Below are 57,381 nucleotides of genomic sequence, written 5' to 3'. Positions count from 1 at the left end.
TGCTCGGTGAAGGCCAGTGCGTGCGCGCGCAGGGCGCCGCGCGTGGCCTGCGCGCCTGCGCTGAACGCCCGCTCCCCGAAAAAGCGCGCGAGCGCGCCGGAGACGCGGCCCTCGGGCACGAGCAGGACCACCGGCTTCGCGCCGTCGCGCCATTGCTCAAGCAGCAGGTCGACGGCGGGGTTCTCGTACGCGAAAAGCGAGATCACGGTGGCTTCCGGCCCGGGCGGCGGCCCGCCCGTGGCGCGCTGCCACCATGCGGCGCGCTCGTCGGGCGAGCGCTCGAAATCCCCGCGCGCGGCGTCGAGCGTGCCCTCCTTGAGCACGCCCCCCGTGCCCGGGCCAAGGCCGGGGAAGAAGAAGTGCTTGGCGAGCGCGTAGCGCGGGTGTGGCGAGGGCCGCAGATGAAAGTCGGCCACCCAGTCTTCGGCGCTCAGATATTCGAGATTGAGCCAGACGGGCTTGCGCGCGCGACCGGCCATCGCCGCGACGTACACGGCCGGCAGTTCGCACGCGAACGCCTCGATCACGACATCGGCGATCTGCAGCGTTTCGCCCGCATGTTCCGGCGCGTGCCAGTGCTCGACGAGCACGCCTTCGACCGCTTGCGTGGCGCGGCTCGCGTCGAGCGCGGGGCAGAGCTTCTGGAACGCGTGCAGGTCGTCGACGAACAGGCGCACCTGCCAGCCGTGCTCGTGCGCAAGCTGGCGCGCGAGCCGCCAGCACACGCCGATGTCGCCGAAATTGTCGATGACGGCGCAAAAGAGGTCGCAGGCAATGGCGCTATCGCCGGCGGTGGTGGGTGTGGGGGCTTCTGTCATGGGTAGCGTGCGAGGCGGAAAGTCACGGCCGCCATGCCGCAAGCGGGCGCAGAACGCCCGGCCGGCAAGTTCGGCGCAGGTTCCGTGCGGCAGGGAATGATCTAAACTTGCGATTCTAGGACACAGCCATGAATGCGTCGCGATGGCGGCGCTGGGCCAGGTCTCACCTCTCTCGACGCACCGCCCGTCCCCGAAACTGGATGACCGACACCGACGTTTTCGACCCGAAAAAGGCGCTCGCGCAGTTGCCGCATCTGCCGGGCGTGTATCGCTACTACGACGCGCAAGGCGCGGTCCTCTACGTCGGCAAGGCGCGCGACCTGAAAAAGCGCGTGTCGAGCTACTTCACCAAAACGCAGCTTTCGCCGCGCATCGCGATGATGATCACGCGTATCGCGCGCATCGAAACCACGGTCACGCGTTCCGAGGCCGAGGCGCTGCTGCTCGAGAACAACCTCATCAAGGCGCTCACGCCGCGCTACAACATCCTTTTTCGCGACGACAAGTCGTATCCGTTTCTCAAGATCACCGGGCACAAGTTCCCGCGCATGGCGTACTACCGCGGCGCGGTGGATCGCAACAACCAGTACTTCGGGCCGTTTCCGAGCGCCTCGGCGGTACGCGAGAGCATCCAGATCCTGCAGCGCGTATTCCAGTTGCGCACCTGCGAGGACTCGGTGTTCAACAACCGGACGCGGCCTTGCCTGCTGCATCAGATCGGGCGCTGCACCGCGCCTTGCGTGGGTGCGGTCAGCGAAGAGGACTACGCGCGCGACGTGAACAACGCATCGCGCTTTTTGCTGGGCCGTCAGAACGAGGTGATGAAGGAACTCGAGACGAAGATGCACGCGTTCGCCTCGGAGCTTAAGTTCGAGCAGGCGGCGTCCGTGCGCAACCAGATGAGTTCGCTTTCGACGGTGCTGCATCAGCAGGCCATCGAAACGGGCAGCGAAAGCGACGTCGATATTCTCGCCGTGGTGGCGCTGGGCGGGCGCGTATGCGTGAATCTCGCGATGGTGCGCGGCGGCCGGCATCTGGGCGACAAGGCTTACTTCCCCGCGCACGTGGAACGCGCGCTGACCGACGAGGAGGGCGGCGTCGCCGAGGAAATCGACAGCGAGACCGTGGTCGCGGCGAGCGCACTGAAGTCGCTGCCAACGCTCGCGCGCAAGACGGTGGAGGATTACGTCGAGGAAGCGCAGGCGGACGACGCACACGACGATGCGGCGCTCGAAGCGGATCCCCTCGCCATCGCGGCCGATCTCGCCGCCGATGACGACGCGGCAAGCGATGCCGAATCCGCCACGCCCGAGCCGCAGGGGGATGCGCGCAGGACGCGCGAGATCGGCATCGAACCGGAAGTGCTCGACGCCTTCATCGCGCAGCACTACTTCGGCAACCGCGTGCCGCCAGTGCTGGTCGTGAGCCATCCGCCCGCGAACCGCGAACTGGTGGACGTGCTGAGCGAGCAGGCAGGGCACAAGGTCACGGTGCTGCGTCAGCCGCAAGGTCAGAAGCGCGCTTGGCTCGCCATGGCTGAACAGAACGCACGGCTCGCGCTCGCGCGTCTGCTCTCCGAGCAGGGCTCGCAGCAGGCCCGCACGCGCACGCTCGCGCAACTGCTCGGACTCGAACTGGACGATCTCGCGCATCTGCGCATCGAGTGCTTCGACATCAGCCACACGATGGGCGAGGCGACCCAGGCCTCATGCGTCGTGTATCACCATCACAAGATGCAGTCGGCCGAATACCGGCGCTACAACATCACCGGCATCACGCCCGGCGACGACTACGCCGCCATGCGTCAGGTGCTCACGCGACGCTACGAGAAGATGGTCGCGCAAGCGGCGCGCGCCGAAGCCGGCCAGGCCGGATCGCCAATGCCGCCGTCCGCGCCGGCGCCCGATCCCGCCGGCCCGGAAGCAGCGTCGCAAGTCGTGGAGGCCGTCGAGTCGGTCGAAGCCTCGCCGCCCGGCGGCACGCTGCCCAACATCGTGCTGATCGACGGCGGCAAGGGGCAGGTCGAGATCGCGCGCCAGGTGTTCACCGAACTGGGTCTCGATCCGGCGATGCTGGTGGGCGTGGCGAAGGGCGAGGGCCGCAAGGTCGGCCTTGAAACGCTCGTGTTCGCCGATGGCCGCGCGCCGCTCGAACTCGGCAAGGAGAGCGCCGCACTCATGCTCGTCGCGCAGATCCGCGACGAGGCGCACCGCTTCGCCATCACGGGCATGCGCGCGAAGCGCGGCAAAACGCGCCAGACCTCGCGTCTCGAAGAGCTGGAGGGCGTGGGGGCGAAGCGTCGCCAGCGCCTGCTCGCGCGCTTTGGGGGCCTGCGCGGCGTGATGGCGGCGAGCGTGGAGGATCTGGCGAGCGTGGAGGGCATCTCGCGCGCGCTCGCCGAGCAGATCTACCAGCAGCTTCACTGATGCGGCGGCGTCGCTGGCCGGGTCCGGGTTGGGCCTTTCCTTACGGTTGCTTGTGGCACGTGCGGCGACGCGGCACAATTGCATCTCCCATAATTGCATCTCCCCGACAGATAGCGCCAGCCGATGCCGTTCAATATCCCGATTCTCCTGACCTGGCTGCGGATCCTGGCGATTCCGCTCGTGGTTGGCGTGTTCTATCTGCCGCAGACGATGCTTTCCCCGATGCAGCAGAACGTACTGGCGATGCTGCTCTTCGTGCTGGCGGCGCTCACCGACTGGTTCGACGGTTTTCTCGCGCGCAAGTGGAATCAGACCTCCTCGTTCGGCGCCTTTCTCGACCCCGTCGCGGACAAGCTGATGGTGACCGCGGCACTGCTCGTGCTCGTGCATCTGCAGCGGCTCGACGCCGTGATCGCGCTCGTGATCGTCGGACGCGAGATCGCCATCTCGGCGCTGCGCGAGTGGATGGCGCAGATCGGCGCGTCGAAGAGCGTGGCCGTCAATTCGCTCGGCAAGTTCAAGACCGCGTGCCAGATGGTCGCGATTCCCATGCTGCTGTTCTACGCGCCGCTCACGCTCGGCGGCGTGACGCTGTTCGACTCGCGCGTGTGGGGCGCGTGGCTCATCTACGTGGCGGCGTTCCTTACGATCTGGTCGATGCTCTACTACATGAAGCTCGCATGGCCCCAGATCCGCGAACGCGGGAGCTTGTGAATCCCATATGTCTTTTTCCAAAAAGATCACACGAAGGGGTTGACACGATTCTGCGGGTTATACATAATCTCACTTCTCCGCTGCACTACAAAGTAGCAATCAGGCAGATGCAGTAGAGATCGCAGAAGATAGGCCGAAGTTAGTTGTGAATTCGGCGAAGTCTGAAGCAAATACGCGGGAGTAGCTCAGTTGGTAGAGCGCAACCTTGCCAAGGTTGAGGTCGCGAGTTCGAGACTCGTCTCCCGCTCCAGAATTTGAGGTGCGGCGTTTTTGCAGTAACAGAAAACGAAGTGCCGAAGCAGTAAAAGTCGCAGTAAAGCAGGACATTGCGGGAGTAGCTCAGTTGGTAGAGCGCAACCTTGCCAAGGTTGAGGTCGCGAGTTCGAGACTCGTCTCCCGCTCCAAATGCCAAGGGGAAGCAGCGCTTCCCTTTTTGTTTGGCAGGTTTTGGTCAGCGTATCAAGCCATCAAACAAATCTGTCCGGTCGTTGCTGGCGCAAGCAGTTTGCCTCATCCTGGTCAGTCCGCTTCTGGCGCGATAGCAAAGCGGTTATGCAGCGGCCTGCAAAGCCGTGTAGGCCGGTTCGACTCCGGCTCGCGCCTCCAGATGCAAAACAAAAGCCACCTTCGGGTGGCTTTTGTTTTTCGCGCGCGCTTTGCTGCATTTTTCGCGATGCGCCAACGCACGTGGCGCACAATAGCCGGAACCCTTCCTCTCCGGTCTTCCGACATGTCCATCGAACTCCCCGAAGACGCGCGCACCGAAGCGATCGCCTCCATCCAGCGCTATTTCGACGCGAACATGGAAGAGCCGATCGGCAACGTCGCGGCGGGCGCGCTGCTGGGCTTCTTTCTCGAAGAGATCGCGCCGGCGGTCTACAACAAGGCCATTGCCGACGCGCAGGAGAGCATGCAGGCGCGCATCGTCGATCTCGACATCGATCTGCACGCGGAGCCGTTCCAGTACTGGCGCAAATACGAGCAACCGCGCCGGCGCAAGTGAGCGCTCGCGCAGTGGCGGGTTTGTGGCGCGCGCGGCGCGCGGCATAATCGTGGTCATTGACGATGCTTTGATGGAAATCACCGACCATGACCGTGCAGTCCACCGCCTTGCCGCTGCCCCAATTCGACTGGCAATGGGAAGCCTTTGATGCGCTCGACGCGCGCGAAGTCTACGCCATGCTCAAGCTGCGCTCCGACGCGTTCGTCGTCGAGCAGAACTGCGTGTACGGCGACATCGACGGTCTCGACTTCGGCGCGTGGCATCTGTTCGCATGGAGCGAGCAGGGTGGCGCGCGAGAGCTTGCGGGCTACTTGCGCGTGCTGCTGCCCGACGCGCAGGACGCCGACGTTCGCATCGGCCGCGTGGTGACGTCGCGAAACCACCGCGGCATCAAGCTCGGCAACGCGCTGCTCGAACGCGCCATCGCGCAGATCGAATGTCAATGGCCGGATGTCGCGATGCGTCTGCATGCCCAGGCGCACCTGCAGAAGTTCTACGGTGCGTTCGGCTTCTCACCCGTCGGCGAGATTCACGACGAGGACGGCATTGCGCACGTCTGGATGCGCTCGGCCTGAGTTGACGTTCGTCGCACCTTGCGCCGGCACTCGAGTGCGTTACGTACGCAAGGTGCGCTTTTCCGCGTGACGCTCGCCGTCGGCCGGACGCATGCCGGGGCGCCGGTCCCGCTGCAAGCGTCCGCGTCCGGATAGCCGCATCCAGTGGCGCAGCGCGACCAGCGCGCCGACCACGCTCATCATCGACCCCGGAATCCACAGCAGCAGCCCGCCGATCTGCTGGTCGCGCATGGGCGAGAGCCAGGTGAACGCGCGGCCGCAGATCGAATAGACCGGGTAAAGCTCGCGCGGCGTGAAGAAGATGAACGCGCCGAGCACGATCTGCGGCGGAATCGCCGCGATCACGACGAGCACGCGCTTGCCCGGCGAAAGGCGCGCGGGCGGCGCGGGGCGCGAGTCGAGCACGAGCCACCAGAACAACAGCCCGTCGATCACCATGCTCCAGTTCATGAGGCGGTAAAGACGCCAGTCGAGCATCGCGATGAAGTGGATCGGCGAAAAGAGCCAGAAGTAGATGAGCCCGACGAAGAGCCCGACCGCGACGACGGGATGCATAACGATGTCGAGCGCCACGCGCACGGGCCGCGCGGCGAGCGCGGGGCGCACGAAGCGTTGCCGCCACCTGAACGGAATGCCCGCGCGCAGCGCCGCGCCCGGGTAGGCGAGCGCGATGAAGAACGGCCCCAGGTGGTGCAGCACCAGGTGCTGCGCGCGATGCATGAAGAACTCGTGCTCGAAGTAGTACTCGAGACGCGTATGCAGCACGACGTAGAGCGCACCAAGCCCGAACCAGAATGAGATCTGGCGCGCAAGCGACACCCGCGCGTGCCGCTTGCCGCGCACGAACAACACCGCCGCGAGCAGGGTGCAGATCATCACGGTCGGCGAGGGCTCCCAGGGCTGGAGCCAGTAGAGCAGGGTTATCGCGAGCATGGCGGCGGCTTCATCGCGGATTCAACATGCTTGCGCGCGCAACCAATGGCAAATGCGGTGTATGCGCGCGCGGTGGTATTGCTGCGGACTCACTGCCCCGCGGGCGGCTTGACCGCGAACGGCGTGTCGAGTGTTTCCCCGTCCGAGAACTGCAGCTTCACGTTCACCGTGTCGCCCGGCGCGACCTTGTGCTTCGCCTTCTCCAGCATCAGGTGATAGCCGCCCGGCGCGATGGCCAGCGTGCCGTGCGCGGGCACCGTCGCCTTGTGCACCATGATCATCTTCTGCGTCGAGCCGTTCGAGACCGTCTGATGCAGCATGACCATGCCGTAAGCGTCGCTCGATACACCCACGAGATCGACGGGCAGGTCGCCATCGTTCTTGAGCGTCACATAGCCCGCGGCCGGGAGGTCGTTGGGTAGCCAGCGCACCCATGCGTCCTGCGCGCTCAGCGTGCCGGCGGCGTGTGCGGCGGGCGCGAAGGCGGCGAGTGCACCGAAGGTGCTCAGCGCGCAGCCGAGCGAGACGGTGAGAGACTTCAGATTCTTCGTCATAACGTTTCCTGTTGCGATTGGTGTTGCGTCAAAACCCGTGATTGGACCGGCGAGGCGGTATGCGTTCACGCCGTGTCGTTTATGACGCGGCGCAGGTCATGCGCGATCGCGTCCGCAGAGTCGTGGTCGGTGGCGAGCAGGCGCGCATGACCTTGCGCGTCGAACACATAGACGGCCGAACTGTGCGTGACTTCGTAGCTGCCGTCGGGGTCGCGCTTTTCCATCTGGTAGGCCACGCGGTAGCGCCGCGCGAGCGACTCGATCTGGGCGCCGGTACCGGTCAAGCCGCGCGCATGCTGGGCGTCGAACGCGCCGACATAGGTGTGCAGTGCCTGCGGCGTATCCCGCGCCGGATCGACGCTGATGAAGAGTATCCGCACTTTGCCGGCATCGGGGCCGAGCTTGGCTATAACCTGCATCAGGCGCGCCATGGTTTCCGGACAGACGTCCGGGCAATGCGTGTAGCCGAAGTAGACGAGCGTCGTGTCCCCGCGAAAGCTGGCGCCCGTCACGCGCTGGCCGTTGTCGGCCGTGAGCGCGAAGTCGAGGTCGGGCAGATGGCCGCTCACGTTTGTGAGCTGCCACGGCTCGCCCGGGTGCGAGCACGCCGCGAGCAGCACAGTGCCCGCCATCACCGCCGCGTGCCGCAGTTTGCGCATGCCGCCGCGAAGAAGGCCGCTCACGCGGGCGCGGAACGTGCGCAGCGTGGGCTCGAAGGTGGGGAGCAAAGGCAATCTCGTCGACTCGATTGGATTACGTTGGCCGCGCTCGCTCAGACCACCGGGCTCGGCTTGTCGCTGCGACTGTAGCAAAATTAGGTCCGCGCGGTCGCGAGCGCCCCGGTCGTGCCAATCGCTCGCGTCGATATGCCGCATCTTCGAGTCAGGGATGCCTGCACAGGCGGTCAGCCCCTTACTTTCTCGATAATCGATCCAAGGCGCGGTAAGATTCGCACACTTTCCCTGGGCGCAGCCAGGGGCCATACCGGGCCAGCAGGCCGATGGGTGAAAAGAACGCAATGCAAGCACTTCCGGCAGTCCTGCCGCCTGAACAGACGGCATTTTTCTTCGATTTCGACGGCACGCTCGTCGATCTCGCGCCCACGCCCGATGGCGTGCTCGTCCGACCGGACATGCTCGCGCTGCTGCACGAACTGCGCCGCGCGACGCACGGCGCGGTGGCTATCGTTTCCGGGCGCGGCATCGAGAGCATCGACGGTTTTCTCGGCATGCCCGATCTGCCCGTGGCGGGCCTGCACGGCGCCGAGCGGCGCGACGCCAACGGCGACACGCAGCGTGTCGGCTTCAACGACGAGCGCTTGCTGCACATGGAGCAGGTGCTCGCGGAGGTGGTGCGCACGCATGCGGGCATGCTGCTCGAGATCAAGGGCGCGTCGCTCGCGCTGCACTACCGCAACGCCCCGGAGCACGAGGGCACGGCGCGCGCCGCGACCGAGCGCCTCGCCGCCGATTACGCCGACGCCTACGTACTCCAGCCCGGCAAGATGGTCTACGAAATCAAGCCGAAGGACGTCGACAAGGGCCGCGCGCTGCGCGCGTTCCTCGACGAGCCGCCGTTCGCGGGCCGCCGCCCGGTGTTCGCCGGCGACGACCTGACCGACGAGAAAGGCTTCGCCGTCGTCAACGCGCTGGGCGGCCTGTCGATCAAGGTCGGCGGCGGCGACACCATCGCGCAGACGCGCGTCGACTCGGTCGACGCCTTGTTCGGCTGGCTCTCATCGCTCGTTGCGGCCATGCCGGGCGCCCGGTGACCGTACGCATGCCTCGCTTCACCTCATACGTAGATTGCCTGACCTGGCCGAGCCGAGGCTTCGCCTCGCACGCGCCGCGCCTTCCTGATTTCCTGCACGGACCCCGCCCCTCATGAGCCGATTGATCATCGTGTCGAACCGCGTCGCGCCGATTTCCGAAGGCGGTCCGGCCGCGGGCGGCCTCGCCGTGGGCGTGTACGACGCGCTCAAGGAAACCGGCGGCATGTGGTTCGGCTGGAGCGGTGACGTGCTCACCTCCGGCCAGCCGCAGATCGTGCTCGAGGAGCGCGGTCCCGTGACCTTCGCCACCATCGGCCTGCTGCGGCGCGACTACGACCAGTACTACCGCGGTTTCTCGAACGCGACGCTCTGGCCCGCGTTCCACTACCGCGCCGATCTCGTCCAGTACGACCGCCACGAATACGAGGGCTATAGCCGCGTGAACGCGTGGCTCGCGCAGCAGCTCGTGCCGCTGCTGCGCGAGGACGACGTGATCTGGGTACACGACTATCACCTCATTCCGTTCGCCCAGGCGCTGCGCGCGGCGGGCGTGAAGAACCGCATCGGCTTCTTCCTGCACATTCCGTTTCCGGCCTCGCAGGTGCTGCTCGCGGTGCCTCCGCATCGCGAACTGGTAGAGGCGCTCTGCGCGTTCGACCTGCTCGGCTTCCAGACCAAACCCGATCTGCGCGCTTTCTGCGACTACGTAGTGAACGAGGCGGGGGGCACGACGGCGATGCAGCCGGACGGCCTCACGCGCATCGAGGCGTTCGGGCAGACGCTCTGCGCGGGCGATTACCCGATCGGCGTCTATCCCGACGAGATCGCGGAACTCGCCAAGGCCGGCGAGCGCGGCAAGCCGGTGCGCACGCTCAAGTCCACGCTGCACGGGCGCAAGGTCATCATGAGCGTGGACCGGCTCGACTACTCGAAGGGGCTCGTGGAGCGCTTCCGTGCCTTCGAACGCCTGCTCGACCACACCCCGGCGCAGCGCAACAAGGTCTCGTTCGTGCAGATCGCGCCGCCCACGCGCGCCGACCTTCATGCGTATCAGGACATCCGGCTGCGCCTCGAGGCGGAGTCGGGGCGCATCAACGGCCGTTACGCCGAACTCGACTGGACGCCGATCTGGTACATCCACCGTCAGTACGAACGGGCGGTGCTGGCCGCGCTGTTCCGGGCGTCGGACGTGGGCTATGTCACGCCGCTGCGCGACGGCATGAACCTCGTCGCCAAGGAATACGTGTCGGCGCAGGATCCCGAGGATCCTGGCGTGCTCGTGCTCTCGCGCTTTGCCGGCGCGGCGCAGGAGCTTTCCGGCGCGCTGATCGTCAATCCGCTCGATATCGACGGCATGGCCGATGCGCTAGGTACCGCCCTTGCCATGCCGCTCGCCGAGCGCCTCGCGCGCTATCAGGACATGATGGCCCAGTTGCGCGAGAACAATGTCTCGGTCTGGCGCGACCGCTTCATGCGCGATCTAGGCCGGGTCAGCGTGCGGCAACGGGTGAGCGTGCCGCCGCTCGAGCGCGCGCAGGGCTGAGCACCCGCGCCTCGCGCCCTCACGCGAGGGCGAAAAAAGCCGCTTCAGTCGATGTACTGAAGCGGCGTTTTTTCGCGCTGGGGAGTCTTGGGCAACGCCCAGCGGGCGATGCGCCCGCCTGCGCGGCGGTGTCAGGCCACGTGCTTTTCGTCGGCCTTCTTGCTGCCCAGATGCAGCGTGGACTGTTTGCCATACTGCTTGGCGAGGAGGTCGCGGTAGAGGCCCGGACGGTTGCGCAGTTCTTCCGGACTGCCGTCGTCGATCACCTTGCCCGCGCTCATCACGATGATGCGGTCGAAGTTGTTGAGCGTGGAGAGGCGGTGTGCGATCGCGATCACCGTGCGGCCCACCATCAGCCGGTCGAGCGCCTGCTGGATGGCCTCTTCGGACGCGCTGTCTAGCGCCGACGTGGCCTCGTCGAGCAGCAGGATCGGCGAGTTCTTGAGAATGGCGCGCGCGATCGCGATGCGCTGACGCTGGCCGCCCGACAGCTTCACGCCGCGGTCGCCCACGATCGTGTCGTAGCCCTCGGGCATCGCCTCGATGAATTCGGCGCAGCGCGCCTCGCGGGCCGCGGCGAGCACTTCCTCGCGGCTCGCCTCGGGGCGGCCGTAGGCGATGTTTTCGTAGATCGAGCGGTGCAGCAGCGAAATGTCCTGCGGCACGAGCGCGATGGCGTGGCGCAGGCTGTCCTGGGTGACATGGGCGATGTCCTGGCCGTCGATCTTGATCGCGCCGGCCTGGGCGTCGTAGAAGTGCTGCAGCAGCGCGAGCACCGTGGTCTTACCGGCGCCGGATTTGCCGATCAGACCCACGCGCTGACCGGCCTCGATGCGCAGGTCGAAATGGTCGAGGATCGCCTTGCGGTGCGGATACGCGAAGGTCACGCCTTCGAAATCGACGCGGCCGCCTTGGGCCACGAGCTCCTTGGCGTCGTCGCGGTCAGGCATGCCGTGCGGCTCCAGCAGCGTCTGCACGGCCTCGGCGAGGCGTGCCACGTGCTGGGTCACGTCCACGAGCGCGACGGCGAGGTCGCGCGTGCCGTGCAGGATCGTGAAGCCGAGCGAGCTGACCAGCACGATGTCGCCCGACGTCGCCTTGCCCTGATCCCAAAGCCACAGCGCCCAGCCGAGCAGGCCGGCGGACAGCATGGCCGTGATCACGGCGTGCAGCAGACGCAGCCTTTCGAGGTAGAGCAGGCTCGAGCGGCGCGCGTCGAGTTCGGCTTTGACGGTCGAGCCGAAGCGCTTTTGCTCGCGGAACGTCATGCCGAAGGCGCGCACGAGCGCCATGTTGCCGATCACGTCGACGAGCTCGCCATCCACCGCGGCCGCTTTCGAGGCGAAGGTATGGTGGCGCGACGAGCCGCGCCCGGCCAGCTTGAAGAGGATCACCGAAAGGATTGCCGAGCAGAGCAGGAGGCCCGCCGCCATCAGCGGGTTCACCGCGATGATCATGACGATCGCGCCGGCCACGGCGATACAGGGCGGCAGCACGTTCCAGGCGGTAGTGTTCTCGGCCGTATAGACGGCGTTCGACGTCGCGGTGATGCGGCTGGCGAGCGTGCCGGGCTGTTTTTCGGCGTAGTAAGTGGGCGAGTGTCCGCTCAGGTACTGGAAGAGGTCGCGCCGCAGGTCGCCCGTTACGGTGACGAAGGTGTGCGCCGCGAACCAGCCGCCGACCCGCCAGAGCAGGTTGTCGGCGGCGATCAGGCCGACGAGGATGGCGAACGCGGTCCACAGCGGGCCCGGATGATGGCGTCCCGCTCCGAGCACGTCGATCAGATGCTTGATGGCGTACTGCGACGCAAGCGCGCAGCCGACGGCCGCGAACACGCTGGCGAGCACGACAGTGTGGGCGAACGGATGGCGCTTGATGTAGCGGAAAAGGAACGCGAGCGGGCGCCGCGCATAGCTCGCAAGCTTTGCGTTGTGGGCGTTACGCTGAGCGATGGTCAGATGTTCCAATTGATCGGGTGGTCGGTCTGACGGAATTTCGTCCGTGCAAGTTCAAAGGAAGATAGCGGGCGCTGAGGCGACGAATGGCTCCGGGCGCGCGGCAACGAAGGCGGACTTACCGCATTGTAAACACCCCATGCGCCGCACGCACCGCCTGTGCCCGGCGGACGCGCATCATATCGCGACACGATAGCGCGGGATACAGATTGGGGACACGTTGTTGCAGTGGAGGTTCAACAGGAACCGTGGACCGTTTTAGAGATACGTGTTTTAGAGATAGAATTATGGATTGCATTCGGAAAAGCGCTGTGCTTGCTCGCAACACGCGGGTGGCGAACAGGGAAACGCCCAGGATCGATTGATGCGCACGGTCGCCGCGATAACCGGCCGCCGGTGATTCCCGCACTGCAGCATCCACTCTAGAACTCTCTTGGAAAACAATGGGTTGCGGAGTGTTTCCGCTTTGTAACAAGGTAAAGACTTTGAAATGATCTAGCCGGTATTTACCCTGGACCGGGATAATGCCGACTCGGACGGCGTAGGGAATTTGACAGCTTCTGTGTCAACGGCCACGAACCCTGCGCGTTTACCGCCTGAACCGCCGCGTGTGCGCTCTCTTGCCGCTTCACAACTGCGTCGGGTCTGTGTCCGGATCTCCGGCGCGGTTAGCGGTACGGAACGCCTGCAAGGCGCGTGGCGACAAGGAAGCCGCAGCCTGGATAGGTCGATTGTCAAATTTGCAGTCTATTGCCCGATTTATTACGAGGAAGGAGTTCACCACTATGCGAATCGCTCAAATCGCTCCGTTGCACGAGGCGGTTCCTCCCAAGCTGTACGGCGGCACGGAACGGGTGGTCTCCTACCTGACCGAAGCGCTGGTCGAACAGGGCCACGATGTCACGCTGTTCGCCAGCGGCGATTCGATCACCTCGGCAAAGCTCGAAGCGTTCTGGCCGCAGGCACTGCGCCTCGACCCCACGATTCGCGACGTGATGGCTCCGCACATGCTGCTGCTCGAAGAAGTTCGCCGCCGCGCGGACGAGTTCGACGTGCTGCACTTCCATATCGACTACTATCCGTTCTCGCTGTTCCAGCGCCAGCCGGTGCCGTTCGTGACGACCATGCACGGCCGTCTGGACTTGCCGGAACTGCAGCCGGTGTTCAACGCGTTCAACGACGTGCCGGTGGTGTCGATCTCGGACAACCAGCGCATTCCGCTGCAGCAAGCCAACTGGCAGCAGACCGTGTACCACGGCCTGCCGGAAGACGTGCTCACGCCGATTCCGAACGTCGAGCCCGGCTACCTCGCCTTCCTCGGCCGCGTTTCGCCGGAGAAGGGCCTTGACCGCGCGATCCGCATCGCCGGCCAGGCGGGCATGAAGCTCAAGGTCGCGGCCAAGATCGACAAGGCCGACCGCGCCTACTACGAAGAAGTCATCAAGCCGCTGATGGCGCTGCCGCATGTCGAGTACATCGGCGAAATCGGCGAGCACGAAAAGCGCGAGTTCCTCGGCAATGCAAATGCACTGGTGTTCCCGATCGACTGGCCGGAGCCCTTCGGCCTCGTCATGATCGAAGCCATGGCCTGCGGTACGCCGGTCATCGCGTTCAAGCGCGGCTCGGTGCCGGAAGTCATCGAGAACGGCGTGTCGGGCTTCGTCGTGGAAGACGAAATCAGCGCAGTCGCGGCGGTCAAGCGCCTGTCGACGCTGCCGCGCGAGAAGGTGCGCGCCGCGTTCGAGGCACGCTTCTCGTCGAAGGTGATGGCACGCAACTACGTGGCCGTGTACGAAGAGCTGCTGCGCCAAAAGCATCGCACCGTGCTGCGCGAAGTCAACGCCGGCTAAGGTACGTACCGAAAGCGGACGCGCTGCGGCGCGCCCGGGTTTCCCGCTGTTCCCCCAACGCCCCAGTGCAATGCACCGGGGCGTTGTCACATTCGCGGCGGCGGCGGGTGAGGCGCACGCTTAATGTCCCTATAATGGCCGTGCCGTAAAATCCGCGGCGCCCACGAAAGCGTGCTTTGCATGGGACCAGAGTGACGTGCCAAAGCGCGAACTCTGGTCGACAGCTTTGCATGGGACCGGAGGAAGACGCTGAAGCGTCAACTCTGGTTGACAGCTATGCATGGGACCGGAGCAAGACGCGAAAGCGTCAACTCTGGTCGACAGAGGAGAATACCCTTGGCCAGAACCCGACCGACGCCCACGGCCACCGTACCCGGTGCCGGGACGCTTTTCGCGCTGCGCGCGATCGGGCTCGTGATCCTCGCGCGCTGGCTGCACTCCATGGCGCAAATGAACTTCGTCGCCGCGCTGGAAGGCATGGCGTCGTCGCCGGCGGCGAGCCTGAATCTCGTCTTCCTGTTTCTGCTGATCGTGCTGCCCGGCGCCAGGGCGCGCGTCGAGCGGCCGTTTCATCCGCTGCCGCAGTGGTTGCGTCAGGCGCTGCGCTTTTTCGGTGTACTCGGTTTGTTGTTCGCGATCGGCTCGATCGGCGTGTTCGTGTGGACCGCCGGCTGGCGGCGCACCTTCCACGCCGTCGCCGACACCAACGGCTGGCTCGTTGCCGCGCCCGCCCTCTATGCCGCCGTGGTCTGGATCTGCCGCCCGCGCGCGCTCTGGCGCAGCAACTTCGCGGCGCGGCGCTTCGCGATCGGCCGCTTCGCTGTTTCGATCGATGCCGCGACGCGCACGACCGTCGTCTGGCAGGAGAGCCGCAAGGTCGGTCAGTACGATGCCCGCGAGCTGTCGGTGCGCTGGCTCTCCGGTGCGCCGCAGGGCAGGGCGGTTGCGTCCGGGCCCGCGCTCTTGCCCGCGCCGGCGCAGACCGACGATCCCGTGCCCGCCGCTGGCGTCGCCGAACCGGTTGCCGCGTCGGATTGCGCGGATTCCGGGGATGCCACTGCATCGCTGGGTGGCGGCCAGTCTGCGGCCACGCCTGAGCCGGGCGCGCCCGCTGCGCAGCGGGCGGCATCGGCATCTTTGGCCGCCGCGCCTGCAATCAAGCCCGCGCGCCGCGCAAAGATCGAACTGCTTTGGGATTCGCCCGCTGCGGCGGGCCACAACCGTCAGACCGTGTTTCGCGTCGGGCTCGCCTCCGAAGGCGACCGCACGGCTGCACGCGCCCTCGACGCCGCGCTCAAGCAGGCCTGACGACCCGCGGCCCGGCCGCATTGCGCGAGGTCCGCGCTCGAGCCGCTTTACCATTGCTTGCCGTTCCTGTCGTCCATCGGAGGGAGTCGCAATGCTGATACGCTGGTTGCTGGCCGCCGTTCATCTGCTCGCCTTCGGTTTCGCGCTCGCTTCGATTCTGCGGCGCACGCGCGGCCTGCGCCGGTGCACGTCCACCGAAGACCTGCCGATGATCTTCATCGCCGACAACGGCTGGGGCGGCTCCGCGATCGTGCTGATCCTGACTGGCGCCCTGCGTGCATTCGGCGGTTTCGAGAAGGGCGCGGAGTACTACATCCATGAACCGCTCTTTCTCGTGAAGATGGCCGCGCTCGTGCTTGTCCTTCTGCTCGAAGTCGCACCCATGATGGCGCTGCTGCGCTGGCGTCTCGCCGTGCGGCGCGGCGACGTGCCGGATCTCACCGGCGCGCCGAAATACGCACGCATCGGCAGATGGCAGACGCTGCTGGTCGTTGTGATGGTGATCGCGGCCACGGGCATGGCGCGCGGCATCGGTCTCGATCCTTCGATCGGTTGATTCGGATTACTGACAGTGAAACGCCGCCGACCGGATGTTTCGCGCAAAGCCGAAGGACAAAGCAAAAGGCCTCGTTGCTTTCGCAACGAGGCCTTTTATTCTTCGGTGCTTGTCGTTACCAACACCAGGAATTCTGGTGGGTAGTACTGGGATCGAACCAGTGACCCCTGCCGTGTGAAGGCAGTGCTCTACCGCTGAGCTAACCACCCGAAGAGATTGAGATTATGCTGGGTGTTTTCGATCTTGTAAAGCCCTTTTTTAAGCATTTTGCGCATCGGCTGCAAAGGCTTCGGCGGGAGCCGGCTCGGTGCGCCAAACCGAAGTCCCTTTGATCGCCTTGTCGAGGCCGTCGAGCACGGCGTTGTGCTCGGCGATTTCTTCGTCGCTCGCCATGATCACCGGCAGATCGATCGACTCGAGCTGGATGCGCGGCGCGGCGGCCGCACCCGGCGCCGCGTGCTCGCCCAGCATGTCGATCACGAGGCTTTCCTGGCCGCGCGTCATCGCGAGGTAGACCTCGGCGAGCAGCTCCGAGTCGAGCAGCGCGCCGTGCAGCGTGCGGTGCGCGTTGCTGATGCCGAAACGGTCGCACAGGGCATCGAGCGAGTTGCGCTTGCCGGGGAAGATCTGCTTGGCCTGCACGAGCGTGTCGATCACCTCGCCGCAGTGCTCCCTGAACCCCGGCTTGCCGAGCAGCGCGAGTTCGGCGTCCAGAAAGCCGATGTCGAAGGGCGCGTTGTGGATGATGATGTCCGCGTCGCGAATGAAGTCGAGGATTTCGTCCGCGACTTCCGCGAACTTCGGCTTGTCGGAGAGGAACTCGGTCGTGAGGCCGTGCACGGCGAGTGCGCCCGGGTCGCTGTCACGCTCCGGGTTCACGTAGAAGTGCAGGTTGTTGCCCGTGAGCCGGCGGTTCATCAGCTCGACGCAGCCGATTTCGATGATGCGGTCGCCCGTGCGGGCGTTCAGGCCGGTGGTTTCGGTATCGAGAATGATCTGGCGCATGTCTTGTAAAGCGTGAAAGCGTGGGGCAGCCGCGAAGCGGTCCTGGAAAGCCGCCGTCTCAGAGTTCGGCGAGCGTGGCGACGCCGCGGTTCGCGAGCGCGTCGGCGCGCTCGTTCTCCGGGTGGCCGGCGTGACCCTTCACCCAGCGCCACTCGATCTCGTGCTGGCCGACGAGCGCGTCCAGACGCTTCCAGAGGTCGTCGTTCTTGACCGGCGTTTTGGCGGCCGTCATCCAGTTCTTTTTCTTCCAGCCGTGAATCCACTCGCTGATGCCTTTTTGCACGTACTGCGAGTCGGTGTGCACGATCACCTTGCACGGGCGCTTGAGCGCGTCGAGTGCGGCGATCACCGCCATCAGCTCCATGCGGTTGTTGGTCGTGCCGGCCTCGCCGCCGAACAGTTCTTTTTCCTGCGCGCCAAAGCGCAGCAGCGCGCCCCAGCCGCCGGGGCCGGGGTTGCCCTTGCAGGCGCCGTCCGTGAAGATTTCGACGAAGTCGGGTGTGCTCATGAGTCCTTGTTGCGTGTTGGGGAGGGGGTGGTCGCCGCGGGCTTCAGGCTCGCGGCCAGCACCGGCTTCTTGACCTTCAGTGGGGCGACGAGACGCATGCCGCGCACGCGCTTGATCGCCGTCACCATATAGATAGCGCCGAAAATCGGCCACCAGCGGTCGCCGGCGGCTTCCATGAAGCCGTAGCGGCCGAGCCACTGGTCTGTCGCGAGCGGCGGACGATAGCAGCCGAAGCGCCCGCGTTCAAGCTCGAAGCCAAGCAGCTTGATCCAGTCTTTCAGACGCGTGAAGGCGATCAGGTCCTGGCGCGCGGGCAGGAACGGATGGCCGGTCAGCTTGCCGGCCGACTGGCGCGCGCCCCACAGCGAAAGCGAGTTGAACCCGACGATCAGCAGTTGCCCTTCGGGCATCAGCACACGTTCGGCTTCGCGCAGCAGGCGGTGCGGGTCGCTCGTGAATTCGAGCGTGTGCGGCATCACGATGAGGTCGACGCTCTGCGCCTCGAACGGCAGATCCAGATAGTCGCACCAGACGGTGCTGCGGCCCGCGGGCGCGTGAAGCAACGTGCTGCCGCCCGCGGCCGGGGTGCGGTCTGGTGGTGCGCCGCCCGCGTCGGGCGACGTTTGCCCGACGTTCGGGTGCGCGTGGGCCGACGCGCCGGGTACGGAGTAGGGGGCGCTCGCGGCGCTGGCGGCGTCGAGCACGAGGCCGCGGCACGACATGCGGTTTTCACGCAGGGCGTCGAGCTGCGGGAGGCCGAGCTGCAGCGCATGGTAGCCGAATATGTTCGACACCACGCGGTCGAGCTGCTCCTGCTCCCAGCCGAGCACATACCTGCCAGCGGGCGAGGCGGTCCAGGCGGGCCAGTCTATAATCAATCGGTCAGACATGTCGAAGAATACGTCGCCCCATGAAGAGTCCGCTTGAGTACGCGCGTTCGAGCGATACGTGCGCTTACGAGTACGTACCGGTTCCGGCTTTTGAAGACAATTACATCTGGGTCGTTTCGGACGGCCGGAATGCCGTTGCCGTCGATCCGGGCGACGCCGCTCCGGTTCGCGCGTACCTCGCGAAGCGCGGCTGGCGGCTCGTCGCTATTTTACTCACCCATCACCACAACGACCATGTCGGCGGTGTGGCGGACCTGCTCGCCGACGCCCGCGTGCCCGTATATGGCCCGGCCGGCGAGGCGCTCGGCCCGCTCGACGCGTTCGTCACGCGCGTGAAGGGCGGCGACGCCGTCCATCTGGAGGCACCCGCGCTCGACCTGACGGTGCTTGACGTGCCGGGTCATACGCGTGGCCACATTGCGTATTTCCAGGCAGCGGATGCCGCTGGCACGCCACACGTGTTCTGCGGCGACACGCTGTTTGCCTGCGGCTGCGGCCGTCTCTTCGAAGGTACGCCCGCGCAGATGCTCGACTCGCTCGACGCGCTCGCGGCGCTGCCCGGCGATACCCATGTGCATTGCGCGCACGAATACACGTTGTCGAACATTCGCTTCGCGCTCGCCTGCGATCCTGATAACGCCGATCTGCGCGACTGGAGCCGCGAGGCGGCGGCGCTGCGCGAGCGCGGCGTGCCGACGCTGCCCACGACGATCGCGCACGAGCGCGCCGTCAATCCTTTCCTGCGCGCGGGCGATGCGGCGGTGCAAGCCGCGCTCACCGAGGCGCTGCACGAATCGGTGCCGGACCGGCTGGCGGCTTTCGCAATGATGCGTGAATGGAAGAATCGGTTCCGCTGACCCAGCCGGGTTAGGGGGCATGCTCAACCCAATCGTATGGAATCACGCCCAAGCTGCGGATTTCATGGCTTTTTTTCCATTAATTCCGATTGACGGAAACCGGCACGTTCCGTACTATCGGCTGCAAATTCCAGCCATGCGGATGTAGATTTTCATGCGATTCATAATCAGTGCGCTGCTGGTCCTCATGCTCGCCGCCTGTGCGAGCGGGGGACCGTCTGCGAGTTCTCAAGCACCAGCCAACGCCCAGGCCAACGCCGACCTCATTCGTAAGACCTCCGCTGCGAAAGAAACCATTAACGTCGATCAAGGCTCCGTCGATCAGTTGACAAGCCCCGACGCCGACCTCTGGGGACGCATTCGCCGCGGCTTCCAGATGCCCGACCTGCAGAGCGACCTCGTCGACATGAACGCCAACTGGTACGCCCAGCGGCCGGACTACGTCGCGCGCATGACCGAGCGTTCGCAGAAGTACCTCTATCACATCGTCGAAGAGCTCGAGGCGCGTCACATGCCTACCGAGCTCGCGCTGTTGCCGTTCATCGAGTCCGCCTATAACCCGCAGGCGCTGTCGGTTGCGAAGGCCGCCGGCATGTGGCAGTTCGTGCCGGGCACGGGGCGCACCTACAACCTCAAGCAGAACATGTGGCAGGACGAGCGCCGCGACGTGCTGGCCTCGACGAGCGCCGCGCTCGACTATCTCTCGCGCCTGCACGACATGTTCGGCGACTGGTATCTCGCGCTGGCCGCCTACAACTGGGGCGAGGGCAACGTGCAGCGCGCCATCGCGCGCAACGAGGCGGCGGGCCTGCCGACCGACTATCAAAGCTTGCGCATGCCCAGCGAAACACGTAACTACGTGCCGAAGCTTCAGGCGGTCAAGAACATCGTGATGAACCCGCAGCAGTACGGGCTCACGCTGCCATCCATTCCGAACCACCCGTATTTCGTGACGGTCACGACCTCGCACGACATCGACGTGGACGTCGCCGCCAAGCTCGCGAACATGACGACCGACGAGTTCCGCTCGCTCAATCCGTCGTTCAAGAAGCCCGTGATTCTCGGCGCGACCGACCCGCAGATCCTGCTGCCGTTCGACAACGCGAGCGCGTTCGAGCGCAACCTCAAGGCATATTCCGGCCAGCTTTCGTCGTGGACCGTCTACACGACCGACTCGCGCGCCACGCCGGCGGCGATCGCGCAGAAGATCGGGGTGGACGCCGACACGTTGATGTCGGTGAACAAGATTCCGGCGGGCATGCGCCTGAAGGCGGGCTCGACGCTCGTGGTGCCGCGCACCGACGACGGCGACGACGAGGACATCAGCGCGGACGTGGCGGAAAGCGCCGTGCTGGCCATGGAGCCGGACGTGCCCGACACGCGCAAGATGCTCATTCGCGTACGCCGCAAGCAGTCGATGGAAGCGGTGGCGAGCCGCTATGGCGTGTCGCTCGGTCAGTTGAAGGCATGGAACAAGACCCGCCGCGACTCCGTCGCACCGGGCCAGGTGCTGGTTTTGCACGTGCCGGTCAACAAGGCGATGCCGAGCGAGCCGGGGCCGGAGCGTCTGGCAACGAACGTTTCCGGCGGTGGCGTGCAGCGAATTGGCACCCGCGTTGCAGACACCGGACCGAAGTCGCGATACGATAAGAAGCACGGTCGCGCGCGCACCGAGGTTGTCAAGGTTTCCGAACCTGTCAAGGCGAAGACGGTCAGCGCTGCGCCCACCAAGGCGTCGAAGGGTGCGGCGAGCCGCCCGAAGGCCGAAACCCACGCGCAGAAGCACCATACAAAATAGCGGCTGGCGAAGGGTGCTCACACATGCGTTGCGGGGGCAGCGCATGGTATTTCGCTCCGATCACTTTTCCGTTTTTGTTGTGTTTGACGCCGTCACCCCGCCAGGTGGCGGCGTTTTCATTGGCGGGTGTATGGACCGCAGACTGGGTAGCAGGTGTGCGGGGACATGTGTAACCTTCGGACTGTGCCGAACGGGCGGCGCTTGCCGCAGCGCCTCTGCCCGCTATAGTGGAAAGGGCCGCGCACCGGGCTGTGAGCACGCTCCCCGTCGCAAGCGTCATCCTGAAATTTGAAGGAAAGGTGACTTTCGCGCTATAATTTCAAGGTTTGAGCTTATCAACCCGCACCCTAGCGCCTACCTCCTCCCATCCGTTCATCCGCCGCCCGCGCTTCATCGTCAACTGGCCGGCTGCCGCCCGATCCTGCGTCACAACCGCGCGCTCGTGGCCCGGCGCCACACGGTCGACTGCACGAAGAGGTCGCGCAAGCGAGCGAGCCGCGCGCGCATCCTGATCCTCACAGAAAAGGATGCCGACGCCGCAGCCGCTCCCAGGTCGCAAGATCGCAACGTCGGATAACAGGTCGGCACAGGGTGCTCCCCCAAGGAGTCTCCCGTGTTGCCGTCATTCTCTCCCGCTCTGCTCGCGCTCGCCGACGGCACGGTCTTTCGTGGTTACTCGATCGGCGCGCCGGGTCATTCGATCGGTGAAGTCGTGTTCAACACGGCTATCACCGGTTATCAGGAAATCCTGACCGACCCGAGCTACGCTCGCCAGATCGTCACCCTCACGTATCCGCATATCGGCAACGTCGGCGTCAACGCCGAAGACGTCGAAGCCACGAAAGTCCATGCCGCCGGTCTGATCATCCGCGACCTGCCCGTGCTCGCCTCGAACTTCCGCATGGAACGCACGCTCGGCCAATATCTGAAGGACGAAGGCGTAGTCGCCATCGCCGGCATCGATACGCGCAAGCTCACGCGTATCCTGCGCGACAAGGGCGCGCAAAATGGCGCGATCCTCGCAGGCTCCGACGACGAGGCGAAGGCCATCGAACTCGCGCGCTCGTTCCCGGGCCTCGCAGGCATGGACCTCGCCAAGGTCGTGTCGACCGGCAAGCCGTATCAGTGGAACACCACGGAATGGCGCCTGGGCGAAGGCTACCGCACGCAATCGGCGCCGAAGTACAAGGTCGTGGCGTTCGACTACGGCGTGAAGCAGAACATCCTGCGCATGCTGGCCGAGCGCGGCTGCGACGTCACGGTGCTGCCGGCACAAGCCACGGCTGAAGACGCCTTCGCGCTGAACCCGGACGGCGTGTTCCTCTCTAACGGCCCCGGCGACCCGCAACCGTGCGACTACGCGATCAAGGCGACGCAAGCCTTCATCGAGCGCGGCATCCCGACCTTCGGCATCTGCCTTGGCCACCAGATCATGGGCCTCGCCGTGGGCGCGAAGACCATGAAGATGAAGACGGGCCACCACGGCGCGAACCATCCGGTGAAGGATCTCGGCGACGGTCGCGTCGTCATCACGTCGCAGAACCACGGCTTCGCGGTGGACGCCGCGACGCTCCCCGCGAACACGCGCGTCACGCACGTTTCGCTGTTCGACGGCACGCTGCAAGGCTTCGAGCTGACCGACAAGCCCGCGTTCTGCTTCCAGGGCCACCCGGAAGCATCGCCGGGTCCGCAGGACATCGGCTATCTGTTCGACCGCTTCACGGCGCTGATGGACAAGGCGAAGGCGGCGTAAGCGCCGTATCGAGCGCAAGAGAGAAGCAGGGTGCGCAGCGAGCCGGTTTGAAGAACGGCCCACGCGCGCACCAGGGCGGCAAGCTGAGTCACCCGCGAGCCGCCAGACGTAAAAGACACAGGAATATTTAGCGAGAGCGTTATGCCCAAGCGGACAGACATCAAGAGCATTCTCATCATCGGCGCGGGTCCGATCATCATCGGCCAGGCGTGCGAGTTCGATTATTCGGGCGCGCAGGCATGCAAGGCGCTGCGTGAGGAAGGCTACAAGGTCATCCTCGTCAACAGCAATCCGGCGACGATCATGACCGACCCGAACACGGCCGACGTCACCTACATCGAGCCGATCACGTGGGAAGTGGTGGAGCGCATCATCGAGAAGGAGCGCCCCGACGCGATCCTGCCGACGATGGGCGGCCAGACCGCGCTGAACTGCGCGCTCGACCTTCACCACCACGGCGTGCTGAAGAAGTACGACGTCGAGCTGATCGGCGCTTCGCCGGAAGCCATCGACAAGGCCGAAGACCGCCAGAAGTTCAAGGACGCGATGACGAAGATCGGCCTTGGTTCGGCGAAGTCGGGCGTCGCGCACTCGATGGAAGAGGCGATCAAGGTGCAAGGCGAAATCGCCGAAGTCACCGGCTCGGGCGGCTACCCCGTCGTGATCCGTCCGTCGTTCACCCTCGGCGGTTCCGGCGGCGGCATTGCCTACAACCGTGAAGAGTTCGAAGAGATCTGCAAGCGCGGCCTCGACCTCTCGCCCACGCGCGAACTGCTGATCGAAGAGTCGCTGCTCGGCTGGAAGGAGTACGAGATGGAAGTGGTCCGCGACAAGGCGGATAACTGCATCATCGTCTGCTCGATCGAAAACCTCGACCCGATGGGCATCCACACCGGCGACTCGATCACGGTCGCGCCGGCGCAAACGCTCACTGACAAGGAATACCAGATCCTGCGCGACGCCTCGCTGGCGGTGCTGCGCGAGATCGGCGTGGATACGGGCGGCTCGAACGTCCAGTTCTCGATCGACCCGCGCACGGGCCGCATGATCGTGATCGAGATGAACCCGCGCGTGTCGCGTTCGTCGGCGCTGGCTTCGAAGGCCACGGGCTTCCCGATCGCCAAGGTCGCGGCCAAGCTGGCCGTGGGCTACACGCTCGACGAGCTCAAGAACGAAATCACGGGCGGCCAGACGCCGGCTTCGTTCGAGCCGACTATCGACTACGTCGTCACGAAGATTCCGCGTTTCGCGTTCGAGAAGTTCCGCGAAGCCGACCCGCGCCTGACCACGCAGATGAAGTCGGTGGGCGAAGTCATGGCGATCGGCCGTACGTTCCAGGAGTCGTTCCAGAAGGCGCTGCGCGGCCTCGAAGTCGGCGTGGACGGTCTGGACGACAAGACCACGAGCCGCGACGAGATCATCCGCGAGATCGGCGAAGCCGGTCCGGACCGCATCTGGTACGTGGGCGACGCGTTCCGCGTGGGCATGACGCGCGAAGAGATCTTCGAGGAAACCGCGATCGACCCGTGGTTCCTGGCGCAGATCGAAGAGATCGTCAAGAAGGAAGAGGCCTGCAAGGGCCGCACGCTCGAAAGTCTCTCGAAGGACGAGCTGCGTTACCTCAAGCAAAGCGGTTTCTCGGATCGCCGTCTGGCGAAGCTGCTCGGCAGCAACGCCACGGACGTGCGCCGCCGTCGTATCGAGCTGAACGTGCGCCCGGTCTACAAGCGCGTTGACACCTGCGCGGCCGAGTTCGCGACGAAGACCGCCTACATGTACTCGACCTATGAGGAAGAGTGCGAGGCCAACCCGACCGCCAACAAGAAGATCATGGTGCTGGGCGGCGGCCCGAACCGGATCGGCCAGGGTATCGAGTTCGACTACTGCTGCGTGCACGCCGCGCTCGCCATGCGCGAAGACGGCTACGAAACGATCATGGTCAACTGCAACCCCGAGACCGTTTCGACCGACTACGACACGTCCGACCGGCTGTATTTCGAGCCGCTCACGCTCGAAGACGTGCTCGAAGTCGTGGACCTGGAGAAGCCGGTTGGCGTGATCGTGCAGTACGGCGGCCAGACGCCGCTGAAGCTCGCGCTCGACCTCGAGGCGAACGGCGTGCCCATCGTCGGCACGTCGCCGGACATGATCGACGCCGCGGAAGACCGCGAGCGCTTCCAGAAGCTGCTGCAGGACCTGAAGCTGCGCCAGCCGCCGAACCGCACGGCGCGCGCCGAAGACGAAGCGCTCAAGCTCGCCGACGAAATCGGCTACCCGCTCGTCGTGCGTCCGTCGTACGTGCTGGGCGGCCGCGCCATGGAAATCGTCCACGAGCCGCGCGACCTCGAGCGCTACATGCGCGAGGCCGTGAAGGTGTCGAACGACTCGCCGGTGCTGCTCGACCGCTTCCTGAACGACGCGATCGAATGCGATGTGGACTGCATCTCCGATGGCACAGACGTGTTCATCGGCGGCGTGATGGAACACATCGAACAGGCAGGCGTGCATTCGGGCGACTCGGCCTGCTCGCTGCCGCCGTACTCGCTGTCGCAGGAAACGGTTGCCGAACTCAAGCGTCAAACGGCCGCGATGGCCAAGGCACTGAACGTGGTCGGCCTGATGAACGTGCAGTTCGCAATCCAGCAAGTGCCGCAGGACGATGGCTCGAAGAAGGACATCATCTACGTGCTGGAAGTGAACCCGCGCGCTTCGCGTACCGTGCCGTACGTTTCGAAGGCGACCAGCCTGCCGCTCGCGAAGATCGCGGCGCGCGCGATGGTCGGCCAGAAGCTGGCGCAGCAGGGCGTGACGAAGGAAGTCGTGCCGCCGTACTTCAGCGTGAAGGAAGCGGTGTTCCCGTTCATCAAGTTCCCGACCGTCGACCCGGTGCTCGGACCGGAAATGCGTTCCACGGGCGAAGTGATGGGCGTGGGCAAGACCTTCGGCGAAGCGCTCTTCAAGTCGCAGCTCGCAGCGGGCTCGCGCCTGCCGGAGTCGGGCACCGTCTTCATCACCGTGATGGACGCCGACAAGCCCAAGGCTGTCGAAGTCGCACGTATGCTGCACGAACTCGGCTACCCGATCGTCGCCACGCGCGGCACGGCTGCCGCGATCGAGGCGGCCGGCGTGCCGGTGAAGGTCGTGAACAAGGTGAAGGACGGCCGTCCCCACATCGTCGACATGATCAAGAATGGCGAGATTTCGCTCGTCTTCACGACCGTCGACGAGACCCGCTCGGCGATCGCGGATTCGCGTTCGATCCGCATGAGTGCGCAGGCCAACAAGGTCACCTACTACACGACGATGTCGGGCGCACGCGCGGCCGTCGAGGGTCTGCGCTACCTGAAGAACCTGGAAGTCTATGATTTACAAGGCCTCCATGCTCGCCTAAACTAAGGCTTCAATTGTCTGTCTAACGCTCGACGAGGCAGGCTAAAAAAGCTGAATGTGCCGCGGTTAAGCGGCGTCCCCACAGGGTTTTCAGGCTGCGCCAGACCGCGCAGCCGCCCTCGCGGGATGCACTTAACCGCGGAATTTTTTTATGGCCGCGACGTGCGCGACGAGCGTGCGTGGCGCGGCCTCCTTTAGGCCCTTTTGGGCCGTACGAGTTGTTTATGAGCACGATTCCCTTGACCAAGCGCGGTGCAGACCAACTCCGCGGAGAGTTGCAGCGCCTCAAGTCCGTCGAGCGTCCGGCGGTCATCAATTCGATCGCGGAAGCGCGCGCGCAGGGCGATCTGTCGGAAAACGCGGAATACGACGCCGCAAAGGAAAAGCAGGGCTTCATCGAAGGCCGTATCGCCGAGATCGAGTCGAAGCTGGCGGCCGCGCAGATCATCGACCCGGCCACGCTCGAAGCGGACGGCCGCGTGGTGTTCGGCTCGACCGTGGATCTCGAAGACCTCGATTCGGGCAAGACCGTGACCTACCAGATCGTCGGCGACGACGAAGCCGACCTCGAGCACGGCCTGATCTCGGTCAGTTCGCCCATCGCGCGCGCGCTGATCGGCAAGTCCGAAGGCGATGTCGCCCAGGTGCAGGCCCCCAGCGGCGTGCGCGAATACGAAGTTATCGAGGTTCGCTACGTCTGAGGGCGCGTCGACGTGAGTACTGCAAGCCACGTGGGTTCCGCCACTCCTGTTTCGCTCGTTCCGCACCGGCTCTTCGGGCTGCTGGCCATGCTGTGGGTCGGCAGCCAGCTGACCATCGGCTATGCAGTCGCGCCCGTCCTGTTCGCGTCGCTCGAAAGGGCGGTGGCGGGCGAACTCGCCGCGCAGCTGTTTCGCCTCGAAGGCCTGATCGGCGCGGTGTGCGGCGTGCTGCTGCTCGGGCTCTCGAGCGTGCTCGTGCGCCGCGGCGCGTTGGGCTATCGCCGGCTGCGCTGGATTCTGGCCGTCATGCTGCTGTGCGTGCTGATCGGCTATTTCGCGCTGCAGCCGTTCATGAACGCGTTGCGCGTTCAGGCGATGAGCGCGGGCATGGACGTGGCCAGTTCGCCGTATGCGAGCCGCTTCGGCTTGCTGCACGGCGTGTCGAGCCTGTTCTATCTCGTGCAGAGCCTGCTGGGTGCGTGGCTCGTCTGGCTGCTGCCGTCGGCACGCGGCACGCCGGCGCAGCGCATGGAAGCCGCTCCGCGCTGAACGGGTCCTGAGGCCGGTTCAGGCGAAAAAAAGCGCGGCTCGAAGGCCGCGCTATTTACTTCGAACCCTGGTGGGCCCGCTTGGAACTGGTTTGGCGCTTCTTGGCGCGCTTGATGTTGCCGCCTTGCGTGACGCGCTCGTTGCCCTTGACCGTCACCTTTTGCGCCTTCGGCTTGCGCAGGGGGTTGTCGCTCGCCTTGACGACCTTGACGGTGCGCGGCGCGGCGCCACGCTTGCCCGCTTCACGCGCGCTCGGCACGTCGCCGGCCGGGCGCGACACGGTGCCGCGGGCGCCGGCGCGCGCGGTCGTGTCCTTCGCCTTGGCTTCCTCGGGCTTGTAGATGACGAGCAGCTTGCCGATGTGCTGGATCGGGGCGGCGCTCAGGCGATCGCAGATCTCTTCGTAGATCGCGAGGCGCTCTTCGCGCTCGTCGCCGAACACGCGCACCTTGATGAGGTGGTGCGCGCTAAGGTGAACCTTGATTTCCTTGAGGACGGCGTCGGTCAATCCCTCGGCGCCGATGAGCACGACCGGTTTGAGCGCGTGAGCCTGGGAGCGCAGTTCGGAGCGCTGTTCGGCGGAAAGAGTGAGGGCGGGCATGGGATGTGGCAGACTCGACTAAAATGACGGCGCCGCGCGGGTCGACAGGCGTGAATTGAGAACCTGGGCAGACGTGGATTGCGGTCCGCGAAAAGCGGGCCGCCAGCGGGCAAAGCGCGTCGGAACAACGGAAAACCGTGGGGAACGGCAGGGCGCGGGCCAAAAACGCCGGCGGAGCAACGAACATCCGGCCAGGCGGGCCGCGACGGCCGCACGAATAAAACGCGTATTATCCGCTAAAAGCGCGGAATCACGCAGCAAGAGTTCATCCTTAATGGCAAAAAATCGCTTCAACCAGTCGTGGCTGCACGACCATATCAACGATCCGTACGTGAAAATGGCGCAGCGGGAGGGCTATCGTGCCCGCGCTGCCTACAAGCTGAAGGAAATCGACGAGCAGGACAAGCTGATCCGCCCGGGCATGGTGATCGTGGACCTGGGCGCGGCGCCCGGCAGCTGGAGCCAGTACGCCCGCAACAAGCTCGCGCAGGGCACGAAGCGCGACGAAGAGCGGCAGGGTGGGATCGACGGCACGATCATCGCGCTCGACCTCCTGCCTATGGAACCCATCTCCGACGTGCAGTTCCTGCAGGGCGACTTCCGCGAGGACGAAGTGCTCGCGCAACTGGAAGAATTGGTGGGCGGCCGCCCGGTCGACCTTGTAATTTCGGACATGGCGCCCAATCTCTCGGGGGTCGCGTCGGCCGACGCGGCGCGTATCGAGCACGTGTGCGACCTCGCGCTCGAGTTTTCGCAGAATCATCTAAAAGCCGATGGAGCCCTCTTGGTCAAATGCTTCCACGGCAGCGGTTACAGCCAGATCGTCGAGAAGTTCAAGCAGCAGTTCAAGGTCGTGGCGGCGCGCAAACCGAAGGCTTCGCGTGATAAATCGTCCGAAACGTTTATATTGGGTAAACATCTGAAGCGCCCGTGTTAAACGGGGCATGATTGCCGGATAAAAGGCGCAATCTGGTCGCAAAACGACCGCAAGAGGCGGTCAGGACAAGGCGCTCGGGCTATTCCTGCGGTAGCGAAACGTTATGGCAGGGGTCCGTGTACTGGATTAGAATGCTTTGGTGGTGTCGCAGTCGCAAGGCAAATGTAGGCGCCCATCTATGAGTGAAGGAGTGGTGCTTTGAACAACAACATGTTTTCGAAGGCAGCAGTGTGGCTGGTAATCGCACTGGTGCTGTTTACGGTGTTCAAGCAGTTCGACAAGCCCCGTGTCCAGGAAGGCGTTTCCTATTCGCAGTTCATGGACGACGCGAAGAACGGCAAGGTCAAGACTGTCGTGGTGCAGGGGCGGAACCTCACGGTCACTCCGGCTGATGGCCAGAAATACCAGATCGTCTCCCCAGGCGACATCTGGATGGTCGGCGACCTGATGAAATATGGCGTGCAGGTGAGCGGCAAGGCCGACGAAGAGCCGAACGCGCTCGTTTCCGCGCTGTACTACCTCGGGCCGACCATACTCATCATCGTGTTCTGGTTCTACATGATGAGACAGATGCAGGGGGGCGGCAAAGGCGGGGCGTTTTCCTTTGGTAAATCGCGCGCCCGCTTGATCGACGAGAACAACAACGCAGTCAACTTCTCCGACGTCGCGGGCTGCGACGAAGCGAAGGAAGAAGTGTCCGAACTCGTCGACTTCCTGCGCGATCCGCAAAAATTCCAGAAACTGGGTGGGCGTATCCCGCGCGGCGTGCTGCTGGTCGGCCCTCCGGGCACGGGTAAGACGCTGCTTGCGCGCGCCATTGCCGGCGAAGCGAAGGTTCCGTTCTTCAGTATTTCGGGTTCGGACTTCGTCGAAATGTTCGTCGGCGTGGGCGCGGCCCGCGTGCGCGACATGTTCGAGCAGGCCAAGAAGCATGCACCGTGTATCGTGTTCATCGACGAAATCGACGCGGTCGGCCGCCATCGTGGCGCCGGCATGGGCGGCGGCAACGACGAGCGCGAACAGACGCTGAACCAGATGCTGGTCGAGATGGACGGCTTCGAGGCGAACTCGGGCGTCATCGTGATCGCGGCAACCAACCGTTCGGACGTGCTCGACAAGGCGCTGCTGCGTCCGGGCCGTTTCGACCGTCAGGTGTATGTGGGCCTGCCGGACATCCGCGGCCGCGAGCAGATCATGAAGGTGCACCTGCGCAAGGTGCCGATCGCGAACGACGTGGACGCAGCGGTGATCGCCCGCGGCACGCCGGGCTTCTCGGGCGCCGACCTCGCGAACCTCGTGAACGAAGCCGCGCTGTTCGCGGCGCGCCGCGGCAAGCGCATCGTCGAAATGCAGGACTTCGAAGACGCGAAGGACAAGATCTTCATGGGTCCGGAGCGCAAGTCGGCGGTGATCCGCGAAGAAGCGAAGCGCGCCACGGCGTACCACGAGTCGGGTCACGCGGTGATCGCGAAGCTGCTGCCGAAGGCGGACCCGGTGCACAAGGTCACGATCATCCCGCGCGGCCGCGCGCTGGGCGTGACGTGGCAGTTGCCCGAGCACGACAACGAAACGTACTCGAAGGATTACCTGCTGGATCGTCTGGCTATCCTGTTCGGCGGCCGTGTGGCGGAAGAGCTGTTCATGAACCTGATCAGCACGGGCGCCTCCGACGACTTCAACAAGGCGACGCAAACGGCCCGCGCCATGGTCACGCGCTTCGGTATGACCGACGCGCTCGGACCGATGGTCTACGCCGACGACGACAACGACGGCGGCCCGTTCGGCAAGGGCTTCACGCGCGCGATCTCGGAAGCGACGCAGCAGAAGGTCGACGCGGAAATCCGCCGAGTGCTCGACGAGCAGTACAACCTCGCGAAGCGCCTGCTCGACGAGAACCGCGACAAGGTCGAAGCCATGACCGCGGCACTCATGGAGTGGGAAACGATCGACGCCGACCAGATCAACGACATCATGGCCGGTCGTCCGCCGCGCTCGCCGAAGAGCACGCCGTCGCCGGGCGACGCGTCGTCGGGCGGCAGCGCGGGCACCGAGGTCAAGCCCGGTAGCGCCACCGCACCGGCGTGATCCTTATCGAGTAAAGTTGCGGGCCGGTGTGATGTTCACATCGGCCCGTTTTGCATTTCTGGCGTGCGCTCGCCGCCGCATCTCGTTACACATCTGACGTTTTCTGACGTGCCCAACATCTCCTCGCAAGGTAGTCTCCCACCTGAACCGCTCGCGTGCGGCCGCTTCACGCTGACGTTCGAGCGTCCGCTCGTCATGGGCATTCTCAACGCCACGCCCGACTCGTTTTCGGACGGCGGTCGCTATATCGCTTTCGGCGACGCTTTGCGCCGCGCCGAGCAGATGATGCTCGACGGCGTCGATATCATCGACATCGGCGGTGAATCGACGCGCCCGGGCGCGCCGCCCGTGCCGTTCGACGAGGAGCTCGAACGCGTGATCCCGCTAGTGGAAAAACTCAAGGGCGCGAACGTGCCGCTGTCGATCGACACGTACAAGCCCGAGGTCATGCGCGCGGCGCTTGCGGCAGGCGCCGACATGATCAATGACATCTGGGGTTTCCGGATGCCCGGCGCAATCGAGGCCGTGCGCGAGAGCGACTGCGGGCTATGTGTGATGCACATGCTCGGCGAGCCGCAGACGATGCAGCTGGGCGAGCCCGACTACGTTGACGTCGTGCGAGAGGTGCGCGAGTTTCTCGCCCGACGTTGCGCGGAACTCGAAGCGGCGGGCGTGGCGAAGGCGCGCATCAGCGTGGATCCGGGCTTTGGCTTCGGCAAGTCGGTGGTCGGGCACAATTACGCGCTGCTCGCGCACCTGGCCGAGACGGCGCCAGAGGTCGCGGCAGGCGTCGCGCCGTATCCGATCCTGGCCGGCATGTCGCGCAAGTCGATGCTCGGCGCGCTCGTGAACCGGCCCGCGTCCGAACGCGTGGCGGCGAGCGTGGGGGCGGCCGTGTGCGCGGCGGAGCGCGGTGCGGCGATCATTCGCGTGCACGACGTGGCGCCCACCATAGACGCGCTCAGGATCTGGGCGGCGGTGCGCGACGCGATGTCCGTCGGTACGTCGAACTCACAAGACTGAGCCATTGCCCGGCAGAACGCCGACGGGCGCGAGACGCGCCGCAGCGGATCCGGGTGCCACAATACAGGACAAAGCAGCACCAAACCGAGGGTAGAAAGATGGGACGTCGTTATTTCGGAACTGATGGAGTGCGTGGCAAGGTCGGCGAGGCGCCGATCACGCCCGATTTCGTGCTTCGGCTCGGCTATGCCGCGGGCAAGGTGCTCGCTGGGTCGGCTGCGGCGTCCGGGCCGCGCCCGTCCGTGCTGATCGGCAAGGACACACGTATCTCGGGCTATATGCTCGAAGCCTCGCTGGAAGCGGGGCTTTCGGCTGCGGGCATCGACGTGATGCTGGCCGGTCCGATGACGACGCCCGGCATCGCCTATCTCACGCGCGCGCTGCGGCTCGCAGCGGGCGTCGTGATCAGCGCGTCGCACAATCCCTACTACGACAACGGCATCAAGTTCTTCTCCGCCGACGGCAACAAGCTCCCCGACGAGGTGGAGACGCTAATCGAAGCGCAGCTCGAGCGGCCGCTCGCCTGCGCGCCGTCCGATCAGCTTGGCCGCGCACGCCGCCTGCACGACGCGGGCGGGCGCTACATCGAGTTCTGCAAGAGCACGTTCCCGCAGGCGTTCAATCTGCGCGGCCTGAAGCTCGTGATCGATTGCGCCAACGGTGCGGCGTATGACATCGCGCCGCACGTGTTCCACGAACTGGGCGCGGACGTGATTCCGATCGGTGTGTCGCCGAACGGCTTCAACATCAACGACGGCGTGGGCGCAACCGCGCCCGACGCGCTTGTGCGCGCCGTGCGTGCGAATCACGCGGACCTCGGCATCGCGCTCGACGGCGACGCCGACCGTCTCCAGGTGGTCGATGCACAGGGCCGCCTCTACAACGGCGACGAACTGCTCTACGTGCTCGTGAAGGACCGCATCGCAACCGACGGCACGGTGGAAGGCGCGGTGGGCACGCTCATGACCAATCTCGCGGTGGAGCAGGCGCTCGAAGGCCTCGGCGTGCAGCTGGTACGCGCGAACGTGGGCGACCGCTACGTGCTGGAGCAACTGCGCGAGCGCGGCTGGCAGCTCGGCGCGGAAGGCTCGGGCCACATTCTGTCGCTCGACCGCCACACGACCGGCGATGGCATCGTCTCGGCGCTGCTCGTGCTAGCGGCGATGAAACGCAGCGGCAAGACGATCGCGCAACTTCTCGACGGCGTGAAGCTGTTTCCGCAGAAGCTCATCAACGTGCGCATCGCGCAGGGCGCCGACTGGAAAGACAACGCCGAGATCCAGCAGTCGATCGCTTCCGCCGAGGCGGAATTGAAGGGCAAGGGCCGTGTGCTGATCCGCGCTTCGGGGACGGAGCCGGTGCTGCGCGTAATGGTCGAGGCCCGCGAGGAGCGCGACACGATGCATTACGCCGAGGCGATCGCCAGCGCGGTGAAGCGTTCGATCGCATGATCGCCGGCTAGTAAGCCGCGCGGCTGAGCGGCGCCGGCATCAAACCGATGAGCACGACGTTGCGATGCCCCGTCGTACTCATCTTTTTTGCCGTTTTTTCGACGTTGCAACGGAAGCACGCAAACGTTTAAAACAGTGGCAGAACCGTTTGCAAACCGTTTTCGAGCAATTCCCCGAATTTTTCCCTCCGACCCCTACATGGCCGGGAGACGCCCGTCTGGCGGCTTTCCAGCTGCCGAAGCACTGGCAGGCCATGACGCAAACGCGCGTGCAAACTCGCCCAAAACGCATCTCCACGCGCCTTTCAGCCAGTAATCGAACTGTCACGTTCGCTTCATGAATCGTCACAGTACTGTCACAGAGACCCCCTAAGCTTCGCGGTGTCGTTCATCCGCTCACACACTGGAGGTCTCATGAAATTGATGCAAACCGCGCTCGCTGGCGTTGCTGGCGCGCTCTTCGCGATCGCAGCGCAGGCTGCTGACATCACCGGCGCGGGCAGCACCTTCGCAGCACCGATCTATACGAAATGGGCGGATGCCTATCAAAAGTCGGGCGGCGGCAAGGTGAACTACCAGGGCATTGGCTCGTCGGGCGGCATCAAGCAGATTCAAGCCAAGACGGTGGACTTCGCAGGCTCGGACGCTCCGCTGAAGGACGAGGATCTGGCCAAGGAAGGCCTGTTTCAGTTCCCGACGGTGGTCGGCGGCGTCGTGCCGGCGATCAACGTGCCGGGCGTGAAGCCGGGCGAGGTCACGCTGTCGGGCCCGGTGCTCGGCGACATCTACCTCGGCAAGATCAAGAAGTGGAACGATCCGGCCATCGTCGCGCTGAACCCGAAGGTCAAGCTGCCTGACCTCGACATCGCCGTGGTCCGCCGCGCCGACGGTTCGGGCACCAGCTTCATCTGGACGAATTACCTCTCGAAGGTCAACCCCGACTGGAAGAGCAAGGTCGGCGAAGGCACGACCGTGAGCTGGCCGACGGGTACGGGCGGCAAGGGCAACGACGGCGTCGCAGCCTTCGTGCAGCGTCTGCCGGGCGCGATCGGCTACGTCGAGTGGGCGTACGCCAAGCAAAATCACATGGTCTACACTGCCATGAAGAACGAGTCGGGCGCTGTGGTTCAGCCGGACACGGAAACGTTCAAGGCAGCGGCCGCTGGCGCGGACTGGAAGAAGTCGTTCTACCAGATCCTCACGAACGAGCCGGGCAAGGACGCATGGCCGGTGGTTGGCGCGACCTTCGTGCTGCTGCACACGGCACAGGACAAGCCGGACCAGGGCAAGGAAACGCTCAAGTTCTTCGACTGGGCGTTCAAGAATGGCACGCCGGCTGCTGACAGCCTCGATTACATCTCGCTGCCGCAGTCGGTCGTGAGCGAAATCAAGTCGCAGTGGAAGGAGAAGGTCAAGGACGCGAGCGGCAAGCCGATCGCTGAGTAAGCAAGGCGTCAGGCAAGTGTAAAAAAGGCCGCCGCGTGACGCGCGCGGCCTGTTCGCTTGTGGCTTGCCTGAATCCGCGCTGTCCATGATGTGCCGCCCGCCTTCCGGCTGTCAGTGTTCACGGCCGCAAGCCGGGCGATCTGCAGTCCCACGGCTGCGTCAACGTCGTGAGCCCCGCGCTCGCGGCAACTGGAACCCAGGTCACCATGTCCGACGTCCCGCTCGTGTCGAACCCGCCCGGCAACGCCGCGCAGCAAAAAGCGCCCAGCCCGGCAGGGGACATCATTTTCGGCGGCCTCGCACGCCTCGCCGCAATCGTCACGCTGCTGCTGCTCGGCGGCATCATCGTGTCGCTGATCATCGCCTCGTTGCCGACGATCCAGAAATTCGGTTTCGCATTCCTCTGGACTGCCGACTGGGATCCACCCAGTGAGCAGTTCGGCGCGCTCGTGCCCATCTACGGCACGATCGCCACCTCGCTCATCGCGCTCATCATCGCCGTGCCCGTGAGCTTCGGCATCGCGCTGTTCCTCACCGAGCTTTCGCCCGCGTGGCTGCGCCGCCCGCTCGGCATCGCCATCGAACTGCTCGCCGCGATCCCTTCGATCGTCTACGGTATGTGGGGTCTGCTCGTGTTTGCGCCGATCTTCGCGCAGTGGTTCGAAAAGCCGCTCGGCTCGCTGCTCGGGGGCATGCCGATCGTTGGCGCGCTGTTCCAGGGCGCGCCCATCGGCATCGGCATTCTGTGCGCCGGCGTGATTCTCGCGATCATGATCATTCCGTATATCGCGTCGGTCATGCGCGACGTGTTCGAAGTCACGCCCGTGCTGCTCAAGGAGTCGGCCTACGGCATTGGCTGCACGACCTGGGAAGTGATGTGGAAGATCGTGCTGCCGTTCACCAAGACCGGCGTGATCGGCGGCGTGATGCTGGGTCTCGGCCGCGCGCTCGGCGAGACGATGGCCGTCACGTTCGTGATCGGCAATACGAACCTGCTCGACAACGTGTCGCTCTTTTCGCCGGGCAACAGCATCACCTCGGCGCTTGCCAACGAGTTCGCGGAAGCGAGCCCGGGCCTGCACACCGCCGCGCTGATGGAACTCGGCCTGATCCTGTTCGTGATCACGTTCATCGTGCTGTCGATCTCGAAGCTCATGTTGCTGCGCCTTGAAAAAGCGGAGGGTGCGCGATGAGCGAACCGATGATGAAAATTCCGGGTGCGATTTACGGCACCGAACTTGATCGCATGCGCGACAAGCTGCAGCGCCGCCGCCGTGTGACCAACGCGATCGCGCTCACGCTCTCGCTTGCCGCCATGGCGTTCGGCCTTCTTTGGCTCGTGTGGATTCTCTACACGACGATTTCGCTCGGCATCGGCGGTCTTTCGGTGGATCTGTTCACGCAGTCGACGCCGCCGCCGAACACCGATGGCGGCGGTCTCGCCAACGCCATCGTCGGCAGTCTGCTGCTCGTTGCGATCGCAACGTTCGTCGGCACGCCGATCGGCATTCTCGCGGGCATCTATCTCGCCGAATACGGCCAGAAGGGCTGGCTCGCGGGCGTCACGCGCTTCATCAACGACATTCTGCTGTCGGCGCCTTCGATCGTCGTGGGCCTGTTCGTCTACGCACTCGTCGTGGCGAAGATGGGCCACTTCAGCGGCTGGGCCGGCGCGATCGCGCTCGCACTGCTGCAGGTTCCGATCGTGATTCGCACGACCGAGAACATGCTCAAGCTCGTGCCGAACAACCTGCGTGAAGCGGCATTCGCGCTCGGCACGCCGAAGTGGAAGATGGTGATGTCGATCACGTTGAAGGCGTCGATCGCCGGTATCGTGACGGGCGTGCTGCTGGCGGTTGCGCGTATTGCAGGCGAAACCGCGCCGCTTCTCTTCACCGCGCTGTCGAACCAGTTCTTCACCGCGAACATGAATCAACCGATCGCGAACCTGCCGGTCACGATCTTCAAGTTTGCGATGAGCCCGTTTTCGCAGTGGCAATCGCTTGCGTGGGCCGGTGTCTTCCTGATCACGCTGGGCGTGCTGGGTTTGAACATCCTCGCGCGCACGATCTTTTCGAATAAGTAAGCAAGGGCGGAGTTCCCGATGAACATGGCAGAGAGTCACCTCAACACCGATGCGCACGGTACTGCGCCGTCCGGCTTCGACCCCGCTCAGAACGGCCGCCTGCCGGCCCTCGGCAAGCCGAAGATCGAAGTCAAGGACCTGAACTTCTTCTACAACAAGTATCACGCGCTGAAGAACATCAACCTGCAGATTCCCGAAGGCAAGGTGACGGCGTTCATCGGCCCTTCGGGCTGCGGCAAGTCCACGCTGCTGCGTACGTTCAACAAGATGTACGCGCTCTATCCGGAGCAGCGTGCCGAGGGCGAGATCCTCATGGACGGCGAAAACCTGCTGACCACGAAGCGCGACATCTCGCTCCTGCGCGCACGCATCGGCATGGTGTTCCAGAAGCCGACCCCGTTCCCGATGTCGATTTACGACAACATCGCGTTCGGCGTAAAGATGTTCGAATCGCTTTCGCGCCCGGAAATGGATGACCGCGTGGAATGGGCGCTCACCAAGGCCGCGCTGTGGAACGAAGTGAAGGACAAGCTCGGCCAGAGCGGCTACGGCCTCTCGGGCGGCCAGCAGCAGCGCCTGTGTATCGCGCGCGGCATTGCGATCCGCCCCGAGGTGCTGCTGCTCGACGAGCCGTGCTCGGCGCTCGACCCGATTTCCACGGGCCGTATCGAAGAACTGATCGCGGAACTCAAGAGCGATTACACGGTGGTGATCGTCACCCATAACATGCAGCAGGCCGCGCGTTGCTCGGACTACACTGCTTACATGTACCTTGGTGAGCTGATCGAGTTCGGCGACACCGAAAAGATCTTCATCAAGCCGGTCCGCAAGGAAACGGAAGACTACATCACCGGCCGCTTCGGCTGATCGTTGCAGGGAGCAAATCATGTCCGACAAACACTTGTCCAGTCAGTTCGACGCCGATTTGAACCTCATTTCGTCGAAGGTCCTCGAAATGGGCGGGCTCGTCGAATCGCAAATCATCACGGCAATGCAGGCATTGAACGAGTTCGACAGCGCCGCCGCCGAGCGCGTGATCGCCGCTGAAGACCGCCTCAACACGATGGAAGTCGAGATCGACGAAGAGTGCAGCAACATCATCGCGCGCCGCCAGCCGGCCGCGCGTGACCTGCGCCTCGTACTCGCCATCTCGAAGACCATCACGAACCTCGAGCGCGCCGGCGACGAAGCCGAGAAGATCGCCAAGCGCACCAAGCGCCTGATGGAAGACGGCGCTTCGCGCGCCGTCAACATCGCCGAGATCAAGGTCTCGGGCGAAATGGCCGTGTCGATCCTGCGCCGTGCACTCGACGCGTTCGCGCGGCTCGACACCGTGGCTGCCGCGCAGATCGTGCGCGACGACAAGGCGATCGACGAGGAATTCCGCGCGTTCGTGCGCAAGCTCGTGAGCTACATGATGGAAGATCCGCGCACGATTTCGGTGGGCCTCGACTACCTGTTCATCGCCAAGGCGATCGAGCGGATCGGCGACCACGCGAAGAACATCGCGGAATTCATCATCTACATCGTGAAGGGCACCGACGTGCGCCACAAGTCGCGCGACGCGCTCGAACGCGAAGCGCTCAGCTAATTCACTCCATAGGTAACAAGGTCAAGAGGTGCCGATGCCTAGCAGCATTCTCGTCATCGAAGATGAGCCCGCCATTTCCGAGCTGATTTCGGTGAACCTGCAGCACGCAGGCCACTGCCCGATCCGCGCCTACAACGCGGAGCAGGCGCAGAACCTGATCAGCGATGTGCTGCCCGATCTCATCCTGCTGGACTGGATGTTGCCGGGCAAGTCGGGTGTGAACTTCGCGCGCGATCTGCGCAACAACGAACGCACGAAGCACATTCCGATCATCATGCTGACCGCGCGCGGCGACGAGCAGGACAAGGTGCTCGGCCTCGAAATCGGCGCTGACGACTACGTGACGAAGCCGTTCTCGCCCAAGGAGCTGATGGCGCGCATCAAGGCGGTGCTGCGCCGCCGCGCGCCGCAGCTTACGGAAGACGTGGTGGCGATCAACGGTCTTAAGCTCGATCCGGCCACGCACCGCGTGGCCGCCGCCGCCGAAGGCTCGGAAATCAAGCTCGATCTCGGCCCGACCGAGTTCCGCCTGCTGCACTTCTTCATGACGCATCCCGAGCGCGTGCACAGCCGCACGCAACTGCTCGATCAGGTGTGGGGTGATCACGTGTTCGTGGAAGAGCGCACGGTGGACGTGCATATCAAGCGTCTGCGCGCCGCTCTCAAGCCGGCAGGGTGCGATGCTATGATCGAAACGGTGCGCGGCAGCGGCTACCGTCTCGCCAAGAGCGCCTAAGCTCGATCAATGGCCGCGCCGCGGGGTGAGTCACCGGGCGGCGCGACCGTTTCACTGCCGCCGGTATCCGTGTGTAGCAACTCGATGTCGCGTGCCCGCATCCGACCGTATTTTTCTTCGATCGCAGGAACATGAACATCATCTGGGCGCGCTCCCTCGTATCGATCGTGTTGCTCGCGCTCATTTGCGCGGGTATCGGCGCGATTTTCGGCGTCAAGATCGCGCTGAGCATCGCCGTGCTGGCGCTGCTCGCGCAAATGCTCTTCAGCACGTTTCACAAGCAGCGTCTGTGGCGCCTGCTCGACGCGCCGGTCTACGGCGAAGTGCCGAGCGCTCCCGGCATCTGGGGCGAAATCTACTACCGTCTGCATAAGCTCGCGAAGCGCTGGCACGCTCAGGTGCGCCAGGTGGAGCAGCAGCATTCGCGCTTTATCCAGGCGATTCAGGCTTCGCCCAACGGCGTCGCCATGCTCGACGACCACGACCAGATCGAGTGGTGCAACGCGATCTCGGAAGTTCACTTCGGCCTCGACGCCAGGCGCGACCTGCGACAGCACATCACGCATCTCGTGCGTCAGCCCGACTTCGTGCGCTACCTCAATTCGCACGATTACAAGGACATGCTGATCATGCGCGGCATGGGTGCGAAGCGTCAGAACGTGATCTCGGTGCAGGTGTTTCCGTACGGCGAGAACCGCAAGCTCATTCTGTCGCAGGACATCACGGAACTCGAGCGCACCGACGCCATGCGGCGCGACTTCGTGGCCAACGTCTCCCACGAACTGAAGACGCCGATCACGGTGCTCTCCGGCTTCCTCGAGACGATGCGCGAGCTGCCCCTTGGCGAAGCCGAGCGCAACCGCTACCTGGAGCTGATGGAGCAACAGGCCTCGCGCATGCGCCACATCGTCACCGATCTGCTCGTGCTCGCCAAGCTCGAAGGCGAGGGGCGCCAGCCCGGCGACCACATGGTCGATATGCGCGCGGTGCTCGGGCACGTGCGCGAGGACGCCGAAAGCCTCTCGGGCGGGCGTCACCGCATCACGGCCGATTTCGACGATGGACTGAGCGTCACCGGTTCCGAAACCGAGATCATGAGCGCGCTCGGCAATCTGGCGACCAACGCGGTGCGCTACACGCCGGACGGCGGCACGGTGCATCTGTCGTGGCGCGCGGAACACGGCAGCGCAGTCTTCGCGGTCACCGACAGCGGCCTCGGCATTCCTGCCGCCGATATTCCGCGCCTGACCGAGCGCTTCTATCGCGTGGATCGCAGCCGCTCTCGTGACACGGGCGGCACCGGACTGGGTCTCGCGATCGTCAAGCACGTGCTGCAGCGTCACGACGCGGCGCTCGAAGTGAAGAGCGAGGAAGGGCGGGGCAGCACGTTCACGGTGCGCTTCCCGACCGCGCGCACGACTAGACGGCAGCCGGCGCCGGTGTAACGAAGCGCCGCCGCGATTGAAAAAGCCGCTTCATTCGAAGCGGCTTTTTTGCGTTCGGCGTTATTGCTCCGTCAAGGCATCACGGACAGAACTTCGCCAGCAAGCTCAACTGGGCATTACGCACGGCCTTGCCCGCGCGCCGGCGGCGATAGTGGCCGTCGCTTTGCATGAGCCACGCCGATTGATTGTCGCCGAGGAAAGTGGAAAGCCCTTCGGCGATCACGCGGCGCTTGAGCCTGCGGTCGTGGATCGGGAACGCCACTTCGACGCGACGGAACAGGTTGCGATCCATCCAGTCCGCGCTGGACAGGTAGACTTCTTCCTTGCCGCCCGCATAGAAGTAGTAGATGCGATGGTGTTCGAGGAAACGCCCGACGATCGAGCGCACCGTGATGTTCTCGGAGAGCCCGGGCACGCCCGGCTGCAACGAGCACACGCCGCGGATGATCAGATCGATCTTCACGCCGGCCTGCGATGCTTCGTACAACTCGTCGATCACGGTCGGCTCGAGCAGCGCGTTCATCTTCGCGACGATGCGTGCCTTCTTGCCCGCGCGCGCGGCGTCGGCTTCGTTGCGGATCGCCTCAATCATCTTCGGATGCAGCGTGAACGGCGACTGCCACAGATCGTGCAGCTGCAGCTCGCCGCCGATGCCTGTGAGCTGCTGGAAGACGTGGTGCACGTCCTCGCACATCTTCGGCTCCGAGGTCATGAGGCCGAAGTCGGTATAGAGGCGCGCGGTGCGCGGATGGTAGTTGCCCGTGCCCAGGTGCACGTAGCGGCGCAGCACCATGCGGCCGTTCACGGGCACGCGGCGCACGATCAGCATCATCTTGGCGTGGCACTTGTGGCCCACCACGCCGTACACCACGTGCGCGCCCACGGCTTCGAGCTGCGCGGCCCAGTTGATGTTGGTCTCTTCGTCGAAGCGCGCGAGCAGCTCCACCACCACGGTCACTTCCTTGCCGTTGCGCGCGGCCTGCATGAGCGCGTCCATGAGCGGCGAGTCGGTGCCGGTGCGGTAGATCGTCTGCTTGATCGCGACCACGTTCGGATCGTTCGCGGCCTGCAGCAGCAGTTCGAGCACGGGCTGGAAGCTCTCGTACGGATGATGCAGGAGCACGTCGCCCTGATCGATCACATCGAACATGTTGCTGTTCGCGGCGATGCGCCGCGGAATGGCGGGCACGTGCGGCACGAACTTGAGGTCGGGGCGATCGACCATCTCGGGCAACTGCATGAGCCGCACGAGATTCACGGGGCCATCGACGAAATAGCAGTCTTTTTCGTCGAGACCGCTTTCGTCGAGCAGGCGTTTCACGAGATGCGGGGGCGTTTCCGCCGACACTTCGAGCCGCACCGCATTGCCCAGGTGGCGCGCGGGCAGTTCGCCCTGCAGCGCCACGCGCAGGTTGGTGATTTCGTCCTCGTCGACGAAGAGTTCACTGTTGCGCGTGATGCGGAACTGGTTGCAACTGCGCACGACGAGGCTCGGGAACAGCTCGCCCACGAAGCGCTGCAAGAGCGAGCCGAGCAGCACGAAGCCGTGCTGGAAGCCGGAAAGCTCCTGCGGCATGCGCACGAGGCGCGGCAGCGCGCGCGGCGCCTGCACGATGCCCATGACGGCCTGCCGCCCGAATGCGTCCTTGCCTTCGAGTTCGACCACGAAGTTCAAGCTCTTGTTGAGCACGCGCGGGAACGGGTGCGCGGGATCGAGCCCGATGGGCGTGAGAACGGGCAGCAGTTCGTCGAAGAAATATTTGCGCGCCCATGCGGTTTGCGCTTCGTTCCAGGCGTCGGTGCCGTGGAAGTAGATGCCTTCCTGTTCGAGCGCGGGCAGCACGGTGTCGTGCAGCATGCGGTACTGGCGATGCACGAGACGCTGCGCGCGCTCGACCACGAGGTCGTACACGTGCTGCAGCGACATGCCGTCGGGCGAGAGCACGCCCGGGTTGTCGCGCATCTGCTCCTGAAGCCCGGCCATACGGACTTCGAAGAATTCGTCGAGGTTGCTGCTGGTGATACAGATGAAGCGCAAGCGCTCCAGCAAAGGAACAGCGGGATCGGACGCCTGTGCGAGCACGCGCTCATTGAATCCCAGAATGCCCAGTTCGCGATTGAGTAGGGGATAGCGGATGGACATCGGCAATGAAAACGGAATGTCAGGAATGGATTCGAACGGACGCTCGGAAATTCTCACAGTAATATGACTTTATTGTGACATTCGAAGTGTCATAAATTTTACGCCGCATTTTCACGAAATCGACAAGTCGCGTTGCGAACATGCACGCTGGGTAAAAGTACCCATGGTCATGACGAATGCGAGGAGCGACATGGTGAAGTCGGCTACGCTTAAAATGACGCATTTGGACCGCGCGGCGGCGGCGCAACAAGCCCGCATGGCCGCGCGTTCGTCTCTGTATGCACGCATGGAGCCTGCCCCCTCGATGGTCACCAATCCCCAACTGCTTGCCGCCGTCGATCTCGGTTCGAACAGCTTTCGTCTGATCGTAGGCCGCGTCGAGGAAACCGACGCCGGCAGCCAGATCTACCCGGTGGACGCGCTGCGCGAACCGGTGCGCCTCGCGGCCGGCCTCTCGAGGGACAAACTGCTCGACCGCGCCTCGCAGGTGCGCGGCTGGGATGCGCTCAAGCGTTTCGGCGAGCGGCTGCGCGACTTCCATCCCGACCAGGTGCGCGCGGTGGCGACCAATACGCTGCGTGTCGCCAAGAACGCGCGCGAGTTCCTCGCCGAGGCGGAAGCCGCGCTCGGTTTCCCGATCGAAGTGATCGCGGGGCGAGAAGAAGCGCGTCTCATCTATGCGGGCGCCGCGCACTCAGTGCCGGCGAGCGCGGGCAAGCGCTTCGTAGTGGACATCGGCGGCGGCTCGACGGAGTTCATCATCGGCGCGCACTACACGCCGATCCGCATGGAAAGCCTCTATATCGGCTGCGTGAGCCATAGCCGCCAGTTCTTCCCCTCGGGCAACGTCGACGAGTACACCATGCGCCAGGCCGAGCTCGCGGCCACGCGCGAAATCCAGATCATTTCCGCCGACTATCGCAAGACCGGCTGGGACCAGGCGATCGGCTCGTCGGGCACGGCGCGCGCGCTCGCGGAACTCGTCGAGGCGAACGGCTTCAACGATCCCGGCGTCTCGCATGGCATTTCGCGCGGCGGCCTCGAGCGCCTGAAGCGCGCGCTCATCAAGGCCGAGAACGTCAACCGGCTCAAGCTCGTCGCGCTCAAGCCCGACCGCATTCCGGTGCTGGCGGGCGGTCTCTCGATCATGATCGCGGTGTTCGAGGAACTCGGCATCGACTACGTCGATACCACGGACGGCGCACTGCGCCTGGGCGTGCTCTACGACCTGCTGGGTCGCTCGCAGCACGAGGACATGCGTACGGTCACGGTGGAGGGCTTCATGCGCCGCTACGGCGTGGATCGCGCGCAGGCGGGGCGCATTGGCGAGCTGGCCGTGAAGTTCTACGACCAGTTCGAGGAGCCCGACGAGGAGCGCCGCGAAGAGAACCGCATGTTCCTCGCATGGGCGGCGTCGCTGCACGAAATCGGGCTTTCCATCTCGCACAGCGCGTATCACAAGCATTCGGCCTACATCGCCAGCAACGCCGACATGCCCGGCTTCTCGCGCACCGATCAGGCGCGCCTCGCCGCGCTCGTGCTCGGCCACGTGGGCAAGCTCGGCAAGCTCTCGCAAACACGCGATGTGGAATGGACGCTGCTGTTCTGTCTGCGCCTCGCCGCGCTGCTCACGCGCCGCCGCGCCGATGTCGGCCTGCCGCACATCAAGGTGGTGGAGGAGGGCAACGGCTACGAAGTGTTGCTGCCCAATGCCTGGGTCCAGAACAATCCGCTCACCGATTACAACCTCGTTCAGGAAGCGGCGGAATGGGGCAAAATCGGCATTCCGTATCGCGTGGTCTATACGGAGGAGTGAGCGTCGCGCGCTGCGCGTCTCGCCGATTAAAAAGCCCGGCTCGTTGGTGAGCCGGGCTTTTTTGTCCACTGGCTTTGCCCGCGGAATTTGCCCAACGAAGGGCAGATGAGGCCTTAGCGCGTGACGGCTTCGCCGAGGAAGTGGCGCGCGTAACGCTCGTTGATTTCCGAGAGGCGGAAGAGCGTGAGGAAGTCGGCGGTGTTGAAGTCGGGGTCCCAGGCGGGCGCACCGCATATTTTCGCGCCAAGGCGCAGGTAGCCCTTGATGAGCGGCGGCGGCACGGCGGGCGTGCCGGTGCGCAGTTCCTCGACGGGCAGCGGCGTGTGCGGGAATGCGCGGTACTCGGGCGCCGTCAGCGCGTTCGCGCCGAGCGCGCAGTACAGGTTCGCCGCGTAGTGGCCGCCGTCAGCCATGGCGACGCTCGCGCAGCCGAGCATCGTCTCGTAGCCGTTGTGCTGCATATAGCCGCCCAGACCGCCCCACAGCGACATGATGACCGAGCCGCTGCGGTAGTCGGGATGCACGCACGAGCGGCCCACCTCGACCATTTTCGGGCGCAGATGCGCGAGGCGCGAGACGTCGAATTCGCTTTCGGCATACAGGCGGCCGATGCGCGCCGCCTGGTGCGGCGGCAGCACGCGGTAGGTGCCGACGACCTTGAGCGTGTCGAGGTCGCGCACGAGCAGGTGATCGCAGTAGGCGTCGAAGGCGTCGACGTCGAGGCCGGCGGGGCCGGTCAGGCGTGCGCCCATCTCTTCGGCGAAAACGCGGTAGCGCAGGCGCTGCGCCTCGCGCAGTTCCTCGTCGGTGCGAGCCCAGGCCACCTGCAGCCGATGCTGCGCGGTGACCGTTTCTTCGGCACGCGGCAAGCGTCGGTTCGACTCGAACAGCGTCGAGGCGAACGGCAGGGTGGGCGTCGGCAGATCTCGCATGGGGCGTCCTGGTCGGAAGTAAGAGAACTTTTCCGGCAATGTAGTAATACGCGGTTACGTTTCCATGAAATCGCAATGACGATTCGATGACGTGGCGTAAGACAGACGCACGAGTGGGCCCGAAAAACCGGGGGCGGCGGGAGCGTTTGGAAGTGGGCTTGAAGCGCTGTGGGGCCGCGTACAGGCGGCCCGGTGGGCAGGCGCAGGCGGGGGCGGAGGGCTAAACGAGGTCAGGCGTGATGGCGGCGTGCAGGACGGCCTGGTCGCCGCCGTCGCGCTCACGGCTCGCGAGCCACAGCACGCCGGCCTTCTTCACGGCCCAGCTGCGCGAATCGGCGCCTCCCGAGAGCAGCCGCGCCGCGACTTCGCCGAGCGTGGGCTGATGGCCGACCACGACGACCGTGGACGCGAGGCCCTCGGGCCAGCCGACGGCGGTCAGCACCTGCTCGACGCTCGCGTCGGGGGCGAGTTCGCGCACGACGCGATATTGATCGGTGAGCGCCTCGGCGGTCTGGATGGTGCGGGTGGCGGGGCTGGCGAGGATCACCGCGTCGTGGGGCAGGCGAGCGCGCAGCCAGCGCGCGACGTTCTGCGCCTGCTTGCGCCCGCGCGTGGTGAGCTGGCGGGAGAGGTCGCTGGCGGCGATGTCTTCGGCTTCGGCGTGGCGCCAGAGGATGAGATGCATGACGTCTCCTTGTCTGGTTATATGGGTGGACGTACGGCGTTTGCTGTCATGGTGCACGCCTGGCTGGTCTGCGGCAAGCGCGTGAGGTCGATCTCTTTTTTGGCTTTATGATTCGCTCGGATTTGACGGCGCGGCATCATTACCGATACAATCATTGATTCGTCGGAGCGTAGCGCAGCCTGGTAGCGCATCTGATTTGGGATCAGAGGGTCGTAGGTTCGAATCCTATCGCTCCGACCAGCAATACCGAGGGGTTACACGCCATTGGCCTGTAGCCCCTTTTTGTTTTTCTCCCACGTTGGGTCATACGCGCTCGCGTTTCGTCGTCCGGCTTGCGTTCCATTGGAAAAGCCGCCGAGCTTATAAAATACGGATCGGCCACAGTCCCGGTGGCGATCGCACCCTGGCAGCCATGTTACGTTTATCCGAAGTCAAACTCCCCCTCGACCACGCCGAAAGCGAACTTGAAGCCGCGATTCGGGGACGCCTCGCGGATCTCGGCGTGGGGACGGATGCGCTCGTGCGTTACACCGTATTCCGCCGTGCGCACGATGCACGCAAGCGCTCGGATATCAAGCTGACCTATATCGTCGACGTCGAAGTCAAGGACGAAACGGCCGCGCTCAGGCGGATCGCCGGCAAGCCGCATTGCGGCATCACGCCGGACATGACCTACCGCTTTGTCGCCAAGGCCCCCGAGCACTCGACGCGTGCGCGTCCGGTGGTGATCGGCATGGGGCCCTGCGGCTTGTTCGCGGGACTGGTCCTCGCGCAGATGGGTTTTCGTCCCATCATCCTCGAACGCGGCAAGGCCGTGCGCGAGCGCACCAAGGACACCTTCGGGCTGTGGCGAAAGTCCGTGCTCAACCCCGAATCCAACGTGCAGTTCGGCGAAGGCGGGGCCGGGACGTTCTCCGACGGCAAGCTGTACAGCCAGATCAAGGATCCGCACCACTATGGCCGCAAGGTGCTCGAGGAGTTCGTCAAGGCGGGCGCGCCGGAAGACATCCTGTATCTGAGCCGGCCGCACATCGGCACGTTCCGTCTCGTGAGCATGGTGGAAAAAATGCGCGCCACCATCCACGAGCTGGGCGGTGAGGTGCGCTTCGAAAGCCGCGTCGAAGACATCGAAATCGAACAGGGCAAGGTGCGCGCGCTCAAGCTTTCGAACGGGGAGACGCTGCCGTGCGACCACGTGGTGCTGGCCGTCGGCCACAGTGCCCGCGACACGTTCGAGATGCTGCACGATCGCGGCGTTTTCATGGAAGCCAAGCCGTTTTCGCTGGGCTTTCGGATCGAGCATCCGCAGGGAGTGATCGATCGCAGCCGTTTCGGCAAGTTTGCGGGCCACAAGCAACTCGGCGCGGCCGACTACAAGGTGGTGCATCACGCCAACAATGGGCGGGCGGTCTATAGCTTCTGCATGTGCCCGGGCGGCACGGTGGTCGCGGCGACCTCCGAACCCGGCCGCGTGGTCACCAATGGCATGAGCCAGTATTCGCGGGCCGAGCGCAACGCAAATGCGGGCATCGTCGTCGGCATCACGCCGGAGGACTATCCGGGCGGTCCGCTCGCGGGTATCGCCTTCCAGCGCAAGTGGGAAGAGCGGGCATTCGAACTCGGCGGCGGCAACTATCAGGCGCCGGGCCAGCTGGTCGGCGACTTTATCGCCGGCCGTCCGTCGACGTCGCTCGGCTCCGTGGTGCCGTCTTACAAGCCGGGTGTGCACCCGACCGATCTCAGCACCGCGCTGCCCGACTACGTGATCGAAGCCATCCGTGAGGCCCTGCCTCAGATCGACAGGAAGATCGCAGGCTTCGCGATGCACGATGCCGTGCTCACCGGCGTGGAGACGCGCACGTCGTCGCCGCTGCGCATTCGGCGCAAGGACAATTTCCAGAGCATGAACGTCGAAGGCCTGTATCCGGCCGGCGAAGGCGCCGGGTATGCCGGTGGTATCTACTCGGCGGCCATCGACGGCATCGAAGTGGCGCAAGCCGTGGCGCTCGATTTGACGTCGGCGTCCTGATAGCGACTAACCCCGCGCCGTTTATCGCAGTGGGCCAGCCCGCGTCGGGCTGGCGGTGAGCATTAAGCGGCGTTTGCCCCGGACGTCAGCACGACGTCCGGCGGCCGATCCATCGCGCAAGAGCCTGGATCAGCATTTTGCAATGGATCGCAAAATGACCCATCCCCAATTTCCGCCTCCTCCAATCTCCAAAAATACTGTATAAATATACAGGTGGAGGCGAGTCGACCTCCTTCCTGCCGATGCCCCATTTCTTGCCGGGCAGGGCGGAGCGTTCCCATCAATCAGGCCACGAACCATGGCAGCAGCAGCCCAGATCACTGCGCAGACCACCGCGCAACTCGCCGCGCACTTGCCCCCCCGGCTGCAAAGCCGCGTGTGGCAAGGCGATCAGCTCGCGCGAGCTAGCGAGCGCACGGTGCCGAGCGGCCACGCTACGCTCGACGACCAGCTCCCCGGCGCCGGCTGGCCCTCGGGCAGCCTGACCGAGCTGCTCGTCGAGCAGGGCGGCGTGGGCGAGATGCGGCTCGTCGCGCCGGCGCTGCGCGCGCTCACCGCGCAGGCGGGCCGGCACGTGCTGCTCGTCGCGCCGCCGTGGCGCCCATACGCCTGCGCGCTCAAGGCATGGGGGCTCGCGCTCGAACGCGTGATCTGGGTGCGCGCGGCCGAAGGCGAGGCCGCCTGGGTGGCCGAGCAGGCGCTCAAGCAGGAAGGCATGGGCGCCGTGCTGCTCTGGCAGACGAAGGCGCGCGCCGACGCCGTGCGCCGTCTGCAGGTCGCCGCCCAGGATTCGCAGGCGCTCGCGTTTCTCGTGCGGCCGCTCGCCGCGCGCAACCAGTCGTCGCCGGCGCCGCTGCGCATGACCTGTTCGCCGGTGCCGCCGCCCGACGACGCGAACCTGAACCGCCGGCAATGGATGCAGCTCGCTGCGCTCTCCGTCGATATTTTCAAGCGCCGCGGGCCGCCGCCCGCCCAGCCACTCGTCATTACATTGCCGCTGCAGGACGCGGTGCTGCCCCAGCCGGACGCAGCTTCCGTCGTCATGCCGTGGCCCGGGGTCAATCATGCTGTGGATCGCCGTCACCTTGCCGTTGTTGCCGCTGGAGGCCGTCAGACCTCTGATGCCGCCGGCGCCGTCAACGCCGCTTCTGCCTGAAAGCGTCGATGCCGATGTCGCCGGCGCGCCGCGCTGCTACGCGCTCGCCGACCATACGCGCATCCTGATCCCCGATCTCGATGCGCGGCGCGCAGGCGTCGAGCCCGGCAACACGCGCTCGCATGCGCTTGCGCTCGCGCCGGGGCTCGTGCTGCTCGAAGCCGATCCGGCGCGCGAGACCCGCGCGTTCGAGGCGCTCGCGCTCGCGTTGCTCGCCTATACGCCCAAGGTGTCGTTCGCGCAGTCGCACACGCTGTTGCTCGAAGTCGGCTCGGGCTTGCGTCTGTTCGGCGGCGTGCGTGCGCTGCTCGCCAGGGTCACGGCGACGGTGGCCGGCTGCGGGCACGCCGCGCGCATGGCGTGTGCGCCCACGGCATGGGGGGCGTGGACGCTCGCGCAGGCGCACGTCACGCGTTCGTCGCGCCGCTGGCACGTGCTCAAGGAAACGACGCTCGCGCGCGTGCTCGACTCACTGCCGGTCACGCTTGCGCCGTTCGCCGCGCAGCACGACCACGCGCTCACGCAGATCGGCTGCGCGACGCTCGGCGACTTGCGGCGGCTGCCGCGCGACGGCATCGTGCGGCGTTTCGGCGACGGCGTGCTCCGCTGGCTCGCGCAGGCGCGCGGCGAGGCGCCCGATCCGCGCGTCTGGTTTGCCGCGCCGCCGTCGTTTCACGCGTCGCTCGAATTGCAGGCGCGCGTGGAGAGCGCGGAGGCGCTCCTCTTTGCCGCGCGCCGGCTCGTGATGCAGCTGGCCGGCTGGCTGGCTGCACAGCACGCGGCGTTGAGCGGCTTCGAGCTGCGTCTGGAGCACGAACTGGCTTCGCGTCACGCACCGCGCACCTCGACGCTCACGATCGCCTGGGCATCGCCTTCGCGCGACGCCGAGCATCTGCTGTGGCTGCTTCGCGAGCGCCTGAATCAGACCGAGCTCGCCGCGCCCGTGATCGGCCTTGCGCTCGTCGCCTCGCAGGTGAGCGAATATGCGGCGCCTACCGACACGCTCTTTCCGATGGCCGAGGCTGCCGAGGCGTCGCTCGGGCAGCTCTTCGAGCGCATCGGCGCGCGGCTTGGCGAGCAGAACGTGCTGCAGCTTTTCGTCGAGGACGATCACCGGCCCGAACTGGCGATGTCGGCGCGGCCTTACCGCGAGAGCGGCGCGAAGCGTACGCGCAAGCCGCGCAAGGCAGGCAAGCCGCAGCAGGAAGCCGGCGCGAGCGCGCCCGTGCAAAGCGCCTTCGACCTGCCGGAGGTGCCGCTGCCGACCCAGCCGCGTCCCGCGTGGCTGCTCGAAAAGCCGCTCAAGCTCGCGACGCGCGGCGAGCGGCCCGTTTATCGACGGCCGCTGAAGACGCTCACGCGCACCGAGCGCATCGAGTCCGGCTGGTGGGACGGCGAGGGCGTCGGGCGCGACTACTATGTCGCCGCCGACGACCAGGGCCGCATGTTCTGGCTGTATCGCGAGCGCATTGGCGGCCAGTGGTATCTGCAAGGGCTGTTCGGCTAGCGCTTATTCGTCGTTCTTTCGGGTTTCAGGAATCATGTCGATCAGCGGGACGGGCGCGTCGTCGCCTCCACAGTTGCCGGCGCAGTTGGCCGCGCAGCTGCCTGACTACGCCGAGCTGCACTGCCTGACCAATTTCACCTTCCTGCATGGCGCGTCGCGCCCGGGCGAGATGGTGGAGCAGGCGATCCGCCACGGCTACCGCGCGCTCGCGATCACCGACGAATGCTCGTTCGCGGGCGTCGTGCGCGCCTGGAGCGCGCTCAACGAATACGACGAGGCGCGCAAAAAAGCGTATGACGAAGCCGTGCGCGAGGCCCAGGGCCGCGGCGGCCATGCCGCCGCCGCGGCCCTGGGCCCGTTCGAGCCGTCGCTGCACCTGCTGATCGGCAGCGAGCTGAATCTCGTCGACGAACATGGCGCACCGTTCTGCACGATCGTTGCGCTCGCAACGACACGCGAAGGCTACGGCAACCTCTGCGAGCTGATCACGCTGGCGCGCTCGCGGGCGGCAAAGGGCAGCTATCGCGTGCATCCCGCCGATTTCACCGAGCCCGAGCCGGGATTCGAGCATCTGAAGCACTTGCGCGAATGCGTATTGCTGCTCGTGCCGCGGCGCGCGGCCACGCTCGCGCAAACGCTGCGCGCCGCGCACTGGCTCGCGGGCTTCGCGGCCGAGCGCGCCTGGCTCGCGCTCGAACTCTGGCAAACCGGCGGCGACGACACGCAGATCGAAGTGCTGCGCCACGTCTCGCAGGAGAGCGGCCTGCCGCTCGTCGCGGCGGGCGGCGTGCTGATGCACGCCCGTTCGCGCAAGCCGTTGCAGGATACGCTGAGCGCGATCCGTATCGGCAAGCCGCTCGCTTCGTGCGGGCGCGCGCTGGAAGCGAATGCGGAGCGGCATTTGCGCTCGCGCGTGCGGCTTGGCGCGATTTATCCGCGCGAGGCGCTCGACGCGACACTCGACGTCGCGTGCCGCTGCACGTTTTCGCTTGGCGAGCTGGCCTACGAATATCCCGAGGAACTGGTGCCGCCCGGCGAGACGCCCCAGTCGTGGCTGCGCAAGCTCGTGATCAAGGGCGCACTGGAGCGCTGGCCCGACGGCCTGAACGACAAGCGCCGGGATCAGATCGACCAGGAACTCGGGCTCATCGGCGAGCTGAAGTACGAGAAGTACTTTCTCACGGTGCACGACATCGTCCGCTTCGCGCGCGATCAGAAGATCCTGTGCCAGGGGCGCGGCTCGGCGGCGAACTCGGTGGTTTGCTACTGCCTGAAGATCACGGAGATCGACCCCGTGCGCATGAACATGCTCGTGGCGCGTTTTCTCTCTCGCGCGCGCAACGAGCCGCCCGACATCGACGTCGACTTCGAGCATCAGCGCCGCGAAGAAGTCATTCAGTACATCTACCGCAAGTACGGCACGCGCCGCGCCGCGCTGGCCGCGACGCTCATCACCTATCGCTCGCGCAGCGCGTTGCGCGACGTCGGCAAGGCGCTCGGCCTCGACAATGCGCTCGTCGAAAAGCTCTCGGGCGCGCATCAGTGGTGGGACGGCCCCGATTCGATCGCGCGCCATCTGGAGGAAGCGGGCTTTTCGCCCGACTCGCACGTGACGCAACAGCTCATCGGCCTCACGCGCGAGCTGCGCGGTTTTCCGCGCCATCTCTCGCAGCACGTGGGTGGTTTCGTGATCGCGCGCGACAAGCTCTCGCGCCTCGTGCCGATCGAAAACGCGGCGATGAAGGACCGCTACGTGATCGAGTGGGACAAGGACGATATCGACGCGCTGCGGCTGTTGAAAGTGGACGTGCTCGCGCTCGGCATGCTCTCGGCGATCCGCCGCTCGCTTGAATTCGTGGCGCTCAGGCGCGGGCTGCCCGAGATGCGCGTGCAGGACATTCCGGTCGAGGACCCGGCGGTGTATCGCATGTGCGCCAGGGCCGATACGGTCGGCGTGTTCCAGATCGAGTCGCGCGCGCAGCAGAGCATGTTGCCGCGTTTGCGGCCGTGCACGTACTACGACCTCGTGATCCAGGTGGCCATCGTGCGGCCGGGGCCGATCCAGGGCGACATGGTGCATCCGTACCTCAAGCGCCGGCACGGCGACGAGGCGGTGGAATATGCGAAGGAAGAATTGCGCCCGGTGCTCGAACGCACGCTCGGCGTGCCGATCTTCCAGGAGCAGGTGATGCATCTCGCGATGGTCGCCGCGGACTACACCGGTGAGGAAGCCGACAAGCTGCGCCGCGCGATGGCCGCATGGCGGCGCGATGGAGACCTGCGGCCGTATCAGGCCGATCTCACGCAGCGCATGCTCAAGAAGGGCTACTCGCCGGAATTCGCCGAGCGCATCTGCAAGCAGATCGAGGGTTTCGGCGACTACGGCTTTCCGGAAAGCCATGCGGCGAGTTTCGCGCTGCTCGTCTACACGAGTTCGTGGCTCAAGCGTTACGAGCCCGCCGCATTTCTGGCAGGACTGCTGAATAGTCAGCCGCTCGGTTTCTATTCGCCTTCCCAGCTCGTGCAGGATGCGAAGCGTCATGGCGTGCAGGTGCGTGCGCCCGATATTGCGTTGAGCGACTGGGCGTCGGTGCTGGAGCAGCGCGGCGCACCCGGCGAGCGGCTCGACGATGAGGCGGTTCGCGCGCGCAACGCCGAGGGGTTGCGTTATCGCGCGCTGCTGGGCGCGGTCGCGTTGACGCGCAGGGGCACGCTCAAGCGCGGCGGTCGGCGGCACAGGTTCATGGACGGCCTCAAGCGCGTCGTGCGCACGCGCATTACGCTTGCGCCGCCGCGCTATGGACGCGGCGGCCCGGCCGTAAGGCTCGGCTTCAGTCTCATCAAGGGCTTTTCCGAAGATGCCGCGCGGCGTGTGATTGAGGCGCGCGATCGTGCGCCGTTCACCGATGTCGACGATCTCGCGCGCCGCGCGGCGCTCACGCGGCGCGAGCTGGAAGCGCTGGCGGCGTCGAACGCGCTCGCGAGCATCGCGGGCCACCGGCGCGAGGCGTGGTGGGCCGTGACCGCGCAGCACGCGGTGCCGGCGCTGTTGCGCGATGCGCCCGTGGCCGAAGCGCCGCTTGCGTTGCCGCGCGCCTCCGAAGGCGCGGAAATCGTCGCCGATTACGCGAGCCTGCGCCTCACGCTCAATCGCCATCCGCTCGAACTGCTGCGCCACGGCCTCGCGAAGCAGCGTTTTCGCACGGCGGAGCAACTGGCGCACTGCCGGCACGGCATGCTCGCGCGCGTGTGCGGGATCGTGACGGTGCGGCAGCGGCCGGGCACGGCGAACGGCACGATCTTCGTGTCGCTCGAGGACGAGACCGGCAGCGTCAACGTGATCGTGCACGCATCGCTCGTCGAGTCGCAGCGCAAGGAACTGCTAGGGTCTTCGCTGCTGGCGGTGGCGGGCGTGGTGCAGCGCGAGGGCGAGGTCGTGCATCTCGTGGCGCACCGGCTGGAGGACCACAGCCGGCTGCTCGGGCGGCTCGCGACGGAGAGCCGCAATTTTCACTGACTATTCGCCGTTGAGCAGCCGGCTCGCCGCTACGCGTCGCGCTGCCCGCCGTCTCTCATGAACGCGTCGAGCACGGCGCGAATCGCCGCGTCGAACGGCGTGCAGCGCCCCATCCCCAGCGTTTCGAGGCGGCTCGAATCGAGATGACAGTCGCGCGGACGCGGTGTGGCGTCGGTGGGCGTCGGCTGTGCGAGCAGACGCGCCTCTACGCCAAGTGCCTGTGCAATCCGTTGGGCGATGTCGTACTTCGTCATCGGCTCGTCGCCGGACCACTGCGCGACTCCGCGCACCGGCGTGCCGTCGGCGCAGCGCAGCAACAGTTCGCGGATCACGAACGCCACGTCGGGCGTGAAAGTGGGGTAGCGCGTGGCCCACGCGTCCATCGGCGCCGGCTGCGCCCCGGGCTCTACCGAAGCGACGATGGCCGGCACGAGACTCGTGACCGCCGATTCGTGCCAGCCGACGATCGGCCCGTACAGCAAGGGCAGGCGCAGCACGAGGGCGTTGTCGCTGGTCTCGAGCAAGGCCCGCTCGCCTTCGAGCTTGCTATGGCCGTAGGCGTTGAGCGGATTCGGCGTGTCGTCGATGCGGTACGGCGGCTCGGAGCCGTCGAAGACGTAGTCGGTGGAGATCGAGAGCACCCACGCGCCGCGCCGCCGCGCCGCCGCGGCGACGCTGCGCACCGCATCGACGTTGAGCGCGCGCGCCGCCGCCGGATCGTGCTCGCACACGTCGGGGCGGCGCTCGGCGGCGGCCAGCACGATCGCGTCGGGCGCCTCGCGCTCGACGAAGGCGTTCACGGCCTGCGCGTCGCGCACGTCGAGCACAGTCTGCTGCGGGCCGCCGTGACGGAACGCGGTCGGCACGACTTGCCAGGTGGTCACGGCGGCGAGTTCGCGCACCAGGGCGCGCCCGAGCAGGCCAGACGCGCCGATCACGGCAACCTTGAACATGGCTCGGCCCGTCAGACGCTGGCCGTGCCGACGACGGTGTAGCCGGCTTCGTCGATCGCCGACTTCAGGACTTCGGCGCTCTGGCTCGATTCGACCTTCACGCGGCCCGCGGGCAGATCGATCTCGACCCTGGCTTGCGCGTCGTGTTCGTGGATCGCGCGCGTGACCGCGCCTACGCAGTGCTGGCAGCTCATGCCTTCGACGTTGAACTGGATCATCGTGTGTTCCTTTTTCAGAGATTGAGGCTTGTTACTCGATGTGAGGCCGCCGGCGGATTATGCCAGCGGGGTCCGGTTGTCGCGCTGGACCTTCCCATTGTGGGAAGGTGTACGCTCAGAGCAGTGATCAAACGATTGACCAGACAGCGGGAGAACGGCGTGAACATCGGCGAAGCGGCGCGTGAATCGGGTGTCACGGCAAAAATGATCCGGTACTACGAAAGTGTCGGGCTGCTGGTGCCCAAAGGGCGCACGGAGTTCGGCTACCGGGTTTATGGCGCGCAAGAAGTGCATTCGCTGCGCTTCATCCGCCAGGCGCGCCGGCTCGGCTTTCTGGTAGAGGACATCCGGCGCCTGCTGGCGCTCTGGCACGACCGTTCCCGCGCGAGCGCCGAGGTCAAGTCCATCGCGCTCGAACATGTCGCGGAACTCGACCAGCGCATCGCCGAGCTCTCTCAGATGCGCGATACGCTCGCCCACCTGGCCTCGCACTGCCAGGGCAACGACCGGCCCGACTGTCCGATCATCGAACGGCTTGCCGACGTTGCCCCGGAAGACTGCCACGAGCCCGGCCACGTTCACAGAACGCAGGTGCAACCGCGGCGGGCAAATTGACGCAACCGCATTGGGCGCGTGCACCGTATTGGTGCGATACAACGGGATTGCCGCCAACTCTCGGCGAATCCGCCGGAAATTGTGTCGATAAAACATGATGTTGCCGATCCGCACCGATGGGTCATTCCAGAATGGAATGCACAGCATTCGGGCAATTCACTAGCAAAGTTCGGTGCAACCGCTACAATACGGGTTATCCCTGATGAGGGTTATCCCTGATGCGAATTCACCGGGGATCGCCGAACCGAATCCTTGGAGCACACCGTCATGTTTGCATTCCTTCTTGAAAAGCTGAGCAACTGGTTTGAAACTGCTGAACGTCGTCGTCGCGAAGCGTATCTCGCCTCGTCGGCCGATATCGTCCAGCTCGAGCAGCGCCTTCGTTCGATCGAAACGAACGGCTACAACTCGCTGTAAGCCAATTTCCGCCGGGCTCTAGCCGGGTTGAAGCAGCACGATCTCAAGCCCCGCATCGGCGGGGCTTTGTCATTTCTGCACCGCCGATGGAACAGAGTCTGAGCCTTCCCACCGGGGTAAGGTAAAGTCTTTTTTGCGACGAGCCGTCATCGCAATGGTGTCGCTTTCTCTCCGGGGGCCGTTCATGGTGCAAGACCGTATTTCCCACCGCACGCCGGTATTGCCTCGCCGCGCGTTGCGTGGTTTTTCTGTTGCGCGTGCAGGCCTGATTGCCGTCGTCATGGCGTGCGCCAGCGCCGGCGTGCATGCCGGGCAGCCGCTCATTCTGGATACACAAAGAGGGATCAGCGACGGTCAACCGGGGCTGGTGCTGCAAAACGCGCCGCTCTCGCACGAGCCGATGGTTCAGGCGGTGCAACCGGCGGGTCTCGCGCCGGATTCGTCGCAGCCCTACGTCGTCGCGCCGTACGTGGAAGTGCAGCAGGGCGGCGGGCGGCCGACTCCGCCACCGCGCCCCCCGCGCCCCCCTCATCGCC

The 57,381-nt window shown here is 65.2% G+C and carries 48 protein-coding genes and 5 tRNA genes (1 of these 53 only partly in view); 38 read left to right on the top strand and 15 right to left on the bottom strand.

Annotation, left to right across the window (positions count from 1 at the left end; genetic code table 11):
• Positions 1–818, bottom strand: the 5' portion of a protein-coding gene (earP, locus tag M3I53_RS32680) for an elongation factor P maturation arginine rhamnosyltransferase EarP (RefSeq protein WP_254319936.1). It extends 367 nt beyond the left edge of the window; the window shows 818 of its 1,185 coding nt (coding positions 1–818); it begins with the start codon at positions 816–818; the stop codon falls past the left edge of the window.
• Between the two features lie 200 nt (positions 819–1,018).
• On the opposite strand from earP, the gene uvrC reads away from it, so the two are divergent.
• The 7 genes from uvrC (at position 1,019) to M3I53_RS32645 (ending at position 5,536) form a co-directional block, all read left to right on the top strand.
• On the top strand, positions 1,019–3,244 hold the full coding sequence (gene uvrC / locus M3I53_RS32675; RefSeq protein WP_254319935.1) for an excinuclease ABC subunit UvrC: 2,226 nt from the start codon (positions 1,019–1,021) through the stop codon (positions 3,242–3,244).
• 123 nt (positions 3,245–3,367) lie between these two features.
• The gene (pgsA, locus tag M3I53_RS32670; RefSeq protein WP_042261239.1) at positions 3,368–3,958 is read left to right on the top strand and encodes a CDP-diacylglycerol--glycerol-3-phosphate 3-phosphatidyltransferase; all 591 of its coding nucleotides are present in this window, start codon (positions 3,368–3,370) and stop codon (positions 3,956–3,958) included.
• 174 nt (positions 3,959–4,132) lie between these two features.
• Positions 4,133–4,208, top strand: a tRNA-Gly gene (locus M3I53_RS32665).
• A gap of 78 nt (positions 4,209–4,286) precedes the next feature.
• Positions 4,287–4,362: transfer RNA gene (locus M3I53_RS32660), tRNA-Gly, on the top strand.
• Between the two features lie 128 nt (positions 4,363–4,490).
• Positions 4,491–4,564, top strand: a tRNA-Cys gene (locus M3I53_RS32655).
• 124 nt (positions 4,565–4,688) lie between these two features.
• Positions 4,689–4,961: a DUF2164 domain-containing protein gene (locus tag M3I53_RS32650; RefSeq protein ID WP_254319934.1), complete on the top strand. Its 273-nt coding sequence runs from the start codon at positions 4,689–4,691 to the stop codon at positions 4,959–4,961.
• Between the two features lie 86 nt (positions 4,962–5,047).
• Positions 5,048–5,536 carry a GNAT family N-acetyltransferase gene (locus tag M3I53_RS32645; RefSeq protein WP_254319933.1) on the top strand — a complete coding sequence of 163 codons (489 nt, stop codon included), beginning with the start codon at positions 5,048–5,050 and terminating at the stop codon, positions 5,534–5,536.
• A gap of 39 nt (positions 5,537–5,575) precedes the next feature.
• Here the strand turns inward: M3I53_RS32645 and M3I53_RS32640 are convergent, their stop codons facing one another.
• The 3 genes from M3I53_RS32640 to M3I53_RS32630 form a co-directional block, all read right to left on the bottom strand.
• Positions 5,576–6,460, bottom strand: coding sequence for a cytochrome c oxidase assembly protein (locus M3I53_RS32640; RefSeq protein ID WP_254319942.1), 885 nt, complete (start codon positions 6,458–6,460; stop codon positions 5,576–5,578).
• Between the two features lie 98 nt (positions 6,461–6,558).
• On the bottom strand, positions 6,559–7,023 hold the full coding sequence (locus M3I53_RS32635) for a copper chaperone PCu(A)C (protein WP_254319932.1): 465 nt from the start codon (positions 7,021–7,023) through the stop codon (positions 6,559–6,561).
• 65 nt (positions 7,024–7,088) lie between these two features.
• Entirely contained in the window at positions 7,089–7,682 is a 594-nt protein-coding gene (locus M3I53_RS32630; RefSeq protein WP_375542617.1) for an SCO family protein, read from the bottom strand.
• Between the two features lie 359 nt (positions 7,683–8,041).
• Between M3I53_RS32630 and otsB the strand changes: the two genes are divergently transcribed.
• Both otsB and otsA read left to right on the top strand, forming a co-directional pair.
• The gene (otsB, locus tag M3I53_RS32625) at positions 8,042–8,794 is read left to right on the top strand and encodes a trehalose-phosphatase (RefSeq protein WP_254319931.1); all 753 of its coding nucleotides are present in this window, start codon (positions 8,042–8,044) and stop codon (positions 8,792–8,794) included.
• 112 nt (positions 8,795–8,906) lie between these two features.
• Positions 8,907–10,337, top strand: a complete 1,431-nt coding sequence (gene otsA / locus M3I53_RS32620) for an alpha,alpha-trehalose-phosphate synthase (UDP-forming) (protein ID WP_254319930.1) — start codon at positions 8,907–8,909, stop codon at positions 10,335–10,337.
• A gap of 131 nt (positions 10,338–10,468) precedes the next feature.
• Here the strand turns inward: otsA and M3I53_RS32615 are convergent, their stop codons facing one another.
• Complete coding sequence (locus M3I53_RS32615; RefSeq protein ID WP_254319929.1) at positions 10,469–12,304, bottom strand: ABC transporter ATP-binding protein; 1,836 nt, start codon at positions 12,302–12,304, stop codon at positions 10,469–10,471.
• A 773-nt stretch (positions 12,305–13,077) separates the two neighbouring features.
• Here M3I53_RS32615 and M3I53_RS32610 point away from each other — a divergent pair.
• The 3 genes from M3I53_RS32610 to M3I53_RS32600 all read left to right on the top strand — a co-directional run bounded on the left by M3I53_RS32610 (position 13,078) and on the right by M3I53_RS32600 (position 16,006).
• The gene (locus M3I53_RS32610; protein WP_254319928.1) at positions 13,078–14,142 is read left to right on the top strand and encodes a glycosyltransferase family 4 protein; all 1,065 of its coding nucleotides are present in this window, start codon (positions 13,078–13,080) and stop codon (positions 14,140–14,142) included.
• Between the two features lie 336 nt (positions 14,143–14,478).
• A complete protein-coding gene (locus M3I53_RS32605; RefSeq protein WP_254319927.1) occupies positions 14,479–15,450 on the top strand; it encodes a hypothetical protein in 972 nt (323 codons plus the stop codon).
• Positions 15,451–15,541: 91 nt separating this feature from the next.
• Complete coding sequence (locus tag M3I53_RS32600; protein ID WP_254319926.1) at positions 15,542–16,006, top strand: DUF2214 family protein; 465 nt, start codon at positions 15,542–15,544, stop codon at positions 16,004–16,006.
• A gap of 134 nt (positions 16,007–16,140) precedes the next feature.
• Here M3I53_RS32600 and M3I53_RS32595 read toward each other — a convergent pair.
• From M3I53_RS32595 to M3I53_RS32580, 4 genes are all read right to left on the bottom strand, one after another.
• Positions 16,141–16,215: transfer RNA gene (locus tag M3I53_RS32595), tRNA-Val, on the bottom strand.
• Between the two features lie 49 nt (positions 16,216–16,264).
• Positions 16,265–17,011 carry a DNA polymerase III subunit epsilon gene (dnaQ, locus tag M3I53_RS32590; RefSeq protein ID WP_254319925.1) on the bottom strand — a complete coding sequence of 249 codons (747 nt, stop codon included), beginning with the start codon at positions 17,009–17,011 and terminating at the stop codon, positions 16,265–16,267.
• A 58-nt stretch (positions 17,012–17,069) separates the two neighbouring features.
• Positions 17,070–17,519, bottom strand: coding sequence for a ribonuclease HI (gene rnhA, locus M3I53_RS32585; protein ID WP_254319924.1), 450 nt, complete (start codon positions 17,517–17,519; stop codon positions 17,070–17,072).
• Positions 17,516–18,409 carry a class I SAM-dependent methyltransferase gene (locus M3I53_RS32580; protein ID WP_254319923.1) on the bottom strand — a complete coding sequence of 298 codons (894 nt, stop codon included), beginning with the start codon at positions 18,407–18,409 and terminating at the stop codon, positions 17,516–17,518. Before M3I53_RS32580 ends, rnhA begins: the two co-directional genes overlap by 4 nt.
• Before the next feature lie 20 nt (positions 18,410–18,429).
• Here M3I53_RS32580 and gloB point away from each other — a divergent pair, with 20 nt between their 5' ends.
• From gloB to M3I53_RS32550, 6 genes are all read left to right on the top strand, one after another.
• Positions 18,430–19,266, top strand: a complete 837-nt coding sequence (gene gloB, locus M3I53_RS32575; RefSeq protein ID WP_254319922.1) for a hydroxyacylglutathione hydrolase — start codon at positions 18,430–18,432, stop codon at positions 19,264–19,266.
• A gap of 154 nt (positions 19,267–19,420) precedes the next feature.
• Complete coding sequence (locus tag M3I53_RS32570) at positions 19,421–21,064, top strand: transglycosylase SLT domain-containing protein (RefSeq protein WP_254319921.1); 1,644 nt, start codon at positions 19,421–19,423, stop codon at positions 21,062–21,064.
• A 613-nt stretch (positions 21,065–21,677) separates the two neighbouring features.
• A complete protein-coding gene (gene carA, locus M3I53_RS32565) occupies positions 21,678–22,817 on the top strand; it encodes a glutamine-hydrolyzing carbamoyl-phosphate synthase small subunit (RefSeq protein ID WP_254319920.1) in 1,140 nt (379 codons plus the stop codon).
• Between the two features lie 141 nt (positions 22,818–22,958).
• Complete coding sequence (carB, locus tag M3I53_RS32560; RefSeq protein WP_254319919.1) at positions 22,959–26,213, top strand: carbamoyl-phosphate synthase large subunit; 3,255 nt, start codon at positions 22,959–22,961, stop codon at positions 26,211–26,213.
• A 218-nt stretch (positions 26,214–26,431) separates the two neighbouring features.
• On the top strand, positions 26,432–26,908 hold the full coding sequence (gene greA, locus M3I53_RS32555) for a transcription elongation factor GreA (protein WP_028206648.1): 477 nt from the start codon (positions 26,432–26,434) through the stop codon (positions 26,906–26,908).
• A gap of 87 nt (positions 26,909–26,995) precedes the next feature.
• Positions 26,996–27,457 (top strand): DUF4149 domain-containing protein, encoded by a 462-nt coding sequence (locus M3I53_RS32550; RefSeq protein WP_254319940.1) that lies wholly within the window; start codon positions 26,996–26,998, stop codon positions 27,455–27,457.
• Between the two features lie 55 nt (positions 27,458–27,512).
• On the opposite strand, the gene M3I53_RS32545 is transcribed toward M3I53_RS32550, so the two are convergent.
• On the bottom strand, positions 27,513–28,058 hold the full coding sequence (locus M3I53_RS32545) for a YhbY family RNA-binding protein (protein ID WP_254319918.1): 546 nt from the start codon (positions 28,056–28,058) through the stop codon (positions 27,513–27,515).
• 274 nt (positions 28,059–28,332) lie between these two features.
• Here M3I53_RS32545 and M3I53_RS32540 point away from each other — a divergent pair, with 274 nt between their 5' ends.
• The 11 genes from M3I53_RS32540 (at position 28,333) to phoR (ending at position 40,857) form a co-directional block, all read left to right on the top strand.
• Positions 28,333–28,995, top strand: a complete 663-nt coding sequence (locus M3I53_RS32540) for an RlmE family RNA methyltransferase (protein ID WP_254319939.1) — start codon at positions 28,333–28,335, stop codon at positions 28,993–28,995.
• A gap of 198 nt (positions 28,996–29,193) precedes the next feature.
• Positions 29,194–31,080, top strand: coding sequence for an ATP-dependent zinc metalloprotease FtsH (ftsH, locus tag M3I53_RS32535; RefSeq protein ID WP_254319917.1), 1,887 nt, complete (start codon positions 29,194–29,196; stop codon positions 31,078–31,080).
• 117 nt (positions 31,081–31,197) lie between these two features.
• Positions 31,198–32,103: a dihydropteroate synthase gene (gene folP, locus M3I53_RS32530; protein WP_254319938.1), complete on the top strand. Its 906-nt coding sequence runs from the start codon at positions 31,198–31,200 to the stop codon at positions 32,101–32,103.
• A 98-nt stretch (positions 32,104–32,201) separates the two neighbouring features.
• On the top strand, positions 32,202–33,554 hold the full coding sequence (gene glmM / locus M3I53_RS32525) for a phosphoglucosamine mutase (RefSeq protein ID WP_254319916.1): 1,353 nt from the start codon (positions 32,202–32,204) through the stop codon (positions 33,552–33,554).
• Between the two features lie 413 nt (positions 33,555–33,967).
• A complete protein-coding gene (gene pstS, locus M3I53_RS32520) occupies positions 33,968–34,999 on the top strand; it encodes a phosphate ABC transporter substrate-binding protein PstS (protein ID WP_254319915.1) in 1,032 nt (343 codons plus the stop codon).
• Positions 35,000–35,205: 206 nt separating this feature from the next.
• On the top strand, positions 35,206–36,192 hold the full coding sequence (gene pstC, locus M3I53_RS32515; RefSeq protein ID WP_254319914.1) for a phosphate ABC transporter permease PstC: 987 nt from the start codon (positions 35,206–35,208) through the stop codon (positions 36,190–36,192).
• Positions 36,189–37,085 carry a phosphate ABC transporter permease PstA gene (gene pstA, locus M3I53_RS32510; protein ID WP_254319913.1) on the top strand — a complete coding sequence of 299 codons (897 nt, stop codon included), beginning with the start codon at positions 36,189–36,191 and terminating at the stop codon, positions 37,083–37,085. The genes pstC and pstA overlap by 4 nt, the downstream gene beginning before the upstream one ends.
• Before the next feature lie 18 nt (positions 37,086–37,103).
• Positions 37,104–37,952 (top strand): phosphate ABC transporter ATP-binding protein PstB, encoded by an 849-nt coding sequence (gene pstB, locus M3I53_RS32505; RefSeq protein ID WP_254319912.1) that lies wholly within the window; start codon positions 37,104–37,106, stop codon positions 37,950–37,952.
• A 19-nt stretch (positions 37,953–37,971) separates the two neighbouring features.
• The gene (gene phoU, locus M3I53_RS32500) at positions 37,972–38,676 is read left to right on the top strand and encodes a phosphate signaling complex protein PhoU (RefSeq protein ID WP_254319911.1); all 705 of its coding nucleotides are present in this window, start codon (positions 37,972–37,974) and stop codon (positions 38,674–38,676) included.
• A 34-nt stretch (positions 38,677–38,710) separates the two neighbouring features.
• Positions 38,711–39,412: a phosphate regulon transcriptional regulator PhoB gene (gene phoB, locus M3I53_RS32495; RefSeq protein ID WP_042261377.1), complete on the top strand. Its 702-nt coding sequence runs from the start codon at positions 38,711–38,713 to the stop codon at positions 39,410–39,412.
• 131 nt (positions 39,413–39,543) lie between these two features.
• Positions 39,544–40,857 (top strand): phosphate regulon sensor histidine kinase PhoR, encoded by a 1,314-nt coding sequence (gene phoR, locus M3I53_RS32490; RefSeq protein WP_254319910.1) that lies wholly within the window; start codon positions 39,544–39,546, stop codon positions 40,855–40,857.
• Positions 40,858–40,936: 79 nt separating this feature from the next.
• Here the strand turns inward: phoR and ppk1 are convergent, their stop codons facing one another.
• Positions 40,937–43,000, bottom strand: a complete 2,064-nt coding sequence (gene ppk1 / locus M3I53_RS32485; RefSeq protein ID WP_254319909.1) for a polyphosphate kinase 1 — start codon at positions 42,998–43,000, stop codon at positions 40,937–40,939.
• A 256-nt stretch (positions 43,001–43,256) separates the two neighbouring features.
• Between ppk1 and ppx the strand changes: the two genes are divergently transcribed.
• On the top strand, positions 43,257–44,816 hold the full coding sequence (ppx, locus tag M3I53_RS32480; protein WP_375542616.1) for an exopolyphosphatase: 1,560 nt from the start codon (positions 43,257–43,259) through the stop codon (positions 44,814–44,816).
• A 113-nt stretch (positions 44,817–44,929) separates the two neighbouring features.
• Here the strand turns inward: ppx and M3I53_RS32475 are convergent, their stop codons facing one another.
• Together M3I53_RS32475 and sixA are read right to left on the bottom strand one after the other, a co-directional pair.
• Positions 44,930–45,748 (bottom strand): GNAT family N-acetyltransferase, encoded by an 819-nt coding sequence (locus tag M3I53_RS32475; protein WP_069262530.1) that lies wholly within the window; start codon positions 45,746–45,748, stop codon positions 44,930–44,932.
• Positions 45,749–45,968: 220 nt separating this feature from the next.
• Positions 45,969–46,433 (bottom strand): phosphohistidine phosphatase SixA, encoded by a 465-nt coding sequence (gene sixA / locus M3I53_RS32470; RefSeq protein ID WP_254319908.1) that lies wholly within the window; start codon positions 46,431–46,433, stop codon positions 45,969–45,971.
• Positions 46,434–46,596: 163 nt separating this feature from the next.
• Here sixA and M3I53_RS32465 point away from each other — a divergent pair.
• From M3I53_RS32465 to M3I53_RS32445, 5 genes are all read left to right on the top strand, one after another.
• Positions 46,597–46,673 (top strand) — tRNA-Pro (locus tag M3I53_RS32465).
• 172 nt (positions 46,674–46,845) lie between these two features.
• Entirely contained in the window at positions 46,846–48,462 is a 1,617-nt protein-coding gene (locus M3I53_RS32460; RefSeq protein WP_254319907.1) for an NAD(P)/FAD-dependent oxidoreductase, read from the top strand.
• Between the two features lie 298 nt (positions 48,463–48,760).
• Positions 48,761–49,618: a translesion DNA synthesis-associated protein ImuA gene (gene imuA, locus M3I53_RS32455; protein WP_254319906.1), complete on the top strand. Its 858-nt coding sequence runs from the start codon at positions 48,761–48,763 to the stop codon at positions 49,616–49,618.
• Positions 49,527–51,125: a DNA polymerase Y family protein gene (locus M3I53_RS32450; protein WP_254319905.1), complete on the top strand. Its 1,599-nt coding sequence runs from the start codon at positions 49,527–49,529 to the stop codon at positions 51,123–51,125. The genes imuA and M3I53_RS32450 overlap by 92 nt, the downstream gene beginning before the upstream one ends.
• Before the next feature lie 34 nt (positions 51,126–51,159).
• Positions 51,160–54,642 carry an error-prone DNA polymerase gene (locus tag M3I53_RS32445; RefSeq protein ID WP_254319904.1) on the top strand — a complete coding sequence of 1,161 codons (3,483 nt, stop codon included), beginning with the start codon at positions 51,160–51,162 and terminating at the stop codon, positions 54,640–54,642.
• Positions 54,643–54,671: 29 nt separating this feature from the next.
• Here M3I53_RS32445 and M3I53_RS32440 read toward each other — a convergent pair whose 3' ends face one another.
• Both M3I53_RS32440 and M3I53_RS32435 read right to left on the bottom strand, forming a co-directional pair.
• Entirely contained in the window at positions 54,672–55,595 is a 924-nt protein-coding gene (locus M3I53_RS32440; RefSeq protein WP_254319903.1) for an SDR family oxidoreductase, read from the bottom strand.
• A gap of 11 nt (positions 55,596–55,606) precedes the next feature.
• Positions 55,607–55,813, bottom strand: coding sequence for a heavy-metal-associated domain-containing protein (locus tag M3I53_RS32435; protein WP_254319902.1), 207 nt, complete (start codon positions 55,811–55,813; stop codon positions 55,607–55,609).
• A gap of 159 nt (positions 55,814–55,972) precedes the next feature.
• Between M3I53_RS32435 and cueR the strand changes: the two genes are divergently transcribed.
• The 3 genes from cueR to M3I53_RS32420 form a co-directional block, all read left to right on the top strand.
• Positions 55,973–56,428, top strand: a complete 456-nt coding sequence (gene cueR, locus M3I53_RS32430; RefSeq protein WP_254319901.1) for a Cu(I)-responsive transcriptional regulator — start codon at positions 55,973–55,975, stop codon at positions 56,426–56,428.
• A gap of 267 nt (positions 56,429–56,695) precedes the next feature.
• Positions 56,696–56,845 carry a DUF3563 family protein gene (locus tag M3I53_RS32425; RefSeq protein ID WP_083245111.1) on the top strand — a complete coding sequence of 50 codons (150 nt, stop codon included), beginning with the start codon at positions 56,696–56,698 and terminating at the stop codon, positions 56,843–56,845.
• Positions 56,846–57,029: 184 nt separating this feature from the next.
• On the top strand, positions 57,030–57,381 hold a 352-nt coding region (locus M3I53_RS32420), incomplete at its 3' end, for a hypothetical protein (RefSeq protein ID WP_254319900.1).

Origin of the sequence: Paraburkholderia sp. CNPSo 3272 (assembly GCF_024206495.1) — a bacterium.
Taxonomy (GTDB): Bacteria; Pseudomonadota; Gammaproteobacteria; order Burkholderiales; family Burkholderiaceae; genus Paraburkholderia.
Note: the sequence above shows the minus strand (reverse complement) of the source record. Positions and strands in the feature narration are given on the sequence as shown.

What these genes read in the sequence shown, in the direction of transcription:
- uvrC (WP_254319935.1), top strand. Translation starts at nt 1,019, where the DNA reads ATGACCGACACCGACGTTTTCGACCCGAAAAAGGCGCTCGCGCAGTTG.
- pgsA (WP_042261239.1), top strand. Translation starts at nt 3,368, where the DNA reads ATGCCGTTCAATATCCCGATTCTCCTGACCTGGCTGCGGATCCTGGCG.
- M3I53_RS32650 (WP_254319934.1), top strand. Translation starts at nt 4,689, where the DNA reads ATGTCCATCGAACTCCCCGAAGACGCGCGCACCGAAGCGATCGCCTCC.
- M3I53_RS32645 (WP_254319933.1), top strand. Translation starts at nt 5,048, where the DNA reads ATGACCGTGCAGTCCACCGCCTTGCCGCTGCCCCAATTCGACTGGCAA.
- M3I53_RS32635 (WP_254319932.1), bottom strand. Translation starts at nt 7,023, where the DNA reads ATGACGAAGAATCTGAAGTCTCTCACCGTCTCGCTCGGCTGCGCGCTG.
- M3I53_RS32630 (WP_375542617.1), bottom strand. Translation starts at nt 7,682, where the DNA reads ATGCGCAAACTGCGGCACGCGGCGGTGATGGCGGGCACTGTGCTGCTC.
- otsB (WP_254319931.1), top strand. Translation starts at nt 8,042, where the DNA reads ATGCAAGCACTTCCGGCAGTCCTGCCGCCTGAACAGACGGCATTTTTC.
- otsA (WP_254319930.1), top strand. Translation starts at nt 8,907, where the DNA reads ATGAGCCGATTGATCATCGTGTCGAACCGCGTCGCGCCGATTTCCGAA.
- M3I53_RS32610 (WP_254319928.1), top strand. Translation starts at nt 13,078, where the DNA reads ATGCGAATCGCTCAAATCGCTCCGTTGCACGAGGCGGTTCCTCCCAAG.
- M3I53_RS32600 (WP_254319926.1), top strand. Translation starts at nt 15,542, where the DNA reads ATGCTGATACGCTGGTTGCTGGCCGCCGTTCATCTGCTCGCCTTCGGT.
- dnaQ (WP_254319925.1), bottom strand. Translation starts at nt 17,011, where the DNA reads ATGCGCCAGATCATTCTCGATACCGAAACCACCGGCCTGAACGCCCGC.
- rnhA (WP_254319924.1), bottom strand. Translation starts at nt 17,519, where the DNA reads ATGAGCACACCCGACTTCGTCGAAATCTTCACGGACGGCGCCTGCAAG.
- M3I53_RS32580 (WP_254319923.1), bottom strand. Translation starts at nt 18,409, where the DNA reads ATGTCTGACCGATTGATTATAGACTGGCCCGCCTGGACCGCCTCGCCC.
- gloB (WP_254319922.1), top strand. Translation starts at nt 18,430, where the DNA reads ATGAAGAGTCCGCTTGAGTACGCGCGTTCGAGCGATACGTGCGCTTAC.
- M3I53_RS32570 (WP_254319921.1), top strand. Translation starts at nt 19,421, where the DNA reads ATGCGATTCATAATCAGTGCGCTGCTGGTCCTCATGCTCGCCGCCTGT.
- carB (WP_254319919.1), top strand. Translation starts at nt 22,959, where the DNA reads ATGCCCAAGCGGACAGACATCAAGAGCATTCTCATCATCGGCGCGGGT.
- greA (WP_028206648.1), top strand. Translation starts at nt 26,432, where the DNA reads ATGAGCACGATTCCCTTGACCAAGCGCGGTGCAGACCAACTCCGCGGA.
- M3I53_RS32550 (WP_254319940.1), top strand. Translation starts at nt 26,996, where the DNA reads ATGCTGTGGGTCGGCAGCCAGCTGACCATCGGCTATGCAGTCGCGCCC.
- M3I53_RS32545 (WP_254319918.1), bottom strand. Translation starts at nt 28,058, where the DNA reads ATGCCCGCCCTCACTCTTTCCGCCGAACAGCGCTCCGAACTGCGCTCC.
- M3I53_RS32540 (WP_254319939.1), top strand. Translation starts at nt 28,333, where the DNA reads ATGGCAAAAAATCGCTTCAACCAGTCGTGGCTGCACGACCATATCAAC.
- glmM (WP_254319916.1), top strand. Translation starts at nt 32,202, where the DNA reads ATGGGACGTCGTTATTTCGGAACTGATGGAGTGCGTGGCAAGGTCGGC.
- pstS (WP_254319915.1), top strand. Translation starts at nt 33,968, where the DNA reads ATGAAATTGATGCAAACCGCGCTCGCTGGCGTTGCTGGCGCGCTCTTC.
- pstC (WP_254319914.1), top strand. Translation starts at nt 35,206, where the DNA reads ATGTCCGACGTCCCGCTCGTGTCGAACCCGCCCGGCAACGCCGCGCAG.
- pstA (WP_254319913.1), top strand. Translation starts at nt 36,189, where the DNA reads ATGAGCGAACCGATGATGAAAATTCCGGGTGCGATTTACGGCACCGAA.
- pstB (WP_254319912.1), top strand. Translation starts at nt 37,104, where the DNA reads ATGAACATGGCAGAGAGTCACCTCAACACCGATGCGCACGGTACTGCG.
- phoU (WP_254319911.1), top strand. Translation starts at nt 37,972, where the DNA reads ATGTCCGACAAACACTTGTCCAGTCAGTTCGACGCCGATTTGAACCTC.
- phoB (WP_042261377.1), top strand. Translation starts at nt 38,711, where the DNA reads ATGCCTAGCAGCATTCTCGTCATCGAAGATGAGCCCGCCATTTCCGAG.
- phoR (WP_254319910.1), top strand. Translation starts at nt 39,544, where the DNA reads ATGAACATCATCTGGGCGCGCTCCCTCGTATCGATCGTGTTGCTCGCG.
- ppk1 (WP_254319909.1), bottom strand. Translation starts at nt 43,000, where the DNA reads ATGTCCATCCGCTATCCCCTACTCAATCGCGAACTGGGCATTCTGGGA.
- ppx (WP_375542616.1), top strand. Translation starts at nt 43,257, where the DNA reads ATGGCCGCGCGTTCGTCTCTGTATGCACGCATGGAGCCTGCCCCCTCG.
- M3I53_RS32475 (WP_069262530.1), bottom strand. Translation starts at nt 45,748, where the DNA reads ATGCGAGATCTGCCGACGCCCACCCTGCCGTTCGCCTCGACGCTGTTC.
- sixA (WP_254319908.1), bottom strand. Translation starts at nt 46,433, where the DNA reads ATGCATCTCATCCTCTGGCGCCACGCCGAAGCCGAAGACATCGCCGCC.
- M3I53_RS32460 (WP_254319907.1), top strand. Translation starts at nt 46,846, where the DNA reads ATGTTACGTTTATCCGAAGTCAAACTCCCCCTCGACCACGCCGAAAGC.
- imuA (WP_254319906.1), top strand. Translation starts at nt 48,761, where the DNA reads ATGGCAGCAGCAGCCCAGATCACTGCGCAGACCACCGCGCAACTCGCC.
- M3I53_RS32450 (WP_254319905.1), top strand. Translation starts at nt 49,527, where the DNA reads ATGCTGTGGATCGCCGTCACCTTGCCGTTGTTGCCGCTGGAGGCCGTC.
- M3I53_RS32445 (WP_254319904.1), top strand. Translation starts at nt 51,160, where the DNA reads ATGTCGATCAGCGGGACGGGCGCGTCGTCGCCTCCACAGTTGCCGGCG.
- M3I53_RS32440 (WP_254319903.1), bottom strand. Translation starts at nt 55,595, where the DNA reads ATGTTCAAGGTTGCCGTGATCGGCGCGTCTGGCCTGCTCGGGCGCGCC.
- M3I53_RS32435 (WP_254319902.1), bottom strand. Translation starts at nt 55,813, where the DNA reads ATGATCCAGTTCAACGTCGAAGGCATGAGCTGCCAGCACTGCGTAGGC.
- M3I53_RS32425 (WP_083245111.1), top strand. Translation starts at nt 56,696, where the DNA reads ATGTTTGCATTCCTTCTTGAAAAGCTGAGCAACTGGTTTGAAACTGCT.